We start from the raw sequence: 47,388 nt of genomic DNA, 5'->3' as shown, positions 1-47,388 counted from the left end.
TTTTAAGAAAAACTTTTAAAAAATATTTCAAAAAAAGCTTGCGAGATTAAAAAGAAGGTTGTAGTTTTGCAGCCGCTAAACGAGAGAATAGCGGAATAAAAAAGAATGACACGTTCATAGACATATTGGATTGACAGCATAACTTAAAGTGATTTAAGTTATAAAGTAAAAGAGAGTAAATTGAATTAGACTATACGTCAGCGATTATCGTACAAAATTAAAATATACGATGAAGAGTTTGATCCTGGCTCAGGATGAACGCTAGCGGCAGGCCTAACACATGCAAGTCGAGGGGTAGAGTTAGCTTGCTAACTTGAGACCGGCGCACGGGTGCGTAACGCGTATGCAATCTACCTTGTACAGAGGGATAGCCCAGAGAAATTTGGATTAATACCTCATAGTATTATCGGGAGGCATCTTCTGATTATTAAAGTTCCAACGGTACAAGATGAGCATGCGTCCCATTAGCTAGTTGGTATGGTAACGGCATACCAAGGCAATGATGGGTAGGGGTCCTGAGAGGGAGATCCCCCACACTGGTACTGAGACACGGACCAGACTCCTACGGGAGGCAGCAGTGAGGAATATTGGACAATGGGCGCAAGCCTGATCCAGCCATGCCGCGTGCAGGAAGACGGCCCTATGGGTTGTAAACTGCTTTTATACAGGAAGAAACACTGCTACGTGTAGCAGCTTGACGGTACTGTAGGAATAAGGATCGGCTAACTCCGTGCCAGCAGCCGCGGTAATACGGAGGATCCAAGCGTTATCCGGAATCATTGGGTTTAAAGGGTCCGTAGGCGGCCTTATAAGTCAGTGGTGAAATCTCCTAGCTCAACTAGGAAACTGCCATTGATACTGTAGGGCTTGAATGTTTAGGAAGTAACTAGAATATGTAGTGTAGCGGTGAAATGCTTAGATATTACATGGAATACCAATTGCGAAGGCAGGTTACTACTAAATGATTGACGCTGATGGACGAAAGCGTGGGTAGCGAACAGGATTAGATACCCTGGTAGTCCACGCCGTAAACGATGGATACTAGCTGTTCGGACTTCGGTTTGAGTGGCTAAGCGAAAGTGATAAGTATCCCACCTGGGGAGTACGCACGCAAGTGTGAAACTCARAGGAATTGACGGGGGCCCGCACAAGCGGTGGAGCATGTGGTTTAATTCGATGATACGCGAGGAACCTTACCAGGGCTTAAATGGGAGACGACAGATTTGGAAACAGATTTTTCTTCGGACGTCTTTCAAGGTGCTGCATGGTTGTCGTCAGCTCGTGCCGTGAGGTGTCAGGTTAAGTCCTATAACGAGCGCAACCCCTGTCGTTAGTTGCCAGCGAGTAATGTCGGGAACTCTAACGAGACTGCCGGTGCAAACCGCGAGGAAGGTGGGGATGACGTCAAATCATCACGGCCCTTACGTCCTGGGCCACACACGTGCTACAATGGCCGGTACAGAGAGCAGCTACATGGTGACATGATGCGAATCTTCAAAACCGGTCTCAGTTCGGATCGGAGTCTGCAACTCGACTCCGTGAAGCTGGAATCGCTAGTAATCGGATATCAGCCATGATCCGGTGAATACGTTCCCGGGCCTTGTACACACCGCCCGTCAAGCCATGGAAGCTGGGGGTACCTGAAGTCGGTGACCGTAAGGAGCTGCCTAGGGTAAAACTGGTAACTGGGGCTAAGTCGTAACAAGGTAGCCGTACCGGAAGGTGCGGCTGGAACACCTCCTTTCTAGAGAAAAGATAAAGTTGTATGTATAAGAGATTGATTTTACTCTCGCTGTTAGTTCAAAAAACAATAAAAACTAAAGAAAACAGAGTCTCGTAGCTCAGCTGGTTAGAGTACTACACTGATAATGTAGGGGTCGGCAGTTCGAGTCTGCCCGGGACTACAATTTTCGAGTTTTTATAGGAAATTTTAGAGGTTGAGTAAGCCGTTTGAAGTCTGTTAACTGCAAACTGTTAACTATTGACTACTAAATGGGGGATTAGCTCAGCTGGCTAGAGCGCCTGCCTTGCACGCAGGAGGTCATCGGTTCGACTCCGATATTCTCCACGAATACTTTGTAAGAAAGTATAAAAGTTCATTGACATATTGAGAAAAGAAAATATAAAAATATAATAGAAAGCACAAATTTCGGGTGTTATATTCGTATAACATTTGAAAAACAAGTACAATAAGCAAAATAAGGGCGTATGGGGAATGCCTAGGCTCTCAGAGGCGATGAAGGACGTGATAAGCTGCGAAAAGCTACGGGGATTGGCACACACGAATTGATCCGTAGATATCCGAATGGGGCAACCCACTATGTTGAAGACATAGTACTCCGATAGGAGAGTAAACCCGCTGAACTGAAACATCTAAGTAGGCGGAGGAGAAGAAAACAAAAGTGATTCCGTAAGTAGTGGCGAGCGAACGCGGATTAGCCCAAACCAAAGTTGTTACGGCAATTTTGGGGTTGTAGGACTGCGACATTCTATGCGGATTGAATTAGAATAACCTGGAAAGGTTAACCAAAGAAGGTGATAGTCCTGTATAGGTAAGAGAAGATATAGATAGCAGTATCCTGAGTAGCGCGGGGCACGTGAAACCCTGTGTGAATCTGCCGGGACCATCCGGTAAGGCTAAATACTCCTGAGAGACCGATAGTGAACCAGTACCGTGAGGGAAAGGTGAAAAGAACCGTGAATAACGGAGTGAAATAGATCCTGAAACCATACGCTTACAAGCGGTCGGAGCCCTTTCGTGGGGTGACGGCGTGCCTTTTGCATAATGAGCCTACGAGTTACCGTTGCTGGCAAGGATAAGTACTTCAGGTATGGATCCGTAGCGAAAGCGAGTCTGAATAGGGCGCCATAGTCAGTAATGGTAGACGCGAAACCGTGTGATCTACCCATGGGCAGGATGAAGCTGTGGTAACACACAGTGGAGGTCCGAACCCGTTGACGTTGAAAAGTCTTGGGATGACCTGTGGGTAGGGGTGAAAGGCCAATCAAACTCGGAAATAGCTCGTACTCCCCGAAATGCATTTAGGTGCAGCGCTGAATTAGTTATATAGAGGTAGAGCTACTGATTGGATGCGGGGGTTTCACCACCTACCAATTCCTGACAAACTCCGAATGCTATATAATGATGCTCAGCAGTGAGGGCATGGGTGCTAAGGTCCATGTCCGAGAGGGAAAGAACCCAGACCATCAGCTAAGGTCCCCAAATGTATACTAAGTTGAAAAAACGCGGTTTGTCTGCTTAGACAGCTAGGATGTTGGCTTGGAAGCAGCCATTCATTTAAAGAGTGCGTAACAGCTCACTAGTCGAGCGGACGAGCATGGATAATAATCGGGCATAAGTATACTACCGAAGCTATGGACAGATTAATCTGTGGTAGGGGAGCATTCTAAACTGGGTTGAAGGTGATATGTGAGTATTGCTGGACTGTTTAGAAAAGAAAATGTAGGCATAAGTAACGATAATGCGGGCGAGAAACCCGCACACCGAAAAACTAAGGTTTCCTCAGCTATGCTAATCAGCTGAGGGTTAGTCGGGTCCTAAGGCGAACCCGAAAGGGACAGTCGATGGCCAACGGGTTAATATTCCCGTACTACTTATAATTGTGATGGAATGACGGAGTGATGAAAGCACCGCGAACTGACGGAATAGTTCGTTGAAGTACCTAACTATATTCTCTATAGGCAAATCCGTAGAGAATGGTGAAATACGATAGTACTCGGAGTCTTCGGACAAAGGGATAGTGTGCCTAAGGGCTTCCAAGAAAAGTTTCTAAACTTAGATTATAAGTACCCGTACCGTAAACCGACACAGGTAGTTGAGGAGAGAATCCTAAGGTGCTCGAGAGATTCATGGCTAAGGAATTAGGCAAAATAGACCTGTAACTTCGGGAGAAAGGTCGCCAGCAGCAATGCTGGCCGCAGTGAAAAGGTCCAGGCGACTGTTTATCAAAAACACAGGGCTCTGCAAAATCGTAAGATGAAGTATAGGGCCTGACACCTGCCCGGTGCTGGAAGGTTAAGAGGAGATGTTATCTTCGGAGAAGCATTGAATTGAAGCCCCAGTAAACGGCGGCCGTAACTATAACGGTCCTAAGGTAGCGAAATTCCTTGTCGGGTAAGTTCCGACCTGCACGAATGGTGTAACGATCTGGACACTGTCTCAGCCATGAGCTCGGTGAAATTGTAGTATCGGTGAAGATGCCGATTACCCGCAGTGGGACGAAAAGACCCTGTGCACCTTTACTATAGCTTAATATTGACCTTGGACACGTGATGTGTAGGATAGGTGGGAGACTTTGAAGTGGCGTCGYTAGGCGTTGTGGAGTCATTGTTGAAATACCACCCTTTGCTTGTCTGAGGCCTAACCCCGCTTAAGTGGGGGACATTGTTTGGTGGGTAGTTTGACTGGGGTGGTCGCCTCCAAAAGAGTAACGGAGGCTTCTAAAGGTTCCCTCAGCACGCTTGGTAACCGTGCGTAGAGTGCAATGGTATAAGGGAGCTTGACTGAGAGACATACAGGTCGATCAGGTACGAAAGTAGAGCATAGTGATCCGGTGGTTCCGCATGGAAGGGCCATCGCTCAAAGGATAAAAGGTACGCCGGGGATAACAGGCTGATCTCCCCCAAGAGCTCATATCGACGGGGGGGTTTGGCACCTCGATGTCGGCTCGTCACATCCTGGGGCTGGAGAAGGTCCCAAGGGTTGGGCTGTTCGCCCATTAAAGTGGCACGCGAGCTGGGTTCAGAACGTCGTGAGACAGTTCGGTCTCTATCTACTGTGGGCGTTAGAAATTTGAGTGGATCTGATTCTAGTACGAGAGGACCGAATTGGACAAACCTCTGGTGTATCTGTTGTTCCGCCAGGAGCACTGCAGAGTAGCTACGTTTGGAAGGGATAAGCGCTGAAAGCATATAAGCGCGAAACCCACCACAAGATGAGATTTCTTTTAAGGATCGTGGAAGATGACCACGTTGATAGGCTATAGATGTAAAGGCAGTAATGTCATAGTCGAGTAGTACTAATAATCCGTAAGCTTATGTACGCTTTTCCTGCGCCGTAAGGCGCAGGGAGAAACTTTCTGTAAAAAATAGATTTTCTTGTCTCAATATGTTAAGATATTATTGTAGTTATTCATTTTGAAAAATAAATGTATATTACAAATAGTTGCCTAAAGCAATTATAACCTCTTAAGGTGGTTATTGCGGTGGGGCTCACCTCTTCCCATTCCGAACAGAGAAGTTAAGCCCACCTGCGCAGATGGTACTGCAATCCTGTGGGAGAGTATGTCGCCGCCTTTCTTTTAAAAACCCTAATCAGTACGATTAGGGTTTTTTGTTTTTAAAATTTATTGGATCGATTCTTTTGTTAATTTTATTTTCATAAAGATCTGTTTTTAGGCCTCTTAGGGTATACATATTTTGGTATTATTTTACCTCTATCTGAATAAAATATATGATCTAGAGTTGTTTTTCTATTATTCTTAACCATTGCCAAGTTTACACATATTATTGTTGAGTAATTTCAATGATAGATAGTTCTATCTTTTTAGTGAAATCTTCTGCTTTTGAATTAAATTCTCTTAGTTGCCTTTGTAGTATACTGTCATTTAATCTGGATTCTTGACTAATATCTTTTACTAATCTACCTGATTTTAACAATTCTGCAATCGTAATTTTAAAGTTTTTATCATAGAATTTTCCATAATTTATCCTATTTATGAATTTAATTATTGCTTCAAAACAAAGGTAGACATTCAAAAAAGAAGTTTTTGAAATAAGTAACAAAACGTACGGAAACTCTAGAATAGTTGATACAACTAAAGAGAAAAGCTGTCAAGTATCAAAAATATAAGTTGCTAAACTGATGCGAATTTAATGTTTTGAGAAGTAAATTTTAAAGATGTTTTAAAGTTGTAATAGATTCTAATCATCCGTATTTAGTTTGTATAAGTTTTTTGAATAGAAGTTTTACAGTGAAATCCTTGAATGAAGAAGTTTGGGTATTTTAAACCTATATACGAATAGTTAAAGGTTGTTTATATCTCACAATCATTATTGATTTGTATAATAGATGAGTGATAGGATGCTAATTAAGTATGTAATCATAGAAAATTTGCCCGACTTTTTGTTGGAAGGCCATTGTCTTATATGTCATTATTTCAAGACACGGCATTACTATAATAAAAAAAGGAAACAATTGTTTCCTTTTTTAACTTCAGATAAATAAAATTAATCCCAATACTTTTATTTAACTAACCAGAAAGTGCTTTTAACAGTGGCTTAATACTTTTATTATGAATATAACTAACTCTTAATAACATATTAACAATATAATCTTTCAAAAGAAAAATAAATTACCATTTTAAAAGTTATTAAATTGCTTAAAAGAATAAAACAACTAATAATTTTCATGTCTGTTTATGTTTGTTATGTACTTAAATGTAATAATCATGCCAATTTGTGTTAGATGTTGAAATTGATTGTAAGTATTTGAATTATAGTGTTTTAATTTTTTTACTCATATTGTGTAATTGTGTAAAAAAGCGTTACTGTATAATTATAATGGGTATTTATTACACATATTTTATATAGTGTCATACTTTGACTGCTTTTTATAAATAAATTTGTGTATGATAATTAATATTAAAAAATTACAAGTTACATTTGTTGTAATAATTTTTTATGTTAGATAATTATGCTTGAGAATTTAAAAAAAATATTAAACGAAGATCAAGATCCAAAATCGATTGATAAAATAACAGCTAAGCTTGAAAATTTATTAATGTCTAATGAAGATATTGGTTACATAGCTGTACAAAAGAAACCAGCAGTAACAATATTACCTGATAGTATTGTTGTTACAAATAAAAGGATAATATTGTGTAAGCCTAAAAATCTTGGTTTATCAATGGAGTTTGTAGATTATGATTGGCATGATATTACAGGTAGTTTTGTTAAAGAAGGAATTCTAGGGGCTGATTTTACTTTTACAACGAAGTCAGATTTAACATATACAATAGATTATTTACCAAAGAATCAAGCAAGAAAACTATATACTTTTGCTAAGGAACAACTTGAGATTCTTAAAAACCCTGTAATTAAAGAGGTTGATAAAGAAGAGTCTTCGGTGAGTGCAATTGAATTTGTTTCTGAAGATGTAGTTTTTAAAAATAAGGAATCTGAAAAAATAGTTCTTGAAGAGATTAAATCTGAAGAAGTGTTTGATTTTGCTGAAATTATTCCTGTTAATGAGCAAATTATTCGATATGAAGAAGCTAGAGTAGATAATAGTGTTGATTTAGGATCAGAGCGAAAATTGAGTGAATTATCTCAGGATGAATTGTTTGAAAAACTCCAAAATTACAAGAGGTTATTGGATAACGGGTTAATTTTACAAGGCGAGTATGATAGTTTTAAAAAGGAAATTTTGACTTATATGTAGAAAAAAAGGGAATTTATAAATTCCCTTTTTTAGTTTATAATGATTTTTTTTTGTTTTTCAACAAATCCATCTGCTTGTAATTTTAATAATTCTGTTGCTTTTTGTTTTTTGTATTTATATAGCTCATTGTCTTCTTTAATGTCAGTATATATTTTATCATAAATTTCGGCATCTGTTTTAAGTTGTAGTTCACTTTGATATTTATTTTGGGTTAGTGCGTTTAAAGTAAACATTTCATAATCTTCAATCTTGTGATCATATTCTCCTTTTCCAGATAGAAGTTTGGCAATTATGGGAGAGGTTTCTATTGCTAGAAATAATAGCATTATAAAGAATGAAGGTAGCCAAGGTAATTTGTTTAAAGCGTTTATTCTGGCCATTAAACCATCAAATGCGTTTATTATAGGTTGCGTCTCTGTTATTTTGTTTTCTAAATTATTTTGAATTTCTTTTATTTGAATTTCTAATTCGTTAATTTTAGATTGATTAGTGTTTTTTAAAGTTTCTAACTCTTTTAGAGCGGAATCGTGTTTTTCACGTTTTTCTTTATAAACGGGTCCTTTTCCTAATTTCTTCGTTCCAGTTGTTCCTTCTGCTTCAGTAATGTAAACAGTGTATAGATTATTAACTTCTTTTTCTTTTTTTAGGACATCATTTTTTAAGCTATCTATTTGCGCTTTATTCTTGTCTAAATCTTTTTGAAAATAATTAGAAATTTCTTTTTTATTGTTTAAGGCCATTGCATTTTTTTCTTTAAGCAAAACTGTATTGATTTCTTTTTCAAAAATTTTAATTTCTAAAGGTTTTGAAATGACAATTGCAATAATGATAGCTAGTATAATTCGAGGAGTTGCTTGAAGAAATTCTTTCCAGAAACTATCTCTTTTCCTTATAGTAGAAACAATAAATCGATCAAGATTGAATATAAGTAATCCCCAAATGAGACCAAAACCTATTGCAGTGTAGATGGTGTCGAAAACGGTGTATAATGCATAACTTGCGGCAATAAAAGCCATTATAGCAGTAAAAAAAACGGTAGCGCCAATTCCGGCATATTTGTTTTGTTCTGCATTAGAGCAAGAATTGATGAGATTCTTATCGGCTCCTGAACATAAGATAAAGAAGGTTTTTAACATAATATTGTTTTTTGATGATGATTGTATTGAAAATAAGTTCAATTTTTGATTAGTACAAATTTAATCACAAATGTTTCAAATTGTTGTTAAATTGTTGAAAAATAATTAGATAAAGAGAAACCCTTACAGTAATGTAAGGGTTTCTCTAAATAATTTTAAAATAGTTATTAAAAATTAATATCTATAATATTCTGGTTTGAAAGGACCTTCAACAGGAACTCCAATGTATTTTGCTTGATCTTCACGTAATGTTTCTAATTCAACACCTAGCTTAGCTAAATGTAAAGCAGCTACTTTCTCATCTAAATGTTTAGGTAACATATATACTTCATTTTTGTAAGCAGCGCTATTTGTCCATAATTCGATTTGCGCTAAAGTTTGGTTTGTAAATGAATTACTCATTACAAAACTTGGGTGACCTGTTGCACAGCCTAAATTAACTAAGCGTCCTTCAGCTAAAATGATGATATCTTTTCCATTAATAGTATATTTATCAACTTGTGGTTTGATTTCGATTTTTGATGTTCCATGATTTTTGTTTAACCAAGCCATGTCAATTTCGTTATCAAAGTGTCCAATATTACAAACAATTGTTTTATCTTTCATTTGTTCGAAATGAGAACCAAGAACGATATCTTTATTTCCTGTTGTAGTGATGATAATATCAGCATTTCCTACAACAGTGTTTAGTTTTTTAACTTCAAATCCGTCCATTGCAGCTTGTAAAGCACAAATTGGATCTATTTCTGTAACTGTTACGATAGAACCAGCTCCTCTAAAAGATGCAGCAGTACCTTTTCCTACATCACCATATCCGCAAACTACAACTCTTTTACCTGCTAACATAATATCTGTTGCTCTACGAACAGCATCAACTGCAGATTCTTTACAACCATATTTATTGTCAAATTTTGATTTAGTTACAGAGTCATTTACATTGATTGCTGGAATATGTAAAGTTCCGTTTTGCATTCTTTCATATAAACGGTGAACTCCAGTTGTTGTTTCTTCTGATAAACCTTTGATATTCTCAATTAATTCTGGAAAACGATCAAAAACCATGTTCGTTAAATCACCACCATCATCAAGAATCATATTTAATGGTTTTCTATCTTCACCAAACCATAAAGTTTGTTCAATACACCAGTCAAATTCTTCTTCATTTAGACCTTTCCATGCATAAACAGGGATTCCAGCAGCAGCGATAGCGGCAGCAGCATGATCTTGAGTTGAAAAGATATTACAAGAACTCCAAGTTACATCAGCACCAAGAGCTACTAAAGTTTCGATTAAAACAGCAGTTTGAATTGTCATATGAAGACATCCTGCAATACGAGCGCCTTTTAAAGGTTGACTTGTACCATATTCTGCTCTTAAAGCCATTAAACCTGGCATTTCTGCTTCAGCTAATTCAATTTCTTTTCTTCCCCAATCTGCTAAAGTAATATCTTTTACTTTGTAAGGTACATAAGTTGTCGTATTTGAACTCATCTATTGTATATTTGTATTATTAATTTTGAATGGCAAAGGTACAAAATCCATTTTTAATTATTAAATTTTATCACTTATTTTGTGAAATGTTTAATAGCATAAAGCTTTGAATTTCAATTGAATATTTTAGATGCCACTATATAAAAAAATAAATAGAGATAAAAACACAATTCTTTTCGTGTGGAAAATTGAAGAAGAGTTTGATGATTTATTTAAAATTATTTCCTTAAAAGAAACTTCATTGATCCGATTGTTAAATATGAAATCGGAAAGTCACCAAAGAGGGTTTTTAGCTGTAAGAATGTTACTCTTAGAAGCAGGTTATACTGATTTTGATTTATACTATGATGAGTTTGGTAAACCACATTTAGTTGATGGTAAACAAATCTCAATTAGTCATTCGCATGATTTCTCAGTAATACAGGTTGGTGATTGTAAGATGGGAATTGATTTAGAAATCTTAAAGAATAAAATTGTAACAATTGCACCGAGGTTTATGGATGTTATGCATTTGAAAAATTTAAATAAAGAAGAGAAAATAAAAAAAGCAACCGTTGTTTGGGGTGTAAAGGAATCGATATTCAAAATTAAAAATGAAAAAGGGATTAGTTTTCCAAATCATATTTTTGAAAATCAATTTAGTTTGAATGATTTTGGAGGAATTGCTCAATTAAAATTTAATAATACTATTGAAGAATATTGTTTTACATTTGAATTTATAGAGAATTATGCTTTAGTTTGCGCATTCGAAAAAAAGTAATGACGTCAATATATCAAGAAATAGTATTTGCTAAAAAAAGCAAAAGGAAACTTCTAGTAATTCTTTTGGATCCTGAAAAAATTTTAGTATCTGATGTTGCTTTACTATGTTCAAAAATTAAAAATGCTCCAGTGACTCATATATTTTTGGGAGGAAGTACTTTTAATGGAAATTATTTAGATGAATTAATTGTTGAAATAAAAAAGTATTGCACTCTTCCTATTCTGCTTTTTCCAGGAGATCACAAACAAATATCAAATGAAGCAGATGGAATTTTATTTTTGAGTTTATTGTCGGGGAGGAATCCAGATTACCTGATTGAGCATCAAATAAATGCAGTTCCTCTTTTAAAGAAAACAGATTTAGAAATTATTCCAACAGCTTATCTGTTAATTGAGAGCGGAACTATCACTGCTGTTGAAAGGGTTAGTCTAACAAAGCCACTAGATAGAAATAATATAGATTATGTTTGTCAAACAGCAAAAGCAGGAGAGTTTATGGGAAATAAACTGGTTTATTTAGAAGCAGGAAGTGGGGCAAAAAATGCGATTCCTTTAGAAATGATTAAGAAAGTGGTTGATGAAATTCAGATTCCATTAATCGTTGGAGGAGGTATTAGTACTCAGGAAGCTATAGAGAAAGTATTTGAAGCAGGTGCCGATATGGTTGTTATTGGAACTGCATTTGAAAATGATAACACCTTTTTTAATTAATGATTGATTTTTTATTTTCACAATATAAAGGCTATCCGACACATCAAATTGTTTTAGAAATTATTGCTATTCTTTTTGGATTGGCAAGTGTTTTGTTTGCTAAAAAGAATAATATTTTAGTTTATCCAACGGGAATTGTTAGTACCATTATTTTTGTATATTTATTGTATAAATGGAGTTTAATTGGAGATATGTTAATTAATGGATATTATGCTATTATGAGTATTTATGGTTGGGTGCTTTGGTCACAAAAAAAAGATGATATAATAGAGTATCCTATATCTATTATGGATAAAAGAGATATTATTAAAGCTGTGGTTATATTTTTTATTACAGTTCTATTTGTTGTTTTTATATACAAATTTTTCAATAAATTTACAGACTGGACAGCTTATGTAGATACATTTACAACAGGGATATTTTTTGTAGGAATGTGGCTTATGGCTAAAAGAAAAATTGAAAATTGGATACTTTGGATTATTGGAGATATTATTTCTATTCCATTGTATTTTTATAAAGGTTATACTTTTACAAGCCTTCAATATTTTATTTTTACAATTATTGCAATTTACGCCTTTAAAGAATGGAAAAAAAGTTTAGCGAAAACGATTTAAAACAAATAAAACTCAAAGAAATAGCAGTAGAAAGCATAGAGCAACAGCTACGTTTTTTTAGAACTGGAATTCCTAAAATTAAATTACTAAAGTCAGCAACAAAAGATGATGGTATTTGGGTTTTAGATAAAGAAGAAAAAGCTTTTTATGTAGCGGTATTTGATAAGAAAAAGCAGTATTTTAATATTGAAAAGTTTATTCCTGCTTCTGGTGCGGCTACAAGGATGTTTAAGTTTTTAGCTGAATTTTTGTTCGAATTTGACATTGAAAATGAAACGATTAATGCTTATATTAATAGAAAGAAAAGCAATGACCTACCTATTTTTTTAATTGGAATAAAAAATTTCCCTTTTTATCTAGAATTAAAAAAGCATACGCTTTCTCTTTATCCAGAATATGAAAGTTATAATAGTGATAAAAAAAGTTATTGTTTAATTAAAACACTACTTTCGAAAGACTGTTTCAATTATGGAAATAAACCTAAAGGAGTTTTACCTTTTCACGAGAAAGAAGGAGAAAAAGTAACGCCAATAGAAGAACATTTAAAGGAAACTGTTTTTTATAAAAGAGGAGATAGAAAGTCTAAAGTACATTTTACAATCTCAGAAGAACATTTAGCGGATTTTGAAAAAATAACGTCAAAGTATGATGATTTTGATATTTCATTTTCATATCAACAACCTTATACTGATACACTAGCTGTAAACTTAGATAATTCTCCTTATAGAGATGAACAAGGTAATTTGTTTTTTAGACCAGGAGGACATGGGGCTTTAATTGAAAATCTTAATGCTCTGAATTCGGATATTATCTTTATAAAAAATATTGACAATGTTTCCTATAATCACATTGATGATGTTTTAGAGAATAAAAAAATACTAGGAGGAGTCTTAATTACTATTCAAAATCAAGTATTTGATTATCTTAAAGAAATTGAAAAAGAAACAATAACTATTGAAAGAATTAAAGAGATTTCAGATTTTATCACTCAAAAATTAAATTGGAATCTACCAAAAGAGTTTTTTAATTTTACTCCAAAAGAGCAATTAGAAAAACTTTTTGAGATATTGAATAGACCTATTCGTGTATGTGGAATGGTCAAAAATGAAGGAGAACCAGGAGGTGGTCCTTTTTGGATTAATCATGAAGATGGAAGAGTTTCGCTTCAAATTGTAGAAAGCTCGCAAATAGACTTAAATGACACAAATCAAATGAATATTTTTAGAAATTCAACACATTTTAATCCTGTAGATTTAGTTTGTGGAATTAAAAAATATAATGGAGAAAAATTTGATTTAAACGAGTATGTAGATAAAAATACAGGTTTTATTGTTGAAAAAAATAAAAATGGTAATCCGATAAAAGGATTTGAGTTACCAGGTTTGTGGAATGGAGCAATGGCATTTTGGATTACTATTTTCGTTGAAGTTCCGTTAACTACATTTAATCCAGTAAAAACAGTGAATGATTTATTAAAGTCAGCACATCAATCAAAAAATGAATAAAGAAATTGTTATATCTGAGTTAAAATTAAAAGCAGTAAGAAGTAGTGGTGCTGGTGGTCAAAATGTAAATAAAGTTTCTTCTAAAGTAGTGCTTACTTTCGATTTAAATAGTTCATTGGGTTTAACTGAAGAGGAAAAAGAGTATTTAAAAGAAAGAATAGCAACTAGATTAACACAAGATTTTATTTTGATGTTAAATTGTGATGAAGATAGAAGTCAATTAAAAAACAAAGAAATTGTAATTAAACGATTTCTAACGATATTAACTAACGGATTAAAGAAACCTAAAATTAGAAAAGAAACTAGAATTCCAAAATCAGTAAAAGAAAAAAGAATTAAAGAAAAGAAAAATATAGGTTTAATAAAGCAGTCTAGAAGAAAGCCAGAAATTTAACTTTTTACAGATATAATCTGATTACTTTACTATCTTTGCACCGTCTCAAAGGGGTGCTTTAAATATTTTAAAATTTTAAGGCTGAGATTATACCCGTGGAACCTAGAACAGATAATGCTGTTTAGGGAATTAAAAAACTAAATACTATTAAATTTAACAAAGAATAATTACCCCTTTTATTCGTATATAATTTGCGAATGAAAACTTTATTCAAAATTAAAAAATCAAAAAAGACATTGAGCTTTTTGATTACTTTTTCTTCACTATGTATCTTTTCACAGGAAAAACAACTTGACAGTATTAAAGTAACACAACTAGACGAGGTTTTAGTGTCTGCCGTAAGAGCAAATTCAAAGCAACCTGTAAGTTTTACTAATATGTCAAAAACTGAAATTGCAAAACGCAATTTAGGTCAAGACATTCCTATGTTATTAAACTATTTGCCTTCTGTTGTTACTACAACTGATGCTGGAAATGGTGTTGGCTATACAGGAATTAGAGTAAGAGGGAGTGATGCGACAAGAGTAAATATTACAATTAATGGAATTCCATATAATGATTCAGAATCTCATGGAACATATTGGGTAAACATGCCTGATTTCGCTTCTTCTTTACAAAGTATTCAATTACAAAGAGGAGTTGGAACATCTACAAATGGTTCTGGAGCGTTTGGAGCAAGTTTAAATATGCTTACAGATTTAGCTGCGGAAGAATCAAATGGTGAAATTTCAAATTCATTTGGAAGTTTTAATACAAGAAAACATACGGTAAAATTTAGTACTGGAAAAATGAAAAATGGTTTTGAACTTTCTGGAAGATTGTCAAATATTCACTCAGATGGTTATGTTGATAGAGCTACTTCAGATTTGAAATCCTATTTTTTACAAGGTGCTTATTTTGAAGGAACTACTTTGATTAAGGCCTTAGCGTTTGGAGGAACTGAAAGAACGTATCAATCATGGAACGGAGTTGATAGAGAGACTTTTAATGAAAACCCTACATTTAATTCAGCAGGAATGTATACTGATGAGTTTGGGAATACTCGTTATTATGATAATGAAACAGATAATTATCAGCAAGATCATTATCAGTTACATTGGAACGAGAAATGGAGTGAGAATTGGAATACAAACTTAGCTTTTCATTATACAAAAGGAAAAGGATATTACGAAAATTATAAAGAAGATGAAGCTTTTTCAGATTATGGGCTTATTCCAACTGCTGGGCAAGTTTCAACAGATTTAATTCGTCAAAAATGGTTAGATAATAATTTCTATGGAACTACATTTTCTGCAAATTATAATAAAGATAATTTTGACTTTATATTAGGAGGAGCTTGGAATAAATATGAAGGCGATCATTTTGGAAAAGTAATTTGGGCAAGATATGCTTCTACAAGTGAACTTGGAGATAGATATTACGATGATTATGGAAATAAAACAGACGGAAATGTTTTTGCAAAAGTGAGTTATGAATTTTCAAACGGATTTGCTGTTTTCGGAGACTTACAGTATAGAACAGTAAACTATGAAGCAAATGGAGTTCAAGCAGATTTGATAAATGATACATTTAATTTTTTCAATCCAAAAGCAGGACTAACATATAAATTATCTAATAATAGTACTTTATTTTTGTCGTATGCAAGAGCAAATAGAGAGCCAAATAGAACAGATTATGAGAATGGAAGTCCTAAGCCAGAACAGTTAGACGATTTTGAATTAGGATGGAAATTCGGATCTTCAAAATCAAGATTAAATGTGAATGCATACTATATGGCATATAAAGATCAATTGGTTTTAACAGGTGAGCTGGATGATGTTGGAGCGCCTATTCGTAGTAATAGTGGTGATAGTTATCGTTTAGGTGTTGAAGTAGAAGCTACAATATTATTGTCTAAAAAATGGACAATAGCGCCTAATTTTACATTGAGTAAGAATAAAAATATTGATTTTTATTCAGATGCTTCTGGAGATTTGGAGAATATTGGGAATACAAATATTGCATATTCGCCAGAAATTATAATTGGAAATCAAATAATATTCAGTGGGTTTAAAAATTTTGAAATAGGTTTGCTGTCAAAATTTGTAGGAGAACAATATTTAAATAATACAGATGATAAATCAGGGATATTAGCAGATTATTTTGTTAATGATTTAAATTTAATATATTCTTTACCAATACATAAAATTGCTGAAGAAATTATTTTTACACTTAATTCGAATAATATTTTTAATAAAAAATATGCTTCTAATGCTGTTGATTATGGAGGTGGTTATGTTTATTATTATCCACAAGCAGGTGCAAATATAATGTTTGGAATGACTTTGAAGTTTTAAAAAAAACAAATAGACATAAAAAAACCGACTTTTAAAGTCGGTTTTTTAGTTTATATAAGAATATAGTTATTGAACTAATCCTCTTGAAATTACAATACGTTGAATTTCTGATGTTCCTTCATAAATCTGTGTAATTTTCGCATCACGCATCATACGTTCTACATGGTATTCACGTACATAACCATTTCCTCCATGAATTTGTACAGCTTCAATGGTTACGTTCATAGCTGTTTCAGAAGCAAAAAGTTTTGCCATTGCACCTGAATGCGATATGTCTTGACCAGCGTCTTTTTCAAAAGCAGCTTTAAAGCATAACATTCTTGCAGCTGTAATTTGAGTTGCCATATCTGCTAATTTAAAAGCAATAGCTTGATGCTTGAAAATTTCTTTTCCAAAAGCTTTACGTTCTTGTGCATACTTTAAAGCTAATTCATAAGCTCCAGAAGCAATACCTAATGCTTGAGAAGCAATACCGATTCTTCCTCCATTTAAAACGCCCATTGCGAAATTAAAACCAAAACCATCTGCTCCAATTCTATTTTCTTTAGGTACTTTAACGTCTGTAAATAATAAAGAATGAGTATCAGACCCTCTAATTCCCATTTTATTCTCTTTTGGTCCTATATCAAAACCTTCCCATCCTTTTTCTACAATAAAAGCATTAATACCTTTATGTCCTTTTTCAATATCTGTTTGTGCAATTACAATGTAAGTAGAAGCTGTTCCACCATTAGTTATCCAGTTTTTTGTTCCGTTTAACAAATAGTAGTCTCCTTTGTCAATTGCAGTTGTTTTTTGTGAAGTAGCATCAGAGCCTGCTTCTGGCTCAGATAAACAAAAAGCACCTATAACCTCTCCTTTTGCTAAAGGAGCTAAATATTTTTGTTTTTGCTCTTCATTGCAGTATTTTTCTAATCCAGCACAAACTAAAGAGTTGTTAACCGACATAATTACGGCAGCAGAAGCATCAATTTTAGCAATTTCTTCCATAGCTAATACATAAGACACACTGTCTAATCCTGAACCACCATATTTCGGATCAACCATCATTCCTAAAAATCCAAGTTCAGCCATTTTTTTAACTTGTTCCGTAGGAAAAATTGAATGTTCATCTCTTTCAATAACTCCAGGATGTAATTCTGTTAAAGCAAAATCTCTAGCTGCTTGTTGAATCATTAATTGCTCTTCAGTTAATTTAAAATCCATATCGTGTAAATAAAGTTTTAAGTAATTTATTAAAAGTTCCCAAATGTAATTATTTATTAGCAATTTTTCAATAACAATTTGTAATTTTAGCCCATGCAAAAGGATTCCTATAGTGTTATTGGGGTTATGTCAGGCACATCTCTTGACGGGGTTGATTTGGTTTACGTTACATTGTCTTTTTCAAGTAAGTGGAACTTTAAGATTCATATATTTGAAACAGTTCCTTATACTGAATATTGGATTAGTATGTTGTCAAATTCAATTCATTTATCAAACAATGAACTTTTAGATTTAAATCAAAAATACACAGAAGAATTAGCTAAGATAATTTCTGAATTTATTACAAAAAATGAAATTCAGAATATTGATATAGTATGCTCTCATGGGCATACCGTTTTGCATCAACCAGAAAATGGTTTTACACTTCAAATAGGGAATCTAAGTAAAATAGCTGAATTAATAAAACAAAATGTAGTCTGCGATTTTCGAGTTCAAGATGTTCAATTGGGAGGACAAGGTGCTCCACTAGTACCTATTGGAGATCGATTGTTGTTTTCTGAATATGATTATTGTTTAAATTTAGGTGGCTTTTCAAATATTTCTTTTGAAGAAGATGGAGAAAGGATTGCTTTTGATATTTCTCCTGTTAATACAGTTTTGAATTTTTATGCAAATCAACTTGGATTAAATTATGATGATAAGGGGAATTTAGCCCAAAAAGGACTTTTAAATAATGAATTGTTAATAGAGTTAAATTCCTTAATTTTTTATGAGCAATCTTATCCTAAGTCTTTAGGGATGGAGTTTGTTAATTCAAAAATATTTCCAGTTTTAAATAAATATTCGATTCCTGTAAATGATATATTGCGAACATTTGTAGAGCATACCGCTTTCCAAATAAGTAAAGTAATCGTTAAGAAGAATACTTCTGTTTTAATTACAGGAGGAGGTGTTTATAACGATTTTTTAATTGAACGAATTAAATCTTATTTGCCGAATATTAATTTGGTAATTCCGAATAATATTATAGTTGAATCTAAAGAAGCATTGGTTTTTGCTTTATTAGGTGTGCTAAAATTACGCAATGAAAATAATACATTAGCATCAGTAACAGGTGCAAGGCAAAATCATAGCGCTGGAAATGTTTTTACATGGAAATAGTATTTATTTAAGAATCAATTAATTATGTGATTTAACAATTTGTTAAGCCTTAATTTAAAACTTTGAAATACACTTAATTCAGAAGATTATGTATATTTGTGGAATTGAAAAATAACCAACAAGAATGAAAGATTTATTAAAGAAATTTGAAAATAAAGAACCTGAAATAGTATTTAATTGGAAAGATCCTGAAACAGAAGCAGAAGGATGGACAGTTATTAATTCCTTAAGAGGTGGTGCTGCTGGTGGTGGTACTAGAATGCGTAAGGGATTAGATATGAATGAAGTGCTTTCTTTAGCAAAAACTATGGAAGTTAAATTTTCAGTTTCTGGACCAGCAATTGGAGGTGCAAAATCAGGAATAAATTTTGACCCAAATGATCCACGTAAAAAAGGAGTACTAGAAAGATGGTACAAAGCTGTTTCTCCATTATTAAAAAACTACTATGGAACAGGAGGAGACTTGAATGTAGATGAGATTCATGAAGTTATTCCTATGACTGAGGACTGTGGTGTATGGCATCCTCAAGAAGGTGTTTTTAATGGTCACTTTAAACCAACAGAAGCAGATAAAATAAATAGAATAGGACAATTACGACAAGGAGTAATTAAAGTAATTGAAAATCCTAACTTCTCACCAGATGTAAATAGAAAATATACAGTAGCAGATATGATCACTGGTTATGGTGTTGCTGAAGCAGTTCGTCATTTTTATGCAATTTATGGAGGTGATGTGAAAGGAAAGAAAGCTATTGTTCAAGGATTCGGAAATGTAGGTTCGGCTGCGGCTTTTTATTTAGCAGAAATGGGAGCTAAAATTGTCGGAATAATTGATAGAGATGGAGGCTTAATTAATGAGAATGGGTTTTCATTTGAAGAAATTACAAATTTATTCTTAAATAAAGATGGGAACAAGTTGGTTTCAGAGAATATGATTCCATTTGATGAAATTAACGAAAAAATATGGTCAATCGATGCTCAAATATTTGCACCATGTGCTGCATCAAGACTAGTGCAAAAAAGTCAAATTGACCAGATGATTGCCTCTGGATTAGAAGTGATTTCTTGTGGAGCAAATGTTCCTTTTGCAGATAAAGAAATTTTCTTTGGGTCAATAATGGAAGAAACAGATACTAAAGTTAGTTTAATACCAGATTTTATTTCAAATTGTGGAATGGCTAGAGTATTTGCATATTTCATGGAGAAAAAAGTTCAAATGACAGATGAGTCTATTTTTTCTGACACTTCAAATATTATTAAAGCAGCTATTCAGAAAACATACGATTTAAGTTCAGAAAAATACAATATAAGTGCAAGAGCTTTTGAAATTGCTTTAAAACAACTTATTAAATAATTATTAGATGGAAATTTTATTAATCGTAATATTCGTTCTTGGTTACTTAGCCATAGCGATGGAACATTCTTTGAAAGTTGATAAATTGATTCCTGCTCTAGGAATGATGGCTATTCTGTGGGCATTAATTGCAGTCAATCATTTGGAGGTTTTTGAGATTTTGCCAGGAATAGGAAAAGAAAGTCATCATGTAGAAGGTGTTCTTTTACATCATTTAGGAAAAACAGCCGAAATACTTTTCTTCCTTATGGGAGCAATGACAATTGTTGAAATTGTTGACTATTTTGATGGTTTTTCAACGATAAAGTCGTTTGTTAAAACAAGAAGTAAAATAAGATTACTGTGGTTGTTTACTACATTAGCATTTGTATTGTCAGCTATTATAGATAATCTTACAGCTACAATTGTATTAATTACAATTTTGCAGAAAATTATAAAAGATAAAGAAGTTCGTTTATGGTTTGCGGGGTTAATTGTAATCGCTGCAAATGCAGGAGGAGCTTGGTCTCCTATTGGAGATGTTACAACTACAATGCTTTGGATAGCAAATAAAGTTTCTGCGGGGCAACTTATTCAGCACGTATTGATTCCTTCTATAATATGTTATGTAGTTCCAACTGTAATAGCATCAAGAATGAAAATTTTTAAAGGAAATATTGAAGCAGAAGTTGAGGTTGACGAAGTTAGCCCTCCTTATAGCTCTTTAATGTTTTATTTAGGATTAGGTTCCATTTTATTTGTTCCAATTTTTAAAACAGCTACACATTTACCTCCTTATGTTGGAATGATGTTATCATTAGCTGTTGTAGCTGCTGTAGCAGAAGTATTAAGTAATAGGAAGTTTAGTGTGGGAGGAGCAACTGCTGGTGAAGGTTCAGTACATCATAGTCCCGTTCATAAATCATTGTCTAAAATTGAAATGCCAAGTATTTTATTTTTCTTAGGTATTTTAATGGCTGTTGCTGCTTTAGAATCATTAGGAATGTTATTTGATTTTGCAGGAATATTAGAAAATAGTGTGCCATATCTTGGAACAGAACATCATTCAACAAAAATTTCAGATTTAGTAGTCTTGCTATTAGGAGCAGGTTCTGCAATTATAGATAATGTGCCTTTAGTTGCGGCAAGTATAGGAATGTTTCAAATTGGAATGGACGAACCAGCTTGGCATTTTATCGCATATTCAGCAGGAACAGGAGGAAGTATATTAATAATTGGTTCTGCTGCTGGAGTTGTTGCAATGGGAATGGAAAAAATAGATTTCTTTTGGTATCTTAAAAAAATAGGTTGGTTGGCACTTGTTGGGTTTTTAGCAGGTTCTGTTGGGTTTATTATTTTGAGAGACTTTCTTTTGAATGCATCATAAGTTAACAAGACAATTTTTTTAATTAATAGACGTTATTATATAAAATTAGAATATGAGTATATTTCTTCAAGTAGATAGTTTAGCAGTTGCCAGTCAAGTTATGGCAGAAGATCAGCCCGTAGAAAAGACACTTTCAATATGGGAATTATTAACAAGTGGAGGAATAGGTGGTCAGGCCATTATCTTAGTCTTATTTATTTTACTTTTTTTAGCTCTTTTTCTATATTTTGAAAGATTGATGGCAATAAATAAAGCAAGTAAGATTGATTCAAGTTTTATGAATAATATTAAGATGAATATCTTATCAGGAAAAATAGATTCAGCTAAGATGTTGTGCGCTCAAACAAATTCACCTGTTGCAAGGCTAATTGAAAAAGGAATTTCTCGTATTGGAAAACCACTTGAAGATATCAATACAGCTATTGAAAATGCAGGTAATTTAGAGTTGTATAAATTGGAAAAAAACACAAGTATGTTGGCTACTATATCTGGTGCTGGACCAATGATTGGTTTCTTAGGAACAGTGCTTGGTATGATTCTTGCTTTTCACAAGATGGCAAGTGGTGGCGGACAAATTGAAGTAGGTTCTTTAGCAGAAGGAATTTATACAGCAATGACAACTACAGTTATAGGTCTTATTGTGGGTATTGTAGCATATATGGGATATAATCACTTAGTTGTGAAAACAAATAAAGTGGTTAATCAAATGGAAGCAAATGCAGTTGAGTTTTTAGATCTATTAAATGAACCAGTATAATGAAGTTAGGTAAAAATAAAAATAAAGTATCTACAGAATTCAATATGTCTTCAATGACAGATATTGTATTTCTATTATTGATATTTTTTATGCTTACTTCTACAATGGTTACAACTAATGCTTTAGACTTAGTACTACCAAAAGGAAAAGGGAAAACCGATAGTAATAAAAGTATTTCTGTGAGTATAGATAAGGATTTGTCATTTTATATTGATAAAGATAAAATTGATGAAACCCAATTGGAAGCCCAGTTGTTAGCATTGGTAGCGAATGCTGAAAATAAAGCAATAGTCTTAAGAGCTGAAAAATCTGTTCCTCATGAAAAAGTAGTATATGTAATGGATATTGCATATAGAAATGGAATTAAGATGGTCGTGGCAGTTAGTCCAAAATAGATAAATATGAAATTTTTAGAAACAGAAGAAGAAAAAAAATCATTTGTAATATCAAGTGTAATACTTCTTGCAATTTTATTATTTTGTATTTTCTTTGGACTAACTTCCTTAGATCCTCCACCTGAAAATGGAATCGCAATAAATTTTGGAACAAGTGATGTTGGTCAAGGTGAAATACAACCTACAGAACCAATACAATCTGCTCCACAAAACACACAATCTCAACCTGAAACAAGCCAGAAAGAGGATGTCTTGACAGATGATAATGATTCTCCTGTTGTGGTTCAGCCAAAGAAGACTACTCAGAAACCAAAAACACCTACAGAAACTAAACCAGTTACAAAACCATCACCTAAGCCTTCGCAGCAAACAAATAGTGCTTTAAATAGTATATTAAATGGAAAGCCGTCAGAAGGAACATCACAAGGTGGTCATGGAGATGATGGTTTGGCAGGAGATAAGGGTGATCCAAATGGAAGTATCTATGCTAATAGTTTCTATGGAAGCGGTTCAGGAAATGGTTCAGGAAACGGAACTGGCTGGGGATTAGCTGGTAGAAAATTAGCTGGGAACAATAAAAAAGTGCAAGATTGTAATGAATCAGGTACCGTTGTTGTTAAAATTTGGGTGAATAGAAACGGAAATGTTATTAAAGCAGAGCGTTCACAAGGAACTACCAATACAAACCCTTGTTTAGTTAATCCTGCAATTGAAACAGCAAAAACTTTTAAATGGCAAGCAGATCCAAACGCTCCTGAAACTCAAATAGGTTTTGTTGTTGTTAACTTCAAATTGGGAGAATAAATTTTAAAAGCTATTTTATGAATTACAAAGAAACAACAGAGTGGCTTTTTAGTCAACTCCCTATGTTTCAAAATCAAGGAGCTTCCGCTTATAAAGATAACTTGTCTAATGTTATTTTGCTTGATGATTATTTAAAAAATCCACATAAAAAATTTAAAACAATCCATATTGCTGGTACTAATGGGAAAGGCTCAACTTCTTCTCTATTGGCATCGGTATTACAAGAAGCAGGTTATAAAGTAGGGTTATATACTTCTCCACATCTAAAGGATTTTAGGGAGCGTATAAAAATAAATGGCGAAATGATTACAGAAGAGTTTGTGATTAATTTTGTTGCCAATAATAAACCTTTTTTTGAAGCCAATAAGCTTAGCTTTTTTGAAATGACTGTTGGAATGGCTTTTGACTACTTTTCAAAAGAAGGAGTAGATGTAGCAATCGTTGAGGTTGGTATGGGAGGACGCTTGGATGCTACTAATATTGTTAATCCACTAGTGTCTGTTATTACGAATATAGGGTTAGATCATACACAGTTTTTAGGAGATACTTTAGAGAAAATTGCAATAGAGAAAGCAGGAATAATAAAATTGGGAACGCCTATTGTTATTGGAGAATATGTTCTTGAAACTAAAAAAGTATTTCAAGAACTAGCAGATAAAAACAATGCGCCAATTACTTTTGCGCAAGATTTATATTTTGAAGACCTTCCTTGTGAATTGTTAGGAGATTATCAAAAGCAAAATAAAAAAACAGTTTTAGCAGTATTAGAAATTCTTAAAAATTATTTTCCTATAAGTGAAAAAGCCATATCAAAAGGTTTTTTAAAGGTTGTTTCTAATACAGGGTTATTAGGACGATGGCAAATTCTTAATTTGCACCCAAAAGTAGTATGTGATACAGCTCATAATTCGCATGGGTTAAAAATAGTATTAGATCAGATAAAAAAAGAAGAAATAAATCAATTACATATTGTGTTGGGGGTGGTTAATGATAAAGATTTAGACAGTATTCTGCCTTTATTTCCTAAAAAAGCGAAATATTATTTTTGTAAGCCAAATATTTCTAGAGGACTTTCTTCTGCCTCTTTACAAAAAAAAGCTGGTGAATATTCTTTATTTGGAGATACATATAATTCTGTTTCAGAGGCTTATGAAGTAGCGCTGAGTTTGTCTTCAAAAACTGATTTTATCTATATAGGAGGAAGTACTTTTGTTGTAGCAGAAATTGTGTAATTTTTTTCAAAAAATGTTTGCAAATTCTAAATTCTACACTATATTTGCACTCGCAATACGGAAGTAAAGCAATTTATTGGGGCGATTAGCTCAGCTGGTTCAGAGCACCTCGTTTACACCGAGGGGGTCGGGGGTTCGAACCCCTCATCGCCCACTTAATAAAAAAAACCTATAAATATTTATTTATAGGTTTTTTTGGTTTTATAAGTGAAGGATTATTAGAACGTGTATACTAAGCCAACACCTAATAATTGTTTTAATTGAACTTTTGGTCCTACAATTATTTGTTCTCCTTCTTTTTCTTCTTTTGCTTTTACATCATCATCATAAACTAAATGAGTGCCAATATTTGCTCTAACATATTCATTTATGGTCATGTTCAATTGTAATTGCCAATCAATATCAATATTTCCAAAATTATTCAAATAATCAGAGTATAAACTAGCACGATGTTCTAAATTTATATTCTTGAATATTTCTTTTTCCCATTGATTTGTAATTAAAATTCCAATTTCTGTTCGCGATTTCCTTCCATTTTGAAGCAATTCTCCTGTTACTTCGTCATAAATTGCAGCATCTACTCCAAAAGCTCCTTGATTAGCTAACCTTCTGTCTAAAACAAGAGTGGTTTTCTGAGTTAAAGGTGATAAGTAAACATTTAAATTAAGATCTTTTCTAGAGTATTCACTACCAATACCAACAAAAAAATATGCTGGAGCAAACGGTTTAGAGATTGCAAATTCTGTATTCGGATAAGAATAACCATTTGCAAATTGTGTGTTGAAATTAAATTTTCCACTGTAAAACCAATTAGAAACAGTATCCTTTCTGAACCCTATGGTTGAATTTATTTGAATTTGATCATCTGTTTTTCTTACTTCTCTTCCTTCTTGTTTGTTTATTCCATAACGGAAAATTAGTTCATTCTTCCAATTTAGATTTTTTTTAGAATATTCTCTTATGAAATTCCCTTTAAATAAGCCTGATACTGAGTTGTTTCCTCCAGCATTCCAGTTTACGAAAGTGATTTGAGAGATGTCTAATCCAATTTTATTTGATTTTTTCCAATATGATATTGTATCAGGGAGTTCTGTTCTAATTATTTGGGCAAAATTTTGTTGTAAGGTAAATAATAGAAATCCTAGTAGGTAGGCTTTTCTCATGATTGAATTAAAAAATTTAGTTGGTTAATAATAGTTGTAACGTTTATTTTGCAGATATGTTGTAATTCTTCAATGCTTCCGTGTTCTATAAATTGGTCAGGAATTCCTAAATTTAAGACTTTGATGGGAATATTGTTTTCTGTAATATATTGATTTACTAAAGAACCAAAACCGCCTATTATAGAGCCATCTTCAATTGTTATGATGGTTTTATATTTAGTGCTAATTTCAGCCAAGGTGTTTTGATCTATTGGCTTGATAAATGGAAAATGATAATGAGAAATTAAATCTGGATTATTACATTTAATTATTGCCTTTTCTACATTCGTACCTATTGTACCAGTAGAAAGGAATGCTATTTCACTTCCTTTTTTAAGACATTTGGCATCTCCTATTTTAATTTTTTGAAATGGTTCTTGCCAAGTTGTTATTTCTCCTCGTCCTCTAGGATAACGAATGGCAATCGGATAATCTAAACCAAGTTGGGCAGTATACATGATATTTCGTAACTCAATTTCATTAATAGGGGCAAAAATGATTAAATTAGGAATACAATTTAAATAAGAAATATCAAAAACACCATGATGAGTAGCTCCGTCTTCACCAACTAGTCCTGCTCTATCTAAGCAAAAAATAACAGGGAGTTTCTGTAAAGCTACATCATGAATTATCTGATCATAAGCACGTTGTAGAAAGGTAGAGTAAATATTGCAAAAAACAATCATTCCTTGTGTTGTCATTCCTGCTGCTAAAGTAACAGCATGCTGTTCGGCAATTCCTACATCAAAAGCTCTTTCTGGAAATTCTTCCATCATAAACTTCATGGAACTTCCTGTTGGCATCGCAGGAGTTATGCCTATTATTTTTTCATTTCGTTTTGCTAACTCAACAAGTGTGTGTCCAAAAACATCTTGAAATTTAGGAGGTAGTCCGTCTTCATTTTTTGGGTGTATTTTCCCTGTCTTAGCCTCAAATTTCCCTGGAGCATGATATTTTACTTGGTCTTCTTCAGCCAATTGTAGTCCTTTTCCTTTTGTGGTAATAATATGAAGGAACTTAGGTCCTTTTACTTTTTTTAATCTATTTAATTCTGAAATTAGTTTTGGTAAATCATGGCCGTCTATTGGACCGGAATAGTCAAAATTTAAAGACTTAATGATATTGTTTCCTTTTGGGTTTTTGCCTTCCTTTACAGCGGTAAGGTAATTTTTTAGAGCACCTATACTTGGATCAATTCCTATAGCATTATCATTTAAAATAACTAATAAATTAGCGTCTGTAACACCAGCATGATTTAACCCTTCGAAAGCCATTCCACTTGCTATCGAAGCATCTCCAATTATAGCGATATGGTGTTTTTCAGTTTCTTTTTTTAATTGAGAAGCTAAAGCCATTCCTAATGCTGCTGAAATTGAAGTAGAAGAATGTCCTACTCCAAAAGTGTCATAAATACTCTCACTTCTTTTTGGAAAACCAGATATACCATTTAATTCCCTATTAGTATGGAAAATATTTTTTCTTTTTGTTAAGATTTTATGACCATACGCTTGATGTCCTACATCCCAAACTAATTGATCTTCTGGTGTATTGAAAACATAATGTAAAGCTATAGTAAGTTCTACTACACCTAAACTGGCGCCTAAATGACCTCCTTTTTGAGATATAATATCAATAATGAAATCCCTCAATTCTTGTGCAAGCTGTGGTAATTGATTTTCAGAAAGTGTTCTTAAATCTTTTGGGGAATTAATTGTATTTAGTATGTTGCTTTCCATTATAAAAAAAGCAAATTTAAACTTTTGTTTTGTATTAGTCTAGTTTTATTCATATTGGATAAAATATTTAACTTTTGCTTTTCAATTTCTTATGATGTATTCACTTCAGTTTTTATAATAGATTTTTTGAGTTTCAGAATTTTTTGTTTCTACTGAAAGCCTTTTTGTTTAATACAATAAGAATTATATCTAGATTTCGTAATTTTGAAAAATGGAAAATATTTTTACTGACGAATATTTTATGAAAAAAGCCTTAATTGAGGCTGAAATTGCTTTTGAAAAAGGAGAAATTCCCGTTGGAGCAGTTATTGTAATAGATAATAAAGTAATTGCTAGAAGTCATAATTTAACAGAATTATTGCACGATGTTACAGCGCATGCAGAGATGCAAGCTATTACAAGTGCGGCTAATTATTTAGGAGGGAAATATTTGAAAGACTGCACGTTATACGTAACATTAGAGCCTTGTCAAATGTGTGCAGGAGCTTTATATTGGAGTCAAATTTCTAAAATTGTTTTTGGTGCGTCAGATGAAAATAGAGGATTCTTGAAAATGGGAACTCAATTGCATCCTAAAACAAAAGTAGTCTCGGGAGTTCTTGAAAAAGAATGCGCTATATTAATGAAAGCTTTTTTTAGAACAAAACGATAAAAAATCCTATCTCCTGTATTAAAAAATATAGTACCTTTAAAGAATATTTTGTAATAGAAATCTGCATTTTATTTTTATCTTTTTAAATTCGTATTTTATGAAAAGTTCTCGTTTTTTAAGGTTGTTTTTAATCTTAGTTATGATTGTTTCTTGTTCTAAAGAAAACAAAAAATTTAATTCTGATTATTCTCTTTTTAAAGAACATATTTTGAATTTTAGTTCAGGATTAGTTTCAGCAAAAAGTGATGTTAGAGTCGTATTAGCATTTGATAATGCAGATTGGACACCAAAAAAAGAATTAGATGACGATTTTTTTACAATTACCCCAAGTGTAGAAGGAAAAGTAATTGCGCTTTCTACAAATACACTTGCATTTGTTCCAAATAAGCCATTGGAATCTAATAAAGAATATCAAATTTCATTGCATCTTTCTGAAATTAAAGATGTTCCAAAAGAACTAAAAGATTTTAATTTTTCAATTAAAACAATTAAGCAGGATTTTATTGTTTCAACATTAGATTTACAATCATATAGCAAAGAATATTTGTATTTGAATGGAATAATTGCAACAAGCGATAACTTAGATTTAGAAACTGCAAACAAGTTAGTTAAAGTAGAACAAAACGGAAAACAATTAAAAGTTAAAATAGATAAAGAACTAAGTACAGAAAAAGAATTTAAAATAGTTATAGATAGTATTCAACGTTTTGAAGAAGATAGCAAAATTACCATTAAATGGAATGGTAAAGATGTAGGAATTGATCAAGCGGGAACATTAGAATATGAAATTCCGGGTAAAAATAACTTTAAAATAATAAGCGCAGAAGTTCAAGAAGATAATAATCAGGTTTTATTATTAAATTTTTCAGATCCGTTAAAAAAAGGACAAAACTTTGATGGACTTATAGATGTAGAATCAGCATCAAATTTAAAATTTTCAACAGCAGGAAATTTACTTAAAATAATCTTTTCTGAACCTTTGAAAGGAGAATTGTTAGTTGAAGTATTTCAAGGAATTCAAAGTGAAGATGGTTTTAAAATGAAACAAAATTTCTCTCAAAAAGTTTCATTTGAACAGATAAAACCAGCAATTAAATTTATAAAAAGTGGAACAATTTTACCAAGTTCAAATAATTTAAAAATAAACTTTGAAGCTGTAAATTTAAGCGCGGTTGATGTAAAAATATATAAAATACACAAGAATAATATACTACAGTTTCTTCAAGATAATCAAATAAATGGAAGTCAAAATTTAAGAAAAGTAGCATCACCTATTGCAAAACAAAAAATAGTATTAAAAAAGAATAGTCTAATTAATTATAGTAAATGGGGTGCTTATGCGTTAGACTTATCTAAAATTATTGAACCAGAACCAGGTGCTATTTATCGTGTAGAAATTAATTTCAAGAAAAAATATTCATTATATAAATGTTCTGCTTCTCAAGAAGAAGAAATTATAGAAGAAGACGAAGATAACTTTGATAAAGATGAAGTTCGTAGTAATAATGATTATTATTATGACGACTATTATTATGACGATTACGATTGGTATGAAAGAGAAGATCCTTGTACAAAATCATATTATTATCGCAATACCATTTCAACAAATGTAATTGCAACCGATTTAGGTGTAATTGCAAAAAGAGGAGAAAATGGATCTTACTTATTTGCTGTTAATGATATCATTTCAACTAATCCAGTTTCTGGAGCCACAATAGAATTGTATGATTTTCAACAACAAAAATTAGCTTCAGTCTCAACAGACGCAGAAGGAATTGCTACAATTGATGTTAAAAAATATGCCTATTTCGCTATTGTAACTAAAGACAAAAACACAACGTATGTTCGATTAGATGAAGGGCAATCATTATCGGTTAGTAATTTTGAAGTTAGTGGTGAAACGCTACAAAAAGGATTGAAAGGATATATTTATGGAGAAAGAGGTGTTTGGAGGCCAGGTGATACATTGCATATTGCTTTCATGTTGAATGATAATGAAAGTAAATTGGAAAAATCGCACCCTATCAAATTTAAGCTATCTGATCCAAGAGGAAAATTAATGTATCAATCCGTTCAGAAATACAATGAAAACAATCATTATAAATTTAAAATAGTAACAAAAGATTCAGATATTACAGGAAATTGGGAAGCAAAAGTCTCAGTTGGAGGAGCTAGTTTCTTTAAGTCTATAAAAATTGAAACAATTAAACCAAACCGTTTAAAAATTAAAAACAGTTTTGCAGATGCTCAAATTTCAGGAAACAACTTGAATAAAGGGGAAATAGAAGTCAATTGGTTACATGGTGCTGTTGCTAAAAATTTGAAAGTAGAAATGCAAGCCAAATTCATGGAACAACAGACAACATTTAAAGGATATTCAAATTATGATTTTGATGATGATGTAAGAAAATTTTATACAGAAGAAGTAAATGTTTTTTCTGGGAAAGTAGATGAAAGTGGAAAAACAGATGTAACACTTAAACCAGAAATAACTAATCAAGCACCAGGGAAATTAAAAATAGTAATGCAAACTAAAGCATTCGAAAATGGAGGAGACTTTAGTACAGATGTTGTTACGGCAAGTTTTTCACCTTATAAAACCTATGTTGGATTAAAAAGCCCTGAACCAAACAAATATGGAATGCTTGAAACAGGAAAAGTAAATCGCTTTGATGTAGTTACACTTTCTGAAAATGGTAGACCAAAAGCAGTTCGAAATTTAGAAGTAAGAGTGTATAAAGTAGAATGGAGATGGTGGTGGAACTCTGATGGAGATGACTTAGCAAGATATAATTCAGATAACGCAACAACTGCTTATAAAAATTTCAATATCACCACAAATAGTAGTGGAAAAGGAAGTTTTCAATTTTCTGTTCCTGAGGATGATTGGGGGCGTTATTTAATACGTGTGGTAGATCCAAATGACGGACATGCTACAAGTATAACTTCTATTATTGATTGGCCTTATTGGTCAGGAAAAACGAAATCAGGCGATGGGTCAACTGCAAATATGTTGGTTTTTGCTTCGGATAAAGAAAAATATGCTGTAGGAGAAAAAGCAATAATATCGTTCCCTTCTAGTGCTGGAGGAAGAGCCTTATTATCATTAGAAAATGGATCAAAAGTGGTTAAAACATTTTGGGCAAATACCTCTAAAGGAGAAACAAAAGTAGAAATTCCAGTTACACCAGAAATGGCTCCAAATGTTTATGTGAATATAACATTGCTAAAACCACATGGTTCTACTTTGAATGATACACCAATACGTATGTATGGAATTATTCCTATAGAAGTAATTGATAAAAATACAGTTTTAGAGCCTCAAGTTTCAATGCCTCAAGTGCTTCGTCCAGAACAAAAGGCAACGCTAAAAGTAAGTGAAAAAAGCGGAAAAGAAATGACCTATACCGTTGCAATTGTAGATGAAGGACTGTTAGATTTAACACGTTTTAAAACTCCAAATGCATGGGATAAATTCTATTCTAAACAAGCTTTAGGAGTGAAAACATGGGATGTTTATGATGACGTAATAGGAGCTTATGGAGGAAAAATTAATCAGATTTTTAGTATTGGTGGAGATGAAGATTTAGGAGGAAGTAATGCTAAAAAAGCCAATAGATTTAAGCCAGTAGTTATATATTTAGGGCCATATAAATTAGAGAAAGGACAAACAAAATCACATACTATTACTTTGCCAAACTATGTAGGTTCTGTTCGTACAATGATTGTAGCAGGAGATGCAAAAACAAATGCCTATGGTAGCGCTGAAAAAACTACACCAGTAAGAAATCCTTTAATGGTTTTAGCATCTGTTCCTAGGAAAATTTCTCCAAATGAAAAAATAACACTACCAGTTACTGTTTTTGCAATGGAAAACAACATTAAAAATGTAACAGTGCAAGTAAAAACAAATAATGGAATTAGAATATTAGAATCAGCTAAACAACAAATTAGTTTTAGTTCACCTGATGAGAAAATGTTATATTTCAATTTAGAAGTTGGTGATGTAACTGGAATAGGTAAAATAGAAGTAATTGCTACTTCTGGTTCTGAAAAAGCATCTTTCCCAGTAGAGATTGATATTGTAAATCCAAATCCAGAGACAACAGATTTTGTAGATATTGTTTTAGAACCTAATACAACAAAATCAGTTAATTGGGAAACATTTGGAATAACAGGGACAAATAAGGCTCAGTTAGAAATTTCGTCTTTCCCTACAATCGATTTCAATAGAAGATTGAAGTTTTTAATTCAATATCCTCATGGTTGTGTTGAGCAAACTACGTCAAGTGTTTTTCCACAATTATATTTAACAGATGTAGTTGCAATTGACGATGCAAAAAAACAAGATATTCAAAGAAATGTAAACGATGGAATTCAAAGATTAGGAAGATTCCAAATCTCAAACGGAGGATTACCATATTGGCAAGGAAGTGCTTATTCAGATGATTGGGGAACGTCTTATGCAGGACATTTTATGATAGAAGCAGAGAAAAAAGGATATGTCCTACCAGTAGGATTTAAGCAAAAATGGATTTCATATCAACAAAGACAATCAAAACAGTGGAGATATAATGGAGGCTATTATAATGATTTTGCTCAAGCATATCGATTATATACTTTAGCTCTTGCTGGTTCTGCCGATTTAGCATCTATGAATAGATTAAGAGAAACAGTAGGTATTTCAGATGAGTCTAAATTACGTCTGGCTGCTACTTATGCTATTGTTGGACAGAAAAATGCAGCATTAAAATTAATTAATGAAGTATCATCATTTGATTTTAATACAAAACGAAACTATTATTATTACGGATCAGAAGATAGAAGTAGAGCAATGCTATTGGAAACGTATTTATTAGTAGACAATAAAACAAAAGCATTCGAGTTAGCAAATAGATTAGCTAAAAGCCTTTCCTCAAATCAATATATGAGTACGCAAACTACAGCATATTCTTTATATGCAATGTCAAAATTTGCAGTTAAAAACGGAGGTAAAGGAGTTAATACAGTAGTGAGTTTTAATGGAAAATCAGATAATTTAGTAACTCAAAAATCAATTATAGATAAGAGTTTGTCTGTTAAGCAAGGGAAATATTCAGTATCAATTAAAAATAATAATAGTAATACTATTTATGTAAGAGTACTTAATAGTGGAGTATTGCCTATAGGACAAGAAAAAGAAATGCAGAAAAATTTATCGGCTGTTATTTCATATAAAGCAAAATCAGGAGCTGCAATTAATTTTAATGCTATTTATCAAGGTACGGAGATTATAGCTCAAGTAACAATTAGAAATAATTCTAGTGAGAGAATTGAAAATGTAGCACTTACGCAAATAATTCCTTCTGGGTTTGAAATTATGAATTCTCGCTATACCGATTTTGGAAGTGTTGCAGAAAATAAAGCAGATTATATTGATATTCGTGATGATAGAACAAATTTCTATTTTAGTTTAAAATCAAATGAATCTCGAACATTTACAATAGCATTAAATGCATCTTATTTAGGAGATTACTATTTACCAGGAATTCAATGCGAAGCCATGTATGATGATAGTTATGTGGTAAGAAATAAAGGGCAATGGATAAAAATAATAAAAGAATAAAACAAAAATCAGATAGTTTTTTTAAAAGCTATCTGGTTTTCATATTGTTATGAAAAATATTTTTTCTTTAAATGTAATTGATAAAATAAAAAAGCATAAAATTAAAACTACTATAGGCTGTATACTTATAGTAGTTTATTATTTTTCATTGCCTCAAACTCTTTTTAAATCAAATTACACTACAGTAATTGAAAGTGCTGATGGGCAATTCATAGGGGCAAAAATAGCAGATGATGGACAATGGAGATTTCCAGAAAATGATAGTGTGCCTTATAAGTTCCAGCAATGTATTGTTGCTTTTGAAGATCAATATTTTTATAAACATTTTGGTTTTAATCCTATTTCAATGTATCATGCTTTTTTACAAAATAAAAAAACAAACAGAATAGTTAGAGGCGGAAGTACTATTACCCAGCAAGTAATACGTTTACATAGAGATGGTAAAAAAAGATCCTATTTTGAGAAAGGGATAGAAGTGATTTTGTCTACCCGATTAGAATTTCGTCATTCAAAAGATAAAATATTACAATTATATGCTGCTCATGCTCCTTTCGGAAGTAATGTGGTAGGTTTAGAAATGGCATCTTGGCGCTATTTTGGCTTGCAACCGTATCAATTATCATGGGCGGAAGCGGCAACTTTAGCTGTTTTGCCAAACGCTCCAAGTCTAATATATCCTGGAAAAAATCAACAAAAATTACTGGAAAAAAGGAACAGATTATTAAAAAAACTATACCTAGATAAAACGATTGATAAGGATACTTATGAATTAGCTTTGTTGGAGCCGTTACCTCAAAAACCATTTTCAGTTCCACAAATTGCACCACATTTATTACAGAAAGTAGCAAAAGAACATAAAGGAAAAAAAGTAAAAACAACTATTAAAGTTGGAATCCAAGAAAGAGTAAATGATATTGTAAGTCAATACTATAATCTATACAAACAAAATCAAGTTCACAATATAGCAGTTTTAGTAGTAGATGTTAAAACTAGAAATATAGTTTCTTATGTGGGAAATAGCCCAACAGATATAGAACATCAAAAAGACGTTGATATTATTGAGGCACCACGAAGCACAGGAAGTATTTTAAAACCTTTTTTATATACAGCAATGCTTGATGATGGTGAAATATTGCCCAATACTTTAATTCCAGATGTACCAACTCAAATTTCGGGATATTCTCCTCAAAATTACGATTTGGCTTATGACGGAGCTGTTCCTGCTAGTAGAGCATTAGCTCGTTCGTTAAATATTCCATCTGTTTTAATGTTACAAGAATATTCAGTAACTAGATTTTATGAACAACTTCAAAAATTAAAATTAAGAGATGTTAATAGGCATCCTTCAAATTATGGATTGTCATTAATTCTTGGTGGAGCGGAAGCCAACCTTTGGGATTTATGTAAAGCTTATGCATATATGTCTGGAACATTAACAAACTACACTCAAACACAAGATGAATTTAGAAGTAATGAATTAGCAACTTTGAATTATAATAGTGCGTTTAAAACAGATTTTGGTAAACCCAAGAGAGAAAAAAATGTGTTTAGTGCAGGAGCTATTTGGCAAACATTTAATGCTATGAAAGAAGTGAATAGGCCACATGGCGATGAAGCATGGCGGTTTTATGATTCATCACTAGAGATAGCTTGGAAAACAGGAACAAGTTTTGGAGGAAGAGATGCTTGGGCAGTTGGAATTACAAAAGATTATGTTGTAGGTGTTTGGGTAGGAAATGCAACAGGAGAAGGAAGACCTTTATTAACAGGGGTAGAGAGTGCTGCTCCTATTTTATTTGATGTTTTTAGATTGTTTCCAAAAACAAATTGGTTTCAAGCACCTTACAATGATTTGGAAGAAAAATTAATTTGTAATCAGTCAGGATATATGGCTCAGGAGAATTGTGATGCCAGTTTACAATGGATTCCTAAAACAGCTAAAAAAACAGAAAGCTGCCCTTACCATAAGCTAATCCATGTAGATAAAAGCGAACAATTTAGAGTGAATAATAATTGTGAAGTAATGGATAATATTGTAACAAAATCATGGTTTGTATTACCTCCAGTTATAGAGTGGTATTATAAAAGTAAGCATGTCAATTATAAAATGTTACCACCATATAAAGAGGGTTGTGTAGATAACAATCAAGATAAAAAGATGGATTTTATATATCCAAGTGCTAATATTAAAATTATGCTAACTAAAGATTTTGAAGGAGAGTTACAACCTGTTATTTTAAAAGTCGCACATTCCAACTCTGAAATGGAACTTTTTTGGTATTTAGATGAAAAGTATTTAGGCAGCACTAAAACATTCCATGAAATGCAATTAGTAGCGTCAACGGGAACTCATATAATAACCGTTGTAGATGAATTAGGGACAGAAATTAAAAGAAAAGTTAAAATAGAAAGCAATTAGTGAAAACGTAAGTTCGAGCGCTTTTTAATGACTTTTTTGTTCTTAATGCGGTTTTCTCGAACCAATGAAGATGTTATCAAAAAAGAGATATTCAAGATAGGTGTAAGCGTCACGAGATTTGATATTAAGAGGAGGAAGCCTAGTAGGCTTCAGGTATTTTTATAAAAAAAAACCGCCCATCTTTTATGAGAGGCGGTTTTTGTTATTTAATTTGGTTTCCTTGTTTATCAAAAAAGTGATATTCAAGATACGTGTAAGCGTCACGAGATTTGATATTAAGAGGAGGAAGCCTAGTAGGCTTCAGGTATTTTTATAAAAAAAAACCGCCCATCTTTTATGAGAGGCGGTTTTTGTTATTTAATTTGGTTTCCTTGTTTATCAAAAAAGTGATATTCAAGATACGTGTAAGCGTCACGAGGTATAATTTTCACCCATTTTTTATGTTCAAAAAACCATTTTGAACGTATTGATGGAAAACCTTTTTCAAGGTATGCTGCCACGAAAGGGTGGGCGTTTAATACCACTTTTTTATGGACTTTTAAAATTCTTTCTAGGTCAGCCGTTATTTTGTCAATAATTAATATTGGAGCTTCAATTTCGCCATTTTCATTTGGATCTTCTTCTCTCGTTTTAATATTAACTTCCGGTCTAACTCTTTGTCTAGTAATTTGAATCAATCCAAATTTGCTAGGAGGCAAGATCTTGTGCTTGGCCTTATCGTCACTCATTTCTTCTCTTAAGAAATCATATAATTGTTTTCTATTTTCTGCATTCTGCATATCAATAAAGTCAACAACAATGATTCCTCCCATGTCTCGTAAACGTAATTGTCTCGCTATCTCAGCGGCTGCAATCATGTTTACTTCTAAAGCAGTATCCTCTTGGTTTAAAGCTTTATTTGAACGATTTCCACTGTTTACATCAATTACATGTAACGCTTCTGTGTGTTCAATAATCAAATAAGCACCTTTGCTCATTGAGACTGTTTTTCCGAAAGAAGTTTTAATTTGTCTTTCAATATGATATTTCTCAAAAAGAGGAAGATCTTTTGACTGATAGTGTTTTACGATAGACACCTTGTCAGGAGCTATTTCTTGCAAATAGTCCTTCGTTTGAATATATAATTCTTCATCATCTATATTAATACTGGTAAAAGTATCATTAAAAACATCTCTTAATATTGAAGATGCTTTGTTGAGTTCACCTAATACTTTAGATGGATGATGAGCATTTTGTAGCCTTTTACTCATGGCAGACCATCTGTCTAATAAAAGTTGTAGGTCTTTGTCTAGTTCAGCTACTTTTTTGCCTTCAGCTACTGTTCTCACAATAACTCCAAAACCTTTTGGTTTAATAGAAAGAACAAGTCTTTTTAGTCTATCTTTTTCTTCTTTAGAATCAATTTTTTGTGAAATTGAAACACGATCTGAAAAAGGAACTAAAACTACATATCGTCCTGCTAAAGAAATTTCAGAACTAATTCTGGGTCCTTTAGTAGAGATAGGTTCTTTTACTACTTGTACTAAAATCGATTGATTGGCGCTGAGAATATCAGTTATTACGCCATCTTTATTGATTTCAGTTTCAAAAGGAAAATTTTTGAGTGAATAATCTTTTAGTTTACCTGCGCTTACAAGTTTAATAAATTTCATCAAAGAAGGAAGGTTTGGACCTAAATCATGATAGTGTAAGAAAGCGTCTTTTTCGTAACCTAAATTAACGAATGCTGCATTTAAACCTGCAACTGGTTTTCTTATTTTGGCAATAAAAATATCACCAACACTAAAGTTATTCCCTTTTTCTTCTTCTTTGTGTAATTCAATTAGTTTTCCATCTTTTAATAAGGCAAAATCTACTGCTTCTGAACCCGATCTAATAATTAACTCTTTGTTCACGCTGTACATTTTTATCTATACTTTTTTAGTGATTAGTGATTAGTTGTTAGTAATTAGTCAAAAATATAAATGCCAATTACTAGTTACTAGTTACTAAGTTACTGCTTTAGTACAGATGGATTAAACAATATTTTACAGGTTTTAACCCGATAATCAGTACATTAACTGATTAATTTCAAAGAACTTTAAAAAAAGAAAAGTAGTATTAAACTACTTTTTCTTTTTATGACGGTTAGCTCTTGCTCTCTTCTTGCGTTTGTGAGTCGCTACCTTATGTCTTTTTCTCTTTTTACCACTTGGCATAACGTTGTTGGTTTAGATTAATAAATGATTTATACTGCTATTTCAGTTTTAGTTTTTACGCTCTCAACAAAAACTTTAGCAGGCTTGAATGCTGGAATGTTGTGAGCAGGTATTTTAATGGTTGTGTTTTTTGAAATGTTTCTTCCAGTTTTTTCTGCTCTTGTTTTAATAATAAAACTTCCAAAACCTCTTAAATAAACATTATCACCTGTTTCTAATGAGTTTTTTACTTCTTCCATAAAAGACTCTACAGTTGCTTGAACATCAGCTTTTTCAAGACCTAATTTTTCAGAAATTTTAGCTACAATGTCTGCTTTCGTCATTTTCTTTCGTATTAATATTTTATGTTCTTTTTTTGAGTTTGCAAATATACGAATTAAAAAAACAATTAATCAATCTTAATTAATTAAATTTTAACTACTAATCTTTTTATTTTTGCTTTTCAAACTATAACAATGGAATTTTCTAACTCATTAATTGATTGGTATTTACAAAATAAACGAAATTTACCTTGGAGAAATACAAATGATCCATATCAAATTTGGTTGTCTGAAATCATTCTTCAACAAACAAGAGTGGCCCAAGGAATGCCTTATTTTGAGGCTTTTATAGGAAATTTTCCTACAGTTTTAGATTTGGCAAGTGCTTCAGAAGAAGAAGTGTTGAAATTATGGCAAGGACTAGGTTATTATTCTAGAGCAAGGAATTTGCATGCTGCTGCAAAATATATTGTGAATGAGTTAAACGGAGTTTTTCCATCAACATACAAAGAGTTATTAGAACTGAAAGGAGTAGGTGATTATACGGCTGCTGCAATTGCTTCGTTTTCTTATAATGAACCTGTTGCTGTGGTAGATGGGAATGTTTTTAGGGTTTTAGCTAGAATTTTTAATATTTCTAGTGATATCGCAATTCCTAAAACTAAAAAGGAATTTCAAAAATTAGCGCAAGAATTGTTGCCGATAGATAATGCTGCTAGCTTTAATCAGGCAATAATGGAGTTTGGAGCATTGCAATGTGTGCCAAAAAGTCCTAACTGTGAAGTGTGTGTGTTTAATTCTAAATGTTTGGCGCTTCAAAAAAAAATAGTAGATAAGTTACCTGTAAAACAGAAAAAAGTAAAAGTACGAAATAGGTATTTTAACTATTTGATTATCATTGATAAAGATAATAATTTTGTCGTTGAAAAAAGAGAAGATAAGGGAATTTGGTTTAATTTATATCAGTTTGAACTACTTGAAAGTGATGATAAGAAGAAATTAGAAGATGTTGTAGCGGAAATTAAAACGAAGTTTAAACCTCAATCAGTTTTATTAAAAAATACGGAAGAAATTATTCATAAATTATCACATCAACATTTGTATATTCATTTTTTTGAATTGAAATTTGATAATAGTATTGAAAAAGCAGTTCCAATTAGTGAATTAATAAAATTGCCATTTCCTATTGTTATTCATAATTTTATTGAATCAAATTATTTGTAATACATCGAAAAACACTATATTTGGTGTACTAAAAAATCATACACGCCATGAACGGTACACTAAACAAAGTTCTTTTAATAGGACATCTAGGAGATGAGGTTAAAATGCATTATTTTGATGGAGGGAATTGTATTGGTAGGTTTCCTTTGGCAACAAATGAAGTGTATATAAATAAGACAACAGGAGAAAAAATTACTTCTACAGAATGGCATAATATTGTAGTTCGAAACAAAGCGGCTGAAATCTGCGAGAAGTATCTTTCTAAAGGAGATAAAATATACATTGAAGGAAGAATAAAATCCAGACAATGGCAAGCAGAAGACGGTAGTACTAAATATACAACTGAAATTCAAGTTACCGAATTTACATTCTTATCTACTAAAAAAGAGACAGAATCAAGTAATAAGCAAAATTTTAAATCAGACAGTTCTGAATCATCAAAAAACACTAATTTTGACGCTTCAAAAGGTATGTCAGAAAATGATGATTTGCCTTTTTAATGTTTAACTAATACCATATAAAATTGGATCCAGATCCTTCCAGTTACATAAATACAATAGATTTCGAATTGCTAATTAGTTTAGTAATCGTTTTTTTACTTCTTATCTGCTCTGCATTTATTTCGGGTTCAGAGGTTGCATTATTTTCATTGTCGCAAAAAGATATTGATGACTTATCAGTTGAAGATTATAATACAGGTACTTTAATTTCAAAATTATTAGAACGACCAAAAAAATTGTTGGCTACTATTTTAGTGGCTAATAATTTTATAAATATTGCTATTGTTATTTTGTTTTCATCCATTAGTGAAGCACTTTTTAGCTCTATAAAAACAGGAATTATTCGGTTTGTGGTAGAGGTAGTGGTGGTTACGTTTCTTATTTTGCTTTTTGGAGAAGTATTGCCTAAAATATATGCAAATCGTAACAACGTAGCATTTTCAAAAATGGTTTCATTGCCTATTTCTATATTAGATAGAGTTCTTGCGCCTGTTACAATTCCTATGCGCAATATTATTTTGTATGTGGAAAAGAAGTTTAGCGTGCAAAAAACAAGTTTTTCTGTAGATCAATTATCACAAGCATTAGAATTGACAAATCAGTCTGAAACTACACAAGAAGAGCAAAAAATATTAGAAGGAATTGTTACTTTTGGAAACACAGAAGTGAGGCAAGTAATGAGTCCTCGTATTGATATTTTTGCGCTAGAAAAAGAAGAAACTTTCGCTGAGATCATGCCAAAAATTGTAGAGAAAGGCTATTCGAGAATTCCTGTTTATCATGAAAGTATTGATCATATAGAAGGTGTGTTGTTTATTAAAGATTTGATTCCTTATATAGACGAAAAAGATTTTGATTGGCAAAAGCTTATTAGAAAGCCTTTCTTTATTCCTGAAAATAAAAAATTAGACAATCTTCTTAAAGAATTTCAAGGGATGAAAAATCACTTGGCTATTGTAGTTGATGAATATGGAGGAACATCGGGACTAGTTTCTTTAGAGGATATTTTAGAAGAAATTGTAGGAGATATAAGTGATGAGTTTGATGATGAAAATATTATTTACTCTCAAATTGATGATAAAAACTACCTCTTTGAAGGAAAAATTAGTTTAAAAGATTTTTATAGAATTATAGATATTAACGGTTCTCTTTTTGAAGATAAGAAAGGAGAAGCCGAAACGTTAGCAGGGTTTGTCTTAGAAATATCGGGTAATTTTCCTAAGAAAAATCAAAAGATATCTTTTGATAGTTATGTTTTTACTGTGGAAAGTTTAGATAATAGAAGAATAAAACAAATAAAAGTTACGTTAAGTTAAAAAAGAGAGATGCAAAAAATATTTTTTATAGTACTAGCGTTGTGTTTAGTTTCTTGTGGAGATGAAATTTTACCAAAACCGAAAGGACAACTTCGATTAGAATATCCAACAGCAAAATATTATGAGCTATCAAATGATTGTCCTTATGTTTTTGAGATAAATGATGTTGTGAAATTAAAAGAAAAAGATACTTGTTCTTTTGAATTGCATTATCCAAAAATGAAAGCAACAGTATATTTGACGTACAAAAAAGTAGATCGTGATATTGAAGATTTGTTAAGAGACGCTCAAAAATTAACGTATGATCATGTTATAAAGGCCGATGATATTATGGAGCAGCCTTTTATAGATAAAGAAAAAAAAGTGTATGGTATGTTTTATGAAGTGGGTGGAAATGCAGCAACAAATGCTCAGTTTTACTTAACAGATAGTACAAAGCATTTCATGGTGGGAAGTTTGTATTTTTATGCCAAGCCAAACTATGATTCAATATTGCCAGCAGCAAGTTATATCAAAAACGATATTAGAAAAATAATGGAAACAGTAAAATGGAAATAAAAAAAGGGAATGTTTTTAAAACATTCCCTTTTTTATTGCAGATACTATAATGAATATAGGTCTTCTCATTTCGTCTTTCATTTCTGGATATTTTTTTAAAATTTCTTCCGATGGTTTTGGTTCAGATATTTCCTGAATGTCAAAATTTGATTTAATTACGGTATTTATTATAGTTTCTAAAGTTCGATGGTATTTAGTTACTTTGTGTCCAAGAAATTGGGTTTTTCTTTTACTTTCGTCTTGATAATTTTCAATAGGCCAATGCAGTCGATTTCCATTTTCGTCTGTAAACCAGTCTTGTTCGGCTCTTGAAGTAAACATAGGATGTTCCATTGAGAAAACAAAGCACCCTCCTTTTTTTAAACATTGATTAATTTTGCCAAAAATAGTTTTAAGGTCTTTTAAGTAGTGGAATGCAAGTGAACTAATGATAACATCAAATGTTTCAGACTCAAAGTTAATATCTTCGATTGCCATTTGCTTATAGTTAATCGCTAATCCTTTGGAATTTTCTTTGGCTTTATCAATCATTTTTTGTGATAAGTCAATTCCAATTACATTTTCTGCTCCTTGTTGTTTAGCATAAATACAATGCCAGCCATATCCGCAACCAAGGTCGAGTACATTTTTTCCTTGAAAATCAGGTAACATTTTTTTTAAAACATACCATTCGCCTGCTGAATTTAAACCGTCAGTTGAGCGTGGTATTTTTGCATAACTTTCAAAAAAGTCATTATCATCGTATTTGTTTTGTTTCATCTTATTATTCTGTGTCTCAATGTTTCTTTAGAAACTGTTTAATGAGTAGCTACGTGGGTTAGTACTTAATTTTATATAATATAAGTACACATTAAACTTAAAAACTCATGAGTATTTTAAGAAGTGGGCAAGAGTAAATGATTAGCTATATTATTGTAATCGTTGTACAGCTAATAATTTTTTAAATGAATACTAATGATATGATTTTTATAAAATTATAAACATCTAAAGAATAATGTTTTTCTTAGTTTTTAGTCATTAAAAACTAAGAGTTATACACTTTTATTAGTTGTGTAACAATCACCATTTTTATCTATAGGTTTTATGTTTTAAAAGAAAAACTATAAAGTTCCGCTTTCTTTCTTTTCACCACATGAAGATTTTCCACTGCAACAAGATTTTTTTGTTTCAGTTTTTGTTTCAGTTTTTCCTTCTTTTTTCTTCTTTTTTTCTTTCTCTTTTCCGTTAAAAAAAGCTTTGTCTCCAGAAGATTTCACATCAGAAACTTTGTAAAGATCTCCGCCAGCAATTGCTTCAACAGTTTCAACTAATGTTTCAGGAGTTTGTTTTCCGTTTTCAAAAGTTACAGTAGCTGTTTTCTTCTCAAAATCTACTTTAGCTTTGCTAACCCCTTTTAATCCAGATAATTTATCTTCAATTAATTTAGCGCAACCTATTTCACAAGTCATTCCTTCAATATGAAAAGAAGCTGTTTCTAAATTAGCAGCCATTTCAGTTGTTGAAGTTTCAGGGGTTATTTCGTTTTCGGTTGTTTCAGTGTTTTCTTTCTTACAACTAACAAAAGCTATAGATATTAAAGCAATTAATGCTGCTGTTTTTAAATTTTTCATGATATTGTTTTTATAAATAAATTCTATTAATTAATTACAAATTTATATAAAAAAAGAAAGGTTAAGTAAAAATAAAGTCTGAATTTTGGAGTCTTATAAATTATCGTATGGAAAATAATAATACTAAATGGTATTTGTTAGGATTTTTAGGTTGTGTATGGGGAAGTTCCTTTATTTTAATGCAACTAGGTTTAAAAGGGGTAAATTCTATTCAAATGGGGAGTTTAAGAATTCTCTTCGCGGCTCTTTTTTTAATCATTGTTGGATTTAGGCATATTCCAAAAATTCCAGTCTATAAATGGAAATATATAGCTATAACAGCTTTGTTTGGAACATTTTTACCAGTGTATTTATTTGCATTAGCTTTATCTAAAATAGATGGATCAGTAAGTTCTATATTAAATTCATTAACACCTTTAAGTACATTAATTGTAGGGATTCTGTTTTTTGGAATGGGAGTACAAAGAAGGCAGGTGTTTGGTGTAATTTTAGGATTTTTAGGATGTGTGTTGTTGGTTTTGTTTAGTGATGGAGAAAATACAACAGAAAATTATTATTATGCTTTTTTAATTTTATTAGCATCTTTGTTTTACGGTATAAATGTAAACCTAATAAAGAAATACCTTTCCGATTTAAAGCCACTTACAATTAGTACAGGAAATTTTGTAATCTTGTTTGTCCCTGCATTAATAGTGCTTTATTTTGCTGGTTTTTTTGAAATTGTTGGTGAAGAAAAAGTGCAAACATCTTTAGGGTATATTGCTATCCTTGGGATAATTGGAACAGGATTGTCTAATATTTTATTTTTTAAATTAATACAATTGTCTTCGCCTGTTTTTGCAGCTTCTGTAACTTATATAATTCCTGTTGTGGCTATTTTGTTAGGTTACTTTTTTATGAATGAAAGTTTAAATCTAATTCAGGCAATAGGTGCTTTTGTGATTTTATTAGGTGTTTATTTTTCAAGTAGAAAACAATAAAAAAAGCTCTCAGTTATGAGAGCTTTTTACTTTTGATTTTATATCACTAATTATTGAAAATCAGCATCAGTAACACCTTCGTTGATTTTTACCTCAGAAGTAGTTAATTCAATGTCAACTCCCATATTTATAGTTGTTTTGTATGGAAATTTAATTCCTTTTACATCTTTGTAGTCTTGGTAGTAAGTAGCTTGAGTCATTTTTTGACCACCTTGCTCTAATTCTACAGCTTGTCCTACTTTGTATCCAGATTTTACATTATAATAATAAGTAACTTTTCCTTTTTTAATAGCGTAAGCATCTTCATTGTTGATTGTTTCAATACCTGCTAATGTAGCTTCTTTGTCGTTTAATAAGCTAAGCTCAATAAATGTATCAACAGTTTCTTGTAACGATTTTAATTCATCACCTGTGATTTCTTGTTTTTGACCTTGTGCTTCCATGTAAGCTCCTTTGTCGTTAACAACTTGCTTCATTACAGTCATTCCCATAGCTTTCATTTCTAATGACATTTTCTTAGAAGAGCTAGATTTTACTACTAAATCTAAATTTTGTCCTTGTATAGTTCCATTAGAGAAACTAGCTAAAGTTTTAACATTTTTCAATGCTTTTTCTCCACCTATAGCGTCAATGTATTTTTTTAATACTGTTTCAGTGGTTACACCTGCTGGAATTTCTTTTTTAACAACTGGTTTTTCAGCTTTGTTTCCAAATTTGTCAAAATAGAAAATAGGTAATTTTTCTTTATTACTCATTGCTTCTAATGAAGGTAATACTTCAGAAGCTTTTCCTACAATTACAACTCTAGAGTTATCAGCTAAGAAATATTTTTGAGCTACATTTTTAATATCTTCAGCAGTTACTGCATTAATATTTTTAATGTAGTTCTCATAAAAATCATTAGGTAAATTTTGAGTTTCTTTGTTTAATGCATAACGAGCAATAGTAGCTGGTTTTTCAATTTGCATTACAAAATTCCCAACATATTTAGCTTTTGCATTTTTTAATTCTTCCGCAGAAACTAAATCATTTCTCATTCTTTTTAATTCGTTGAAAATTTCAACAACAGCACTGTCAGTAACTGCATTTCTTACAGCCGCTCCAGAACGAAATTTATTGATATATTTTCCAGAACCTAAAGAAGAGTAAGATCCGTAAGTCCATCCATGAGCTTCACGTAAATTTAAGAACAATCTACCTTCTCCGCCACCACCAAGAATTTGGTTAGCTAAGATAGCAGCAAAATAGTCTTTATCAGTCATTTTTAATTTTGAAAGATTCACAACTGCAATTTCAGATTGAACAGCATTTGGAGTGTCTATAAAATTAATTTGGCTGTATTGAACATCTGTAGGATTAGAATAAGTAAGTTGCGGTGCCGTAGCTTTTTTCCATTTACCAAAAAGTTTTTCAACCTCTTTTTTGGTTTTTTTGTAATCTACATCTCCTACAATTACTAAGTATGCATTTCCAGGAACAAAATAAGTGTTGTAGTTTAATTCAACATCTTTCAATGTTACATTTTTTAAAGTTTCTTCACTTACATATTCACCATTATAGTGATCTTTACCATAAGTAAGAAGGTCTTCAACTCTTTTTGCAATTGCAGTAACGCTTTTTTCATCAGCTTTTAACCCTTCGATAAGTTTTGATTTTTCTTTTTCAAACTCTTTTTCGTCAAATAAAGGGTTTAGTGCTCCGTCTGCCATTAATTCTAATAATCGGCTAGAATATCTTGAAAGACCATTTGCAGAAGCTCCACTAGACCAAAAGTTGATGTTAGCACCTAAGAAATCAATTTCTTCATTAAATGCATCCTTAGAAACAGTTTCTGTTCCATTTCCTATCATAGCACTTAAAAGATCTGAAACTCCTTTTTTGTTTCCTTCAGCATATGGAGGGTTATCCATTGTTAAAGTATACGAAACTCTAGGAAGTTTATGATTTTCTACAATTAAAACTTTTAAACCATTTTTAAGTGTAAAACTTTCTGGTTTGTTTATGTTTATAGAAGGAGCTGGTCCTGGTTTAGGTTGCGGTCTATCTTGTGCGTGCATTGTTATTGTTAAAAATAAACTAGCGGCTATATATACAATTTTTTTCATGTTCAATTTTAGTTTTGAGTTTTTTCTTTAGCTGGAATATAATCTAAAATCATTCTTTGGTTTGAATTTAAATATTTATTAGCTACCTCTTTAATTTCTTCTCTTGTAATAGAACGATAAATGTCAATCTCTGTATTAATTAAATTAATATCACCATATAATAAGTAGTAAGTAGCTAAGTTATTAGCAATTCCTTCTACACTAGCATTACTGTTTACATATTGATTTTCAAATTTATTTTGTAATTTTTGAAAATCTTTTTCAGAAATTAATTCTGTTTGAACCTTAACAATTTCTTCGTCAATTTCTTTAATTAAATCATCAGAAGTTTTGCCTT

The 47,388-nt window shown here is 32.0% G+C and carries 34 protein-coding genes, 3 tRNA genes, 3 rRNA genes and 1 riboswitch (1 of these 41 cut by a window edge); of the genes, 28 read left to right on the top strand and 12 right to left on the bottom strand.

What is annotated here, in order from left to right:
• Positions 1–226 precede the first annotated feature (226 nt).
• The 5 genes from SY27_RS08845 to rrf all read left to right on the top strand — a co-directional run bounded on the left by SY27_RS08845 (position 227) and on the right by rrf (position 5,319).
• Positions 227–1,744: ribosomal RNA gene (locus SY27_RS08845) — 16S ribosomal RNA — on the top strand.
• Between the two features lie 86 nt (positions 1,745–1,830).
• Positions 1,831–1,904 (top strand) — tRNA-Ile (locus SY27_RS08840).
• A gap of 90 nt (positions 1,905–1,994) precedes the next feature.
• Positions 1,995–2,068, top strand: a tRNA-Ala gene (locus tag SY27_RS08835).
• Between the two features lie 119 nt (positions 2,069–2,187).
• Positions 2,188–5,063, top strand: a 23S ribosomal RNA gene (locus tag SY27_RS08830).
• A 146-nt stretch (positions 5,064–5,209) separates the two neighbouring features.
• Positions 5,210–5,319: ribosomal RNA gene (rrf, locus tag SY27_RS08825) — 5S ribosomal RNA — on the top strand.
• The 16S, 23S and 5S rRNA genes sit together here with 2 tRNA genes alongside, the layout of an rRNA operon.
• Before the next feature lie 207 nt (positions 5,320–5,526).
• Here rrf and SY27_RS08820 read toward each other — a convergent pair.
• Positions 5,527–5,778, bottom strand: a complete 252-nt coding sequence (locus SY27_RS08820; protein ID WP_045969257.1) for a hypothetical protein — start codon at positions 5,776–5,778, stop codon at positions 5,527–5,529.
• Between the two features lie 937 nt (positions 5,779–6,715).
• Here SY27_RS08820 and SY27_RS08815 point away from each other — a divergent pair.
• Positions 6,716–7,462 (top strand): PH domain-containing protein, encoded by a 747-nt coding sequence (locus tag SY27_RS08815; protein ID WP_045969256.1) that lies wholly within the window; start codon positions 6,716–6,718, stop codon positions 7,460–7,462.
• A 29-nt stretch (positions 7,463–7,491) separates the two neighbouring features.
• On the opposite strand, the gene SY27_RS08810 is transcribed toward SY27_RS08815, so the two are convergent.
• Both SY27_RS08810 and ahcY read right to left on the bottom strand, forming a co-directional pair.
• The gene (locus SY27_RS08810) at positions 7,492–8,598 is read right to left on the bottom strand and encodes a DUF4407 domain-containing protein (protein ID WP_045969255.1); all 1,107 of its coding nucleotides are present in this window, start codon (positions 8,596–8,598) and stop codon (positions 7,492–7,494) included.
• A gap of 174 nt (positions 8,599–8,772) precedes the next feature.
• Positions 8,773–10,089: an adenosylhomocysteinase gene (gene ahcY, locus SY27_RS08805; protein ID WP_045969253.1), complete on the bottom strand. Its 1,317-nt coding sequence runs from the start codon at positions 10,087–10,089 to the stop codon at positions 8,773–8,775.
• A gap of 130 nt (positions 10,090–10,219) precedes the next feature.
• On the opposite strand from ahcY, the gene SY27_RS08800 reads away from it, so the two are divergent.
• The 6 genes from SY27_RS08800 (at position 10,220) to SY27_RS08775 (ending at position 16,411) form a co-directional block, all read left to right on the top strand.
• Entirely contained in the window at positions 10,220–10,849 is a 630-nt protein-coding gene (locus tag SY27_RS08800; protein WP_045969251.1) for a 4'-phosphopantetheinyl transferase superfamily protein, read from the top strand.
• The gene (locus tag SY27_RS08795) at positions 10,849–11,562 is read left to right on the top strand and encodes a geranylgeranylglyceryl/heptaprenylglyceryl phosphate synthase (RefSeq protein WP_045969249.1); all 714 of its coding nucleotides are present in this window, start codon (positions 10,849–10,851) and stop codon (positions 11,560–11,562) included. The genes SY27_RS08800 and SY27_RS08795 overlap by 1 nt, the downstream gene beginning before the upstream one ends.
• Positions 11,562–12,176 carry a nicotinamide riboside transporter PnuC gene (gene pnuC / locus SY27_RS08790; protein WP_045969247.1) on the top strand — a complete coding sequence of 205 codons (615 nt, stop codon included), beginning with the start codon at positions 11,562–11,564 and terminating at the stop codon, positions 12,174–12,176. The genes SY27_RS08795 and pnuC overlap by 1 nt, the downstream gene beginning before the upstream one ends.
• Entirely contained in the window at positions 12,146–13,681 is a 1,536-nt protein-coding gene (locus SY27_RS08785) for a DUF4301 family protein (protein ID WP_045969245.1), read from the top strand. Before pnuC ends, SY27_RS08785 begins: the two co-directional genes overlap by 31 nt.
• Positions 13,674–14,075, top strand: coding sequence for an alternative ribosome rescue aminoacyl-tRNA hydrolase ArfB (arfB, locus tag SY27_RS08780; protein WP_045969243.1), 402 nt, complete (start codon positions 13,674–13,676; stop codon positions 14,073–14,075). Before SY27_RS08785 ends, arfB begins: the two co-directional genes overlap by 8 nt.
• A 39-nt stretch (positions 14,076–14,114) precedes the next feature.
• Positions 14,115–14,221, top strand: a riboswitch (TPP riboswitch).
• Between the two features lie 51 nt (positions 14,222–14,272).
• On the top strand, positions 14,273–16,411 hold the full coding sequence (locus SY27_RS08775; protein ID WP_045969241.1) for a TonB-dependent receptor: 2,139 nt from the start codon (positions 14,273–14,275) through the stop codon (positions 16,409–16,411).
• 66 nt (positions 16,412–16,477) lie between these two features.
• Here SY27_RS08775 and SY27_RS08770 read toward each other — a convergent pair whose 3' ends face one another.
• Complete coding sequence (locus SY27_RS08770) at positions 16,478–17,617, bottom strand: acyl-CoA dehydrogenase (RefSeq protein WP_045969352.1); 1,140 nt, start codon at positions 17,615–17,617, stop codon at positions 16,478–16,480.
• A 93-nt stretch (positions 17,618–17,710) separates the two neighbouring features.
• On the opposite strand from SY27_RS08770, the gene SY27_RS08765 reads away from it, so the two are divergent.
• The 8 genes from SY27_RS08765 to SY27_RS08730 all read left to right on the top strand — a co-directional run bounded on the left by SY27_RS08765 (position 17,711) and on the right by SY27_RS08730 (position 24,840).
• Complete coding sequence (locus tag SY27_RS08765) at positions 17,711–18,778, top strand: anhydro-N-acetylmuramic acid kinase (RefSeq protein WP_045969239.1); 1,068 nt, start codon at positions 17,711–17,713, stop codon at positions 18,776–18,778.
• A gap of 124 nt (positions 18,779–18,902) precedes the next feature.
• On the top strand, positions 18,903–20,132 hold the full coding sequence (locus SY27_RS08760) for a Glu/Leu/Phe/Val dehydrogenase dimerization domain-containing protein (protein ID WP_045969237.1): 1,230 nt from the start codon (positions 18,903–18,905) through the stop codon (positions 20,130–20,132).
• A 7-nt stretch (positions 20,133–20,139) separates the two neighbouring features.
• Positions 20,140–21,498 carry a sodium:proton antiporter NhaD gene (nhaD, locus tag SY27_RS08755; RefSeq protein ID WP_045969235.1) on the top strand — a complete coding sequence of 453 codons (1,359 nt, stop codon included), beginning with the start codon at positions 20,140–20,142 and terminating at the stop codon, positions 21,496–21,498.
• A 52-nt stretch (positions 21,499–21,550) separates the two neighbouring features.
• A complete protein-coding gene (locus SY27_RS08750) occupies positions 21,551–22,255 on the top strand; it encodes a MotA/TolQ/ExbB proton channel family protein (RefSeq protein WP_045969232.1) in 705 nt (234 codons plus the stop codon).
• Positions 22,255–22,650: a biopolymer transporter ExbD gene (locus SY27_RS08745; RefSeq protein ID WP_045969230.1), complete on the top strand. Its 396-nt coding sequence runs from the start codon at positions 22,255–22,257 to the stop codon at positions 22,648–22,650. Before SY27_RS08750 ends, SY27_RS08745 begins: the two co-directional genes overlap by 1 nt.
• Positions 22,651–22,656: 6 nt before the next feature.
• Positions 22,657–23,454, top strand: a complete 798-nt coding sequence (locus SY27_RS08740; RefSeq protein ID WP_045969228.1) for an energy transducer TonB — start codon at positions 22,657–22,659, stop codon at positions 23,452–23,454.
• Positions 23,455–23,471: 17 nt separating this feature from the next.
• Positions 23,472–24,686 carry a folylpolyglutamate synthase/dihydrofolate synthase family protein gene (locus tag SY27_RS08735; RefSeq protein ID WP_045969227.1) on the top strand — a complete coding sequence of 405 codons (1,215 nt, stop codon included), beginning with the start codon at positions 23,472–23,474 and terminating at the stop codon, positions 24,684–24,686.
• A 79-nt stretch (positions 24,687–24,765) separates the two neighbouring features.
• Positions 24,766–24,840, top strand: a tRNA-Val gene (locus SY27_RS08730).
• A 64-nt stretch (positions 24,841–24,904) separates the two neighbouring features.
• Here SY27_RS08730 and SY27_RS08725 read toward each other — a convergent pair.
• Both SY27_RS08725 and SY27_RS08720 read right to left on the bottom strand, forming a co-directional pair.
• Complete coding sequence (locus SY27_RS08725; RefSeq protein WP_045969226.1) at positions 24,905–25,849, bottom strand: DUF3078 domain-containing protein; 945 nt, start codon at positions 25,847–25,849, stop codon at positions 24,905–24,907.
• Positions 25,846–27,624 carry a 1-deoxy-D-xylulose-5-phosphate synthase gene (locus tag SY27_RS08720; RefSeq protein ID WP_045969225.1) on the bottom strand — a complete coding sequence of 593 codons (1,779 nt, stop codon included), beginning with the start codon at positions 27,622–27,624 and terminating at the stop codon, positions 25,846–25,848. The genes SY27_RS08725 and SY27_RS08720 overlap by 4 nt, the downstream gene beginning before the upstream one ends.
• A gap of 211 nt (positions 27,625–27,835) precedes the next feature.
• Here SY27_RS08720 and SY27_RS08715 point away from each other — a divergent pair, with 211 nt between their 5' ends.
• From SY27_RS08715 to pbpC, 3 genes are all read left to right on the top strand, one after another.
• A complete protein-coding gene (locus SY27_RS08715; RefSeq protein WP_045969224.1) occupies positions 27,836–28,276 on the top strand; it encodes a nucleoside deaminase in 441 nt (146 codons plus the stop codon).
• A 97-nt stretch (positions 28,277–28,373) separates the two neighbouring features.
• Positions 28,374–33,881 (top strand): alpha-2-macroglobulin, encoded by a 5,508-nt coding sequence (locus SY27_RS08710; RefSeq protein WP_045969218.1) that lies wholly within the window; start codon positions 28,374–28,376, stop codon positions 33,879–33,881.
• A 49-nt stretch (positions 33,882–33,930) separates the two neighbouring features.
• Positions 33,931–36,300, top strand: a complete 2,370-nt coding sequence (gene pbpC, locus SY27_RS08705) for a penicillin-binding protein 1C (RefSeq protein WP_045969216.1) — start codon at positions 33,931–33,933, stop codon at positions 36,298–36,300.
• A gap of 353 nt (positions 36,301–36,653) precedes the next feature.
• Here the strand turns inward: pbpC and SY27_RS08700 are convergent, their stop codons facing one another.
• Both SY27_RS08700 and SY27_RS08695 read right to left on the bottom strand, forming a co-directional pair.
• On the bottom strand, positions 36,654–38,195 hold the full coding sequence (locus SY27_RS08700) for a ribonuclease E/G (RefSeq protein WP_045969350.1): 1,542 nt from the start codon (positions 38,193–38,195) through the stop codon (positions 36,654–36,656).
• A 332-nt stretch (positions 38,196–38,527) separates the two neighbouring features.
• The gene (locus SY27_RS08695; protein ID WP_255350299.1) at positions 38,528–38,833 is read right to left on the bottom strand and encodes an HU family DNA-binding protein; all 306 of its coding nucleotides are present in this window, start codon (positions 38,831–38,833) and stop codon (positions 38,528–38,530) included.
• 120 nt (positions 38,834–38,953) lie between these two features.
• On the opposite strand from SY27_RS08695, the gene mutY reads away from it, so the two are divergent.
• From mutY to gldD, 4 genes are read left to right on the top strand one after another with little or no spacing between them, the layout of a single operon-like run.
• Positions 38,954–39,982 (top strand): A/G-specific adenine glycosylase, encoded by a 1,029-nt coding sequence (mutY, locus tag SY27_RS08690; RefSeq protein ID WP_045969212.1) that lies wholly within the window; start codon positions 38,954–38,956, stop codon positions 39,980–39,982.
• 47 nt (positions 39,983–40,029) lie between these two features.
• Positions 40,030–40,482: a single-stranded DNA-binding protein gene (locus SY27_RS08685; protein ID WP_045969209.1), complete on the top strand. Its 453-nt coding sequence runs from the start codon at positions 40,030–40,032 to the stop codon at positions 40,480–40,482.
• Between the two features lie 23 nt (positions 40,483–40,505).
• Positions 40,506–41,798 (top strand): gliding motility-associated protein GldE, encoded by a 1,293-nt coding sequence (locus SY27_RS08680; protein WP_045969207.1) that lies wholly within the window; start codon positions 40,506–40,508, stop codon positions 41,796–41,798.
• A gap of 9 nt (positions 41,799–41,807) precedes the next feature.
• The gene (gene gldD, locus SY27_RS08675; protein WP_045969205.1) at positions 41,808–42,356 is read left to right on the top strand and encodes a gliding motility lipoprotein GldD; all 549 of its coding nucleotides are present in this window, start codon (positions 41,808–41,810) and stop codon (positions 42,354–42,356) included.
• A gap of 15 nt (positions 42,357–42,371) precedes the next feature.
• On the opposite strand, the gene SY27_RS08670 is transcribed toward gldD, so the two are convergent.
• Together SY27_RS08670 and SY27_RS08665 are read right to left on the bottom strand one after the other, a co-directional pair.
• Positions 42,372–43,115, bottom strand: coding sequence for a bifunctional 2-polyprenyl-6-hydroxyphenol methylase/3-demethylubiquinol 3-O-methyltransferase UbiG (locus SY27_RS08670; protein ID WP_045969203.1), 744 nt, complete (start codon positions 43,113–43,115; stop codon positions 42,372–42,374).
• A gap of 341 nt (positions 43,116–43,456) precedes the next feature.
• Positions 43,457–43,966, bottom strand: a complete 510-nt coding sequence (locus SY27_RS08665) for a heavy-metal-associated domain-containing protein (protein ID WP_082084326.1) — start codon at positions 43,964–43,966, stop codon at positions 43,457–43,459.
• A gap of 107 nt (positions 43,967–44,073) precedes the next feature.
• Here SY27_RS08665 and SY27_RS08660 point away from each other — a divergent pair, with 107 nt between their 5' ends.
• Positions 44,074–44,946 carry a DMT family transporter gene (locus SY27_RS08660; protein WP_045969201.1) on the top strand — a complete coding sequence of 291 codons (873 nt, stop codon included), beginning with the start codon at positions 44,074–44,076 and terminating at the stop codon, positions 44,944–44,946.
• A 50-nt stretch (positions 44,947–44,996) separates the two neighbouring features.
• Here the strand turns inward: SY27_RS08660 and SY27_RS08655 are convergent, their stop codons facing one another.
• Both SY27_RS08655 and SY27_RS08650 read right to left on the bottom strand, forming a co-directional pair.
• The gene (locus SY27_RS08655) at positions 44,997–47,051 is read right to left on the bottom strand and encodes a pitrilysin family protein (protein WP_045969199.1); all 2,055 of its coding nucleotides are present in this window, start codon (positions 47,049–47,051) and stop codon (positions 44,997–44,999) included.
• Positions 47,052–47,059: 8 nt separating this feature from the next.
• On the bottom strand, positions 47,060–47,388 hold the end of the coding sequence (locus SY27_RS08650; protein WP_045969197.1) for a pitrilysin family protein. The gene runs 997 nt beyond the window's last position; the window shows 329 of its 1,326 coding nt (coding positions 998–1,326); its start codon lies beyond the right edge, outside the window; the stop codon is at positions 47,060–47,062.

The sequence above is a fragment of the Flavobacterium sp. 316 genome, assembly GCF_000967805.1.
Lineage (GTDB): Bacteria > Bacteroidota > Bacteroidia > Flavobacteriales > Flavobacteriaceae > Flavobacterium > Flavobacterium sediminilitoris.
This window is presented reverse-complemented; position numbering and strand designations above follow the sequence as displayed.

Bases quoted from the DNA above. Each gene is read 5' to 3' on its own strand.
- SY27_RS08815 (WP_045969256.1), top strand. From the start codon at position 6,716: ATGCTTGAGAATTTAAAAAAAATATTAAACGAAGATCAAGATCCAAAA.
- SY27_RS08810 (WP_045969255.1), bottom strand. From the start codon at position 8,598: ATGTTAAAAACCTTCTTTATCTTATGTTCAGGAGCCGATAAGAATCTC.
- ahcY (WP_045969253.1), bottom strand. From the start codon at position 10,089: ATGAGTTCAAATACGACAACTTATGTACCTTACAAAGTAAAAGATATT.
- SY27_RS08800 (WP_045969251.1), top strand. From the start codon at position 10,220: ATGCCACTATATAAAAAAATAAATAGAGATAAAAACACAATTCTTTTC.
- SY27_RS08795 (WP_045969249.1), top strand. From the start codon at position 10,849: ATGACGTCAATATATCAAGAAATAGTATTTGCTAAAAAAAGCAAAAGG.
- pnuC (WP_045969247.1), top strand. From the start codon at position 11,562: ATGATTGATTTTTTATTTTCACAATATAAAGGCTATCCGACACATCAA.
- SY27_RS08785 (WP_045969245.1), top strand. From the start codon at position 12,146: ATGGAAAAAAAGTTTAGCGAAAACGATTTAAAACAAATAAAACTCAAA.
- arfB (WP_045969243.1), top strand. From the start codon at position 13,674: ATGAATAAAGAAATTGTTATATCTGAGTTAAAATTAAAAGCAGTAAGA.
- SY27_RS08775 (WP_045969241.1), top strand. From the start codon at position 14,273: ATGAAAACTTTATTCAAAATTAAAAAATCAAAAAAGACATTGAGCTTT.
- SY27_RS08770 (WP_045969352.1), bottom strand. From the start codon at position 17,617: ATGGATTTTAAATTAACTGAAGAGCAATTAATGATTCAACAAGCAGCT.
- SY27_RS08765 (WP_045969239.1), top strand. From the start codon at position 17,711: ATGCAAAAGGATTCCTATAGTGTTATTGGGGTTATGTCAGGCACATCT.
- SY27_RS08760 (WP_045969237.1), top strand. From the start codon at position 18,903: ATGAAAGATTTATTAAAGAAATTTGAAAATAAAGAACCTGAAATAGTA.
- nhaD (WP_045969235.1), top strand. From the start codon at position 20,140: ATGGAAATTTTATTAATCGTAATATTCGTTCTTGGTTACTTAGCCATA.
- SY27_RS08750 (WP_045969232.1), top strand. From the start codon at position 21,551: ATGAGTATATTTCTTCAAGTAGATAGTTTAGCAGTTGCCAGTCAAGTT.
- SY27_RS08745 (WP_045969230.1), top strand. From the start codon at position 22,255: ATGAAGTTAGGTAAAAATAAAAATAAAGTATCTACAGAATTCAATATG.
- SY27_RS08740 (WP_045969228.1), top strand. From the start codon at position 22,657: ATGAAATTTTTAGAAACAGAAGAAGAAAAAAAATCATTTGTAATATCA.
- SY27_RS08735 (WP_045969227.1), top strand. From the start codon at position 23,472: ATGAATTACAAAGAAACAACAGAGTGGCTTTTTAGTCAACTCCCTATG.
- SY27_RS08725 (WP_045969226.1), bottom strand. From the start codon at position 25,849: ATGAGAAAAGCCTACCTACTAGGATTTCTATTATTTACCTTACAACAA.
- SY27_RS08720 (WP_045969225.1), bottom strand. From the start codon at position 27,624: ATGGAAAGCAACATACTAAATACAATTAATTCCCCAAAAGATTTAAGA.
- SY27_RS08715 (WP_045969224.1), top strand. From the start codon at position 27,836: ATGGAAAATATTTTTACTGACGAATATTTTATGAAAAAAGCCTTAATT.
- SY27_RS08710 (WP_045969218.1), top strand. From the start codon at position 28,374: ATGAAAAGTTCTCGTTTTTTAAGGTTGTTTTTAATCTTAGTTATGATT.
- pbpC (WP_045969216.1), top strand. From the start codon at position 33,931: ATGAAAAATATTTTTTCTTTAAATGTAATTGATAAAATAAAAAAGCAT.
- mutY (WP_045969212.1), top strand. From the start codon at position 38,954: ATGGAATTTTCTAACTCATTAATTGATTGGTATTTACAAAATAAACGA.
- SY27_RS08685 (WP_045969209.1), top strand. From the start codon at position 40,030: ATGAACGGTACACTAAACAAAGTTCTTTTAATAGGACATCTAGGAGAT.
- gldD (WP_045969205.1), top strand. From the start codon at position 41,808: ATGCAAAAAATATTTTTTATAGTACTAGCGTTGTGTTTAGTTTCTTGT.
- SY27_RS08670 (WP_045969203.1), bottom strand. From the start codon at position 43,115: ATGAAACAAAACAAATACGATGATAATGACTTTTTTGAAAGTTATGCA.
- SY27_RS08665 (WP_082084326.1), bottom strand. From the start codon at position 43,966: ATGAAAAATTTAAAAACAGCAGCATTAATTGCTTTAATATCTATAGCT.
- SY27_RS08660 (WP_045969201.1), top strand. From the start codon at position 44,074: ATGGAAAATAATAATACTAAATGGTATTTGTTAGGATTTTTAGGTTGT.
- SY27_RS08655 (WP_045969199.1), bottom strand. From the start codon at position 47,051: ATGAAAAAAATTGTATATATAGCCGCTAGTTTATTTTTAACAATAACA.